Source organism: Sporosarcina sp. NPDC096371, assembly GCF_044762865.1.
Taxonomy (GTDB): Bacteria; Bacillota; Bacilli; order Bacillales_A; family Planococcaceae; genus Sporosarcina.
Genome location: NZ_JBIWFE010000002.1, coordinates 403,701 through 455,997 on the forward strand (window position 1 = coordinate 403,701; position 52,297 = coordinate 455,997).

The 52,297-nt window shown below is 43.5% G+C and carries 57 protein-coding genes (1 of these 57 running past the window's edge); 51 read left to right on the top strand and 6 right to left on the bottom strand.

The features are described from left to right. Positions 1–145, top strand: the 3' portion of a protein-coding gene (rpoE, locus tag ACIQ0H_RS07890) for a DNA-directed RNA polymerase subunit delta (RefSeq protein ID WP_403413091.1). 407 nt of this gene lie to the left of the window's left edge; 145 of the gene's 552 nt are visible here — the last part of the coding sequence; its start codon lies off the left edge, out of view; the stop codon is at positions 143–145. Between the two features lie 269 nt (positions 146–414). Beyond that, positions 415–2,007 carry a CTP synthase gene (locus ACIQ0H_RS07895; protein ID WP_403413092.1) on the top strand — a complete coding sequence of 531 codons (1,593 nt, stop codon included), beginning with the start codon at positions 415–417 and terminating at the stop codon, positions 2,005–2,007. 167 nt (positions 2,008–2,174) lie between these two features. Here the strand turns inward: ACIQ0H_RS07895 and ACIQ0H_RS07900 are convergent, their stop codons facing one another. Then, positions 2,175–2,693 carry a DUF2529 family protein gene (locus ACIQ0H_RS07900; protein ID WP_403413094.1) on the bottom strand — a complete coding sequence of 173 codons (519 nt, stop codon included), beginning with the start codon at positions 2,691–2,693 and terminating at the stop codon, positions 2,175–2,177. Between the two features lie 242 nt (positions 2,694–2,935). Here ACIQ0H_RS07900 and ACIQ0H_RS07905 point away from each other — a divergent pair, with 242 nt between their 5' ends. From ACIQ0H_RS07905 to ACIQ0H_RS08065, 33 genes are all read left to right on the top strand, one after another. Further along, positions 2,936–3,295, top strand: a complete 360-nt coding sequence (locus tag ACIQ0H_RS07905) for a response regulator (protein ID WP_403413096.1) — start codon at positions 2,936–2,938, stop codon at positions 3,293–3,295. A 100-nt stretch (positions 3,296–3,395) separates the two neighbouring features. Beyond that, a complete protein-coding gene (locus tag ACIQ0H_RS07910; RefSeq protein ID WP_403413098.1) occupies positions 3,396–4,253 on the top strand; it encodes a class II fructose-bisphosphate aldolase in 858 nt (285 codons plus the stop codon). Positions 4,254–4,388: 135 nt separating this feature from the next. Continuing rightward, positions 4,389–5,036: a fructose-6-phosphate aldolase gene (gene fsa, locus ACIQ0H_RS07915; RefSeq protein WP_403413100.1), complete on the top strand. Its 648-nt coding sequence runs from the start codon at positions 4,389–4,391 to the stop codon at positions 5,034–5,036. Between the two features lie 19 nt (positions 5,037–5,055). Beyond that, on the top strand, positions 5,056–6,333 hold the full coding sequence (locus ACIQ0H_RS07920; protein ID WP_403413102.1) for a UDP-N-acetylglucosamine 1-carboxyvinyltransferase: 1,278 nt from the start codon (positions 5,056–5,058) through the stop codon (positions 6,331–6,333). Between the two features lie 88 nt (positions 6,334–6,421). Beyond that, positions 6,422–7,387, top strand: a complete 966-nt coding sequence (gene glpX, locus ACIQ0H_RS07925; protein WP_403413104.1) for a class II fructose-bisphosphatase — start codon at positions 6,422–6,424, stop codon at positions 7,385–7,387. Positions 7,388–7,532: 145 nt separating this feature from the next. Further along, positions 7,533–8,816, top strand: a complete 1,284-nt coding sequence (rho, locus tag ACIQ0H_RS07930) for a transcription termination factor Rho (protein WP_403413106.1) — start codon at positions 7,533–7,535, stop codon at positions 8,814–8,816. A 172-nt stretch (positions 8,817–8,988) separates the two neighbouring features. Continuing rightward, positions 8,989–9,210 (top strand): 50S ribosomal protein L31, encoded by a 222-nt coding sequence (gene rpmE / locus ACIQ0H_RS07935; RefSeq protein ID WP_403413108.1) that lies wholly within the window; start codon positions 8,989–8,991, stop codon positions 9,208–9,210. Positions 9,211–9,400: 190 nt separating this feature from the next. Then, complete coding sequence (locus tag ACIQ0H_RS07940) at positions 9,401–10,006, top strand: thymidine kinase (protein WP_403413110.1); 606 nt, start codon at positions 9,401–9,403, stop codon at positions 10,004–10,006. A gap of 134 nt (positions 10,007–10,140) precedes the next feature. Next, entirely contained in the window at positions 10,141–11,217 is a 1,077-nt protein-coding gene (gene prfA / locus ACIQ0H_RS07945) for a peptide chain release factor 1 (RefSeq protein WP_403413112.1), read from the top strand. Further along, on the top strand, positions 11,210–12,064 hold the full coding sequence (prmC, locus tag ACIQ0H_RS07950) for a peptide chain release factor N(5)-glutamine methyltransferase (RefSeq protein ID WP_403413114.1): 855 nt from the start codon (positions 11,210–11,212) through the stop codon (positions 12,062–12,064). The genes prfA and prmC overlap by 8 nt, the downstream gene beginning before the upstream one ends. 44 nt (positions 12,065–12,108) lie before the next feature. Next, a complete protein-coding gene (locus tag ACIQ0H_RS07955; protein WP_403413116.1) occupies positions 12,109–12,666 on the top strand; it encodes a stage II sporulation protein R in 558 nt (185 codons plus the stop codon). Positions 12,667–12,726: 60 nt separating this feature from the next. Continuing rightward, on the top strand, positions 12,727–13,752 hold the full coding sequence (locus tag ACIQ0H_RS07960) for an L-threonylcarbamoyladenylate synthase (RefSeq protein WP_403413118.1): 1,026 nt from the start codon (positions 12,727–12,729) through the stop codon (positions 13,750–13,752). A gap of 119 nt (positions 13,753–13,871) precedes the next feature. After that, positions 13,872–14,375, top strand: a complete 504-nt coding sequence (locus ACIQ0H_RS07965; RefSeq protein ID WP_403413120.1) for a manganese efflux pump — start codon at positions 13,872–13,874, stop codon at positions 14,373–14,375. 35 nt (positions 14,376–14,410) lie between these two features. Beyond that, on the top strand, positions 14,411–14,857 hold the full coding sequence (locus ACIQ0H_RS07970) for a low molecular weight protein arginine phosphatase (protein WP_403413122.1): 447 nt from the start codon (positions 14,411–14,413) through the stop codon (positions 14,855–14,857). A 203-nt stretch (positions 14,858–15,060) separates the two neighbouring features. Further along, on the top strand, positions 15,061–15,498 hold the full coding sequence (gene rpiB / locus ACIQ0H_RS07975) for a ribose 5-phosphate isomerase B (RefSeq protein ID WP_403413124.1): 438 nt from the start codon (positions 15,061–15,063) through the stop codon (positions 15,496–15,498). 50 nt (positions 15,499–15,548) lie between these two features. After that, complete coding sequence (locus ACIQ0H_RS07980; protein ID WP_403413126.1) at positions 15,549–16,112, top strand: TIGR01440 family protein; 564 nt, start codon at positions 15,549–15,551, stop codon at positions 16,110–16,112. A 4-nt stretch (positions 16,113–16,116) separates the two neighbouring features. After that, positions 16,117–17,370, top strand: coding sequence for a serine hydroxymethyltransferase (gene glyA, locus ACIQ0H_RS07985; protein WP_403413128.1), 1,254 nt, complete (start codon positions 16,117–16,119; stop codon positions 17,368–17,370). A gap of 183 nt (positions 17,371–17,553) precedes the next feature. Beyond that, positions 17,554–18,183: a uracil phosphoribosyltransferase gene (gene upp / locus ACIQ0H_RS07990; protein WP_403413130.1), complete on the top strand. Its 630-nt coding sequence runs from the start codon at positions 17,554–17,556 to the stop codon at positions 18,181–18,183. 19 nt (positions 18,184–18,202) lie between these two features. Further along, complete coding sequence (gene wecB, locus ACIQ0H_RS07995; RefSeq protein ID WP_403413452.1) at positions 18,203–19,327, top strand: non-hydrolyzing UDP-N-acetylglucosamine 2-epimerase; 1,125 nt, start codon at positions 18,203–18,205, stop codon at positions 19,325–19,327. Positions 19,328–20,009: 682 nt separating this feature from the next. Beyond that, complete coding sequence (locus ACIQ0H_RS08000) at positions 20,010–20,381, top strand: ATP synthase subunit I (protein ID WP_403413132.1); 372 nt, start codon at positions 20,010–20,012, stop codon at positions 20,379–20,381. A gap of 91 nt (positions 20,382–20,472) precedes the next feature. Then, entirely contained in the window at positions 20,473–21,198 is a 726-nt protein-coding gene (gene atpB / locus ACIQ0H_RS08005) for a F0F1 ATP synthase subunit A (protein WP_403413134.1), read from the top strand. A gap of 66 nt (positions 21,199–21,264) precedes the next feature. Next, positions 21,265–21,489 (top strand): F0F1 ATP synthase subunit C, encoded by a 225-nt coding sequence (gene atpE / locus ACIQ0H_RS08010; RefSeq protein ID WP_403413136.1) that lies wholly within the window; start codon positions 21,265–21,267, stop codon positions 21,487–21,489. Positions 21,490–21,643: 154 nt separating this feature from the next. Continuing rightward, on the top strand, positions 21,644–22,204 hold the full coding sequence (gene atpF, locus ACIQ0H_RS08015; RefSeq protein WP_403413138.1) for a F0F1 ATP synthase subunit B: 561 nt from the start codon (positions 21,644–21,646) through the stop codon (positions 22,202–22,204). Continuing rightward, the gene (locus tag ACIQ0H_RS08020; protein ID WP_403413140.1) at positions 22,201–22,740 is read left to right on the top strand and encodes a F0F1 ATP synthase subunit delta; all 540 of its coding nucleotides are present in this window, start codon (positions 22,201–22,203) and stop codon (positions 22,738–22,740) included. The genes atpF and ACIQ0H_RS08020 overlap by 4 nt, the downstream gene beginning before the upstream one ends. A 25-nt stretch (positions 22,741–22,765) precedes the next feature. Then, a complete protein-coding gene (atpA, locus tag ACIQ0H_RS08025) occupies positions 22,766–24,274 on the top strand; it encodes a F0F1 ATP synthase subunit alpha (RefSeq protein WP_403413142.1) in 1,509 nt (502 codons plus the stop codon). A gap of 101 nt (positions 24,275–24,375) precedes the next feature. Further along, positions 24,376–25,233, top strand: coding sequence for an ATP synthase F1 subunit gamma (atpG, locus tag ACIQ0H_RS08030; protein WP_403413144.1), 858 nt, complete (start codon positions 24,376–24,378; stop codon positions 25,231–25,233). A 210-nt stretch (positions 25,234–25,443) separates the two neighbouring features. Then, the gene (atpD, locus tag ACIQ0H_RS08035; protein ID WP_403413146.1) at positions 25,444–26,859 is read left to right on the top strand and encodes a F0F1 ATP synthase subunit beta; all 1,416 of its coding nucleotides are present in this window, start codon (positions 25,444–25,446) and stop codon (positions 26,857–26,859) included. 24 nt (positions 26,860–26,883) lie between these two features. Continuing rightward, positions 26,884–27,282 carry a F0F1 ATP synthase subunit epsilon gene (locus tag ACIQ0H_RS08040; RefSeq protein ID WP_403413148.1) on the top strand — a complete coding sequence of 133 codons (399 nt, stop codon included), beginning with the start codon at positions 26,884–26,886 and terminating at the stop codon, positions 27,280–27,282. 71 nt (positions 27,283–27,353) lie between these two features. After that, the gene (locus tag ACIQ0H_RS08045; protein WP_403413150.1) at positions 27,354–27,590 is read left to right on the top strand and encodes a DUF1146 family protein; all 237 of its coding nucleotides are present in this window, start codon (positions 27,354–27,356) and stop codon (positions 27,588–27,590) included. Positions 27,591–27,602: 12 nt separating this feature from the next. Further along, positions 27,603–27,812, top strand: a complete 210-nt coding sequence (locus ACIQ0H_RS08050) for a hypothetical protein (RefSeq protein WP_403413152.1) — start codon at positions 27,603–27,605, stop codon at positions 27,810–27,812. Positions 27,813–28,173: 361 nt separating this feature from the next. Then, positions 28,174–29,472, top strand: a complete 1,299-nt coding sequence (gene murA, locus ACIQ0H_RS08055; RefSeq protein WP_403413154.1) for a UDP-N-acetylglucosamine 1-carboxyvinyltransferase — start codon at positions 28,174–28,176, stop codon at positions 29,470–29,472. Between the two features lie 169 nt (positions 29,473–29,641). Beyond that, complete coding sequence (gene spoIID, locus ACIQ0H_RS08060; protein WP_403413156.1) at positions 29,642–30,610, top strand: stage II sporulation protein D; 969 nt, start codon at positions 29,642–29,644, stop codon at positions 30,608–30,610. 10 nt (positions 30,611–30,620) lie between these two features. After that, a complete protein-coding gene (locus ACIQ0H_RS08065) occupies positions 30,621–31,280 on the top strand; it encodes a peptidoglycan DD-metalloendopeptidase family protein (RefSeq protein WP_403413158.1) in 660 nt (219 codons plus the stop codon). Positions 31,281–31,337: 57 nt separating this feature from the next. On the opposite strand, the gene ACIQ0H_RS08070 is transcribed toward ACIQ0H_RS08065, so the two are convergent. After that, positions 31,338–31,613 carry a hypothetical protein gene (locus tag ACIQ0H_RS08070; protein WP_403413159.1) on the bottom strand — a complete coding sequence of 92 codons (276 nt, stop codon included), beginning with the start codon at positions 31,611–31,613 and terminating at the stop codon, positions 31,338–31,340. A 112-nt stretch (positions 31,614–31,725) separates the two neighbouring features. On the opposite strand from ACIQ0H_RS08070, the gene ACIQ0H_RS08075 reads away from it, so the two are divergent. The 8 genes from ACIQ0H_RS08075 to ACIQ0H_RS08110 all read left to right on the top strand — a co-directional run bounded on the left by ACIQ0H_RS08075 (position 31,726) and on the right by ACIQ0H_RS08110 (position 37,027). After that, positions 31,726–31,995, top strand: a complete 270-nt coding sequence (locus tag ACIQ0H_RS08075) for a sporulation transcriptional regulator SpoIIID (RefSeq protein WP_403413454.1) — start codon at positions 31,726–31,728, stop codon at positions 31,993–31,995. Positions 31,996–32,303: 308 nt separating this feature from the next. Next, positions 32,304–33,296 carry a rod shape-determining protein gene (mreB, locus tag ACIQ0H_RS08080; protein ID WP_403413161.1) on the top strand — a complete coding sequence of 331 codons (993 nt, stop codon included), beginning with the start codon at positions 32,304–32,306 and terminating at the stop codon, positions 33,294–33,296. Positions 33,297–33,331: 35 nt separating this feature from the next. Beyond that, the gene (locus ACIQ0H_RS08085) at positions 33,332–34,171 is read left to right on the top strand and encodes a flagellar hook-basal body protein (RefSeq protein WP_403413163.1); all 840 of its coding nucleotides are present in this window, start codon (positions 33,332–33,334) and stop codon (positions 34,169–34,171) included. Positions 34,172–34,201: 30 nt separating this feature from the next. Continuing rightward, positions 34,202–35,038, top strand: a complete 837-nt coding sequence (locus ACIQ0H_RS08090; RefSeq protein ID WP_403413165.1) for a flagellar hook-basal body protein — start codon at positions 34,202–34,204, stop codon at positions 35,036–35,038. A 23-nt stretch (positions 35,039–35,061) separates the two neighbouring features. Next, complete coding sequence (locus tag ACIQ0H_RS08095) at positions 35,062–35,391, top strand: DNA-directed RNA polymerase subunit beta (RefSeq protein ID WP_403413166.1); 330 nt, start codon at positions 35,062–35,064, stop codon at positions 35,389–35,391. A 95-nt stretch (positions 35,392–35,486) separates the two neighbouring features. Next, the gene (fabZ, locus tag ACIQ0H_RS08100) at positions 35,487–35,930 is read left to right on the top strand and encodes a 3-hydroxyacyl-ACP dehydratase FabZ (protein WP_403413168.1); all 444 of its coding nucleotides are present in this window, start codon (positions 35,487–35,489) and stop codon (positions 35,928–35,930) included. A gap of 94 nt (positions 35,931–36,024) precedes the next feature. Further along, a complete protein-coding gene (locus tag ACIQ0H_RS08105; RefSeq protein ID WP_403413170.1) occupies positions 36,025–36,411 on the top strand; it encodes a hypothetical protein in 387 nt (128 codons plus the stop codon). 256 nt (positions 36,412–36,667) lie between these two features. Further along, positions 36,668–37,027 (top strand): hypothetical protein, encoded by a 360-nt coding sequence (locus tag ACIQ0H_RS08110; protein ID WP_403413172.1) that lies wholly within the window; start codon positions 36,668–36,670, stop codon positions 37,025–37,027. 93 nt (positions 37,028–37,120) lie between these two features. Here the strand turns inward: ACIQ0H_RS08110 and ACIQ0H_RS08115 are convergent, their stop codons facing one another. Further along, positions 37,121–37,564, bottom strand: coding sequence for a YwpF family protein (locus ACIQ0H_RS08115; protein WP_403413456.1), 444 nt, complete (start codon positions 37,562–37,564; stop codon positions 37,121–37,123). Positions 37,565–37,836: 272 nt separating this feature from the next. On the opposite strand from ACIQ0H_RS08115, the gene ACIQ0H_RS08120 reads away from it, so the two are divergent. Next, positions 37,837–38,283 (top strand): single-stranded DNA-binding protein, encoded by a 447-nt coding sequence (locus ACIQ0H_RS08120; RefSeq protein WP_403413174.1) that lies wholly within the window; start codon positions 37,837–37,839, stop codon positions 38,281–38,283. Between the two features lie 365 nt (positions 38,284–38,648). Beyond that, positions 38,649–38,810: a hypothetical protein gene (locus tag ACIQ0H_RS08125; RefSeq protein ID WP_403413176.1), complete on the top strand. Its 162-nt coding sequence runs from the start codon at positions 38,649–38,651 to the stop codon at positions 38,808–38,810. Between the two features lie 52 nt (positions 38,811–38,862). Here the strand turns inward: ACIQ0H_RS08125 and ACIQ0H_RS08130 are convergent, their stop codons facing one another. Together ACIQ0H_RS08130 and ACIQ0H_RS08135 are read right to left on the bottom strand one after the other, a co-directional pair. Next, a complete protein-coding gene (locus ACIQ0H_RS08130; protein WP_403413178.1) occupies positions 38,863–41,604 on the bottom strand; it encodes a DEAD/DEAH box helicase in 2,742 nt (913 codons plus the stop codon). Then, positions 41,601–43,175 (bottom strand): hypothetical protein, encoded by a 1,575-nt coding sequence (locus ACIQ0H_RS08135; RefSeq protein ID WP_403413180.1) that lies wholly within the window; start codon positions 43,173–43,175, stop codon positions 41,601–41,603. The genes ACIQ0H_RS08130 and ACIQ0H_RS08135 overlap by 4 nt, the downstream gene beginning before the upstream one ends. A 191-nt stretch (positions 43,176–43,366) precedes the next feature. Between ACIQ0H_RS08135 and ACIQ0H_RS08140 the strand changes: the two genes are divergently transcribed. The 6 genes from ACIQ0H_RS08140 to ACIQ0H_RS08165 all read left to right on the top strand — a co-directional run bounded on the left by ACIQ0H_RS08140 (position 43,367) and on the right by ACIQ0H_RS08165 (position 52,112). Continuing rightward, positions 43,367–43,714, top strand: a complete 348-nt coding sequence (locus tag ACIQ0H_RS08140; RefSeq protein ID WP_403413181.1) for a hypothetical protein — start codon at positions 43,367–43,369, stop codon at positions 43,712–43,714. Positions 43,715–43,830: 116 nt separating this feature from the next. Continuing rightward, positions 43,831–44,271 (top strand): transcriptional regulator, encoded by a 441-nt coding sequence (locus ACIQ0H_RS08145; RefSeq protein ID WP_403413182.1) that lies wholly within the window; start codon positions 43,831–43,833, stop codon positions 44,269–44,271. Positions 44,272–45,045: 774 nt separating this feature from the next. Beyond that, a complete protein-coding gene (locus ACIQ0H_RS08150; protein ID WP_403413458.1) occupies positions 45,046–48,948 on the top strand; it encodes a S8 family serine peptidase in 3,903 nt (1,300 codons plus the stop codon). 142 nt (positions 48,949–49,090) lie between these two features. After that, positions 49,091–49,699, top strand: coding sequence for a 3'-5' exonuclease (locus ACIQ0H_RS08155; protein ID WP_403413184.1), 609 nt, complete (start codon positions 49,091–49,093; stop codon positions 49,697–49,699). An 86-nt stretch (positions 49,700–49,785) separates the two neighbouring features. Continuing rightward, positions 49,786–50,931: a polysaccharide deacetylase family protein gene (locus ACIQ0H_RS08160; RefSeq protein WP_403413186.1), complete on the top strand. Its 1,146-nt coding sequence runs from the start codon at positions 49,786–49,788 to the stop codon at positions 50,929–50,931. A gap of 221 nt (positions 50,932–51,152) precedes the next feature. Further along, complete coding sequence (locus tag ACIQ0H_RS08165) at positions 51,153–52,112, top strand: NERD domain-containing protein (protein ID WP_403413188.1); 960 nt, start codon at positions 51,153–51,155, stop codon at positions 52,110–52,112. Positions 52,113–52,115: 3 nt separating this feature from the next. Here ACIQ0H_RS08165 and ACIQ0H_RS08170 read toward each other — a convergent pair. Next, the coding region (locus ACIQ0H_RS08170; RefSeq protein WP_403413189.1) for a hypothetical protein at positions 52,116–52,297 on the bottom strand (182 nt) is incomplete at its 5' end.

Below are 52,297 nucleotides of genomic sequence, written 5' to 3' on the forward strand. Positions count from 1 at the left end.
GGAAGAGGAAGAAGAAATCGTCGAAATCGAAGTCGATCTACTTGAATCCGATGATGACCTTGAAATTATTCCGGACGACGAGGATTTAGAGCTTGACGAAGAGGACGAAGATGAAGAAGAAGACGAGGAAGAACTCGAAGAATAAGTACTTGACTTCATGTCCCCAAAACTATAAGATTTTACTGGGCTCCTTAAAAAGGACACAAGAAACAGTGCATATGCGCTCCTCCTGTAGAGATACTCTACAGACGGGGCGCTTTTTAATTTTTTACCAATTATGCCAGAGGCTAACCTGATTCATCTAAGGTCTAAAACAGACCGAGTTAAATGATTACTTAGCGTGCATCCTACTATCTATAAGAAGTAGGAAATTTCGGATTGAGCAAATTAAATACATGAATGGAGGAGTTTGACATGACAAAATATATTTTCGTAACCGGTGGAGTTGTATCATCACTTGGTAAAGGAATCAACGCAGCATCACTTGGACGACTATTGAAAAGCCGAGGACTACAGGTGACAATGCAAAAATTCGATCCATACATTAACCTTGATCCAAGAATGATGAGTCCTTTACAACATGGTGAAGTATTCGTCACAGAAGACGGGGCAGAAACGGATCTTGACCTTGGTCATTATGAACGTTTTATCGATATTAAATTGAACAAGTATTCGAATGTTACGATGGGAAAAGTGTATTCATCCGTACTGAAAAAAGAACGTCGTGGCGAATATAATGGCGCGACAGTCCAGGTTATCCCCCACATTACAAATGAAATTAAAAGCTTGATCAAACGCGCTGGAAAAGAGACAAATGCAGACGTCGTCATTACAGAAATTGGTGGTAGTGTCGGCGATATCGAATCCCTTCCATACCTTGAAGCACTTCGTCAGATGAAAACAGAACTTGGGAAAAATGATGTGATGTATATCCATAACACATTGATTCCTTACTTACATGCAGCAGGTGAAATGAAGACGAAACCTACACAGCATAGTGTGAAGGAACTTCGTAGCCTTGGTATTCAGCCAAATATGATCGTCTTACGTAGTGAATATCCAGTACCGCAAGAGATGAAAGATAAGATTGCATTGTTCAGTAATATTAAACCGGAAGAAGTGATCGAAGCGCTTGATGCAGAGACACTATACGAAGTGCCGTTAAGATTGCATGAACAAAATATGGATAAAATCGTCGTAGATTTCCTAGAAATTGATACAATAGAACCGGATATGACGGAGATAAAAGCACTGGTAAACCAAGTGAAATCGCTGTCGAAAAAAGTGCGTATCGGACTTGTCGGGAAGTATGTCGAAATGCAAGATGCTTATATCTCTGCGGTTGAAGCACTCCGTCACGCAGGTTACGGTTTCGACACAGACATCGAAATAAAGTGGATATCTTCGGAAGAAGTGACTGCACAGAATGCAGCTGAATTATTATCGGATGTTGATGGAATCCTCGTGCCAGCTGGTTTTGGAAGCCGTGGTATCGATGGTAAAATTGAAGCAATCACATATGCACGTACAAACGGCGTGCCGTTTTTCGGAATCGGCTTAGGCATGCAGTTAGCTGCAGTCGAATTTGCACGTAATGTTATGAGTCTCGAAAATGCCCATTCAGCTGAATTTGATAAAGAGACAATCAATCAAATTATAGAGAGTCCGCCTGAAAGCAATGGCAATCCGGAAGATTATTTCCGTTTAGGCGTCTATCCATGTAAATTAAGTGAGGGTACGAAAGCACGTGCTGCTTACGGCGAAGAGTTAGTTTACGAACGCCACCGTAACCGTTATGAATTTAATAATGAATATCGTGAGCAATTCGAAGCGGCAGGTATGACGCTTTCTGGTATAAGCCCGAATGACCAACTTGTTGAAATCATCGAATTGGAAGATCACCCATTCTTCCTATGCGTATCATTCCATCCGGAATTTGCATCTCGCCCAACTCGCCCACAACCACTAATCCGTGACTTCGTTAAAGCGGCACTTGCTGGGAAGTAAAAAAGTCTAATCAATTAAAAATGAAAAAGCTGTAGCCAAAAGGAGAATTCCATTCGGCTACAGCTTTTTTTGTTCACTCGAAAATTATAAAATCTCGAACTATGGATAAGTTACAACGTATAGATTTTGCGTCTAGGTTGAACTGGCGCTTGCGCTTTTATTCCGCGTCAATCCTCGTCTGAAACCATCTCATCATATGCAAGTTTCACCGCTTCGTAGACAAATAAAGCAGCCATTGCATGAGGCTGAACAATACGTTCTCCGGTATCACTAGGTAACAATCCCCGTGTTAGACCCGTCGATATATATGTGTAGGCCAAATCCGATAGTTCATTGTCGTCTCCTGGCTTATCGGCACTAAGCGCAGCAAATGGAATGAAACGTTCGGCAAGAAGTCGTGCCAAATCGAGTGTACGTTCATCAGCGGCGGAACGAGTCAATAACCAAACGCGATCTGCTGATACAATGTCCATGCCTTCCGCATAGCGAACGGCTCCCTTAAATGGGTCCAGACTGGTTAATGCGGTTGCGGTCACTGCCTCCATCTCACCAAAACCTGCGATAATGACACGTCCTTCGCCAATCGTTGCCTGTGCCAAGAGCCTGGATGTCTCTTCAATAGCTTCTTCGCTACTCGTAGCAATTCGCTGAAGAAGGCCACCGATTTGTGTCGTCAAAATTTTCACTGTGATCACCTCTCTTTTATTATAAGAATGGTTTCAGCAGAAAGTAAAATGAAGTGAACTTCATTCAAAGTAAGTCTTCACGCCCAACTGATTCATGTAAGGTCTCCGGCGGAAGTCACAGATTTTAGGGGGAGTGAGTTGTATAGGCACAATTGATTTCAAATAAAAGAAGGTGAAACTTTTGTTTTGTCAAATAAGTACTAGAGTGCAAACGGGATTTATGGGGGAAGAAGGGGTAGCTATTGAAAAGTTTATTAATCGTTGACGATCAAACGGGTATTCGTCTTCTTTTGGATGAGGTGTTCAGTCGAGAGGGGTTTGTAACAAGGCTGGCTGCTAATGGAATGGAAGCGCTGCAAGCTGTGAAAGACGAAGTGCCCGGCTGTATACTACTGGATATGAAGATGCCGGGAATCGATGGCGTAGAGGTATTGAAAAGAATAAAAAGTAGTTGGCCGGATGTCCCAGTCATTATGATGACTGCATACGGTGAAATTGAATTGACAGATGATGCGCTAAAAATCGGTGCATTAAAATATTTTACAAAGCCTTTTGATATTTATGAAGTGCGTGATGCGGTCAATGCAGTTTTTGAGAGTTGAAAAAGAGGACAGTGGTAAACACTGTCCTTTTTTGTTATGATGATAGAGGTATAAAATTAATATGCAATATTCAGATCGATTTTTCGGAGGAGGAATTTATATGGCATTAGAATCAATGAAAGACATGATGATTAAAGGGAAAAAAGAAGGATACGCAATCGGTCAGTTCAATGTGAACAACTTGGAATACACACAAGCTATTTTACAGGCCGCGCAAGAAGAACAATCACCGGTTATTCTTGGTGTATCTGAAGGAGCAGCACGTTATATAGGTGGCTTTACGACTGTCGTTAATATGACGAAAGGCCTTATACATGACCTTAAAATCACTGTCCCTGTTGCCATTCACCTTGACCATGGTTCAAGCTTCGAAAAATGTAAAGAAGCAATCGATGCAGGTTTCACGTCTGTTATGATTGACGCGTCATCTAAATCACTTGCTGAAAATATTGAAATTACAAAAAGTGTTGTTGATTATGCACATGAGCGCGGAGTCTCTGTTGAGGCGGAACTAGGTGTCGTCGGTGGACAAGAAGACGATGTAGTTGCAGAAGGCGTAATTTATGCAGATCCAGCAGAATGTAAAGAACTTGTTGAAAAAACAGGGATTGATTGCCTAGCACCTGCACTTGGATCCGTTCACGGACCGTATAAAGGTGAGCCGAACCTTGGTTTTAAAGAGATGGAAGAAATCTCAAGCCAATCGGATCTACCACTTGTTCTACACGGTGGAACAGGAATTCCGGTGAAAGATATCGAACGTTCTATTTCTTTAGGAACAGCAAAAATCAACGTGAATACAGAAAACCAAATTGAAGGCACAAAAGCTGTACGTGAAGCACTTACAGCGGATGCCGTAATATATGATCCACGTAAATACCTAACACCAATGCGCGATGCGATTAAGCGAACAGTAATCGGAAAAATGCGTGAATTTGGCAGTTCACAAAAAGCATAAGTAACTGAAGTAAGGGCCCGAACCCTTGCCGAATCATAGGGGAAGGGAAAGAGGAGAAGCATTCGATTAAGATGCATTCTCCTCCTTTTCCATTAAAAAGTGTCTATGCACGTTAAATAAGAGGAGGATGTACACATGAAATTTTTCATTGATACTGCAAATTTTGAAGAGATTAAAGAAGCACATAGCTGGGGGATTCTATCAGGTGTGACGACTAACCCATCACTTGTCGCGAAAGAAGATGTACCATTCCATGACAGACTGCGTGAAATTTGTGCGCTTGTACCTGGTTCAGTCAGTGCGGAAGTAATTGCACTTGATGCAGAAGGAATGATCAAAGAAGGACGCGAACTTGCGGCTATCTCTCCAAATATTACAGTGAAATTGCCGATGACTCCTGAAGGGTTGAAAGCTTGTTCAGTGTTCTCGCAAGAAGGCATCAAAACGAATGTAACCCTTATTTTTAGTGCGAACCAAGCACTTCTAGCTGCACGTGCGGGCGCTACATATGTTTCACCGTTTCTAGGCAGACTAGATGATATCGGACAAGATGGTATGTCTTTAATCTCTACGATTGCTGACATTTTCACAATCCATGGCATGAAAACAGAAATTATTGCTGCTTCGATTCGCGGACCTCAGCATATTACAGATGCTGCACTAAGCGGTGCACATATTGCAACAACACCATTTAATGTGTTGAAACAGTTATTTAAACACCCGCTGACAGACAAAGGGATTGAAGCGTTTCTTGCGGACTGGGAAGCTAGAAAGAACAAGTGACGTACTGAAGGAGAGTAATATGGACGTTTATAAAATAACAGGTGGCAAGCCATTGCAAGGGACAATCAAGGTCAGTGGGGCAAAGAATAGTGCGGTTGCACTGATACCTGCTTCCATTTTGGCTGATACCCCTGTGACAATTGAAGGGCTTCCAGAAATTTCGGATGTTGTAACGCTTCAAGCACTACTTGAAGATATCGGTGGAAAAGTCGAATTTGCTGACGGGACGATGAAAATTGATCCGACGGAAATGGTGTCGATGCCACTTCCGAACGGCAATGTGAAAAAACTTCGGGCGTCTTATTATATGATGGGCGCAATGCTTGGGAGATTTAAAAATGCAGTCATCGGTTTGCCAGGTGGCTGTCATCTAGGCCCAAGACCGATTGATCAGCATATAAAAGGTTTTGAGGCGTTAGGTGCAAAAGTGACGAACGAACACGGTGCCATCTATTTGCGTGCAGAAGAACTCCGTGGTGCGAAAATCTATTTGGATGTCGTTAGTGTGGGTGCAACGATTAACATCATGCTCGCGGCAGTACTTGCAAAAGGACGTACGACCATTGAAAATGCAGCAAAAGAGCCTGAAATTATTGACGTTGCAACATTACTTTCTAATATGGGCGCTAAGATTAAAGGTGCAGGAACAAATGTCATTCGGATTGAAGGTGTAGAAAAACTACACGGGACAAATCATACGATTATCCCAGACCGAATTGAAGCGGGCACATTTATGATTATGGCAGCTGTTGCGGGGAACGGGATTACAATCGATAACGTCATCCCTCTACATGTCGAAGCATTGACAGCGAAGCTCCGTGAAATGGGCGTTAACGTCGTCGAAGGTGCGGAACAGATCTTTATTCCGAAATCGGGAAATTTCCAAGCGGTTGATGTGAAGACGCTTGTCTATCCGGGTTTTCCGACAGATTTGCAACAACCATTTTCAGTACTACTGACACAGGCAATCGGTTCTTCAATCATTACAGATACCGTATACTCTGCCAGGTTCAAACAAATCGACGAACTGCGCAGGATGAATGCCGATGGGCGTGTTGAAGGGCGAGCAGCTATCCTTACTGGACCAACTCCACTACAAGCCGCTACGGTACGTGCATCGGATCTCCGTGCGGGTGCTGCGCTCGTCATCGCGGGACTCATTGCCGATGGCGTGACGGAAGTGCAGGAAATCCAACATATCGAGCGTGGCTACAGCGCGCTTATACAAAAACTCCAGGGGCTCGGCGCAGATATCCGCAGAGTGACGATTCCGGAAGAAGTCGTCGTTAGCGAATGAACAGCTGAGTGCTTAAAATGATTATGCTATACTTATTCGGAGCGTTAAAACTTACGGAAATCACCGTAAAACAGGGGGAACACAACAAATGGAACGCAGTTTATCGATGGAATTAGTTCGTGTTACAGAGGCAGCAGCCGTATCAGCTTCACGTTGGATGGGACGCGGTTTGAAAAATGAGGCAGACGATGCCGCAACAACAGCGATGCGTCACGTATTCGATACAATTCCGATGCAAGGTGTGGTCGTGATTGGTGAAGGAGAAATGGACGAAGCGCCAATGCTTTATATTGGTGAAGAACTAGGGACTGGCAATGGTCCGGAAGTGGATGTCGCAGTCGATCCACTTGAAGGAACAAATATTGTTGCAGCTGGCGGCTGGAACGCGCTTGCAGTTATTGCCATCGCCGATAAAGGTAATTTGCTCCATGCACCAGACATGTACATGAATAAAATAGCTGTCGGTCCAGAAGCGGTTGGTAAAATCAGTCTGGATGCGTCTGTAACAGAGAACCTTCACGCTGTCGCTAAAGCGAAAAACAAAGACATCGGGGATATTGTAGCTACCGTTATGGATAGAGAACGTCACGCTAAAATCATTGAAGAAATTCGTGCGGCAGGCGCGCGTATTAAGCTTATTACTGATGGCGATGTCGCGGCTGCTATCAATACGGCATTCGATGAAACAGGCGTGGATATCATGTTCGGTATTGGTGGCGCACCAGAAGGTGTTATCGCTGCAGTTGGTCTAAAATGTCTTGGTGGCGAACTTCAAGGTCGACTTATGCCTACCAATGATGAACAACGGGAACGTTGTAAAAAGATGGGCATCGATATCGAAAAAGTGTTGTATATGGATGACCTTGTCAAAGGAGACGACGCAATCTTCGCCGCAACTGGCGTAACAGACGGGGAACTTCTTAGTGGTGTGCAGTTTAAAGGCGGTTATAGTAAGACGCACTCACTTGTCATGCGTTCAAAATCAGGTACGATTCGATTTGTCGAAGGCCGACACAGCATGGAGAAAAAACCTCTGCTCGTCATGCAAGACTGACTTGAACCAACTTCCTGTTGATTCAAAGTTACGCTAAGGCGTAATTGATTAGACCTCATCGCCCGGCTGTGCGCCGGGCATCTTCCCTAATAAAAAATAATTACCTCAAAAACAATACCCATTAACGTAAAGAGTGGTGCCCAAAATGACAGTACTTACAATCTCAGCGCTAGAGAATATGACGCTAAAAGAGTTATATGCTCTCGCTAAACAATACAAAATTGCCTATTATGCAAAGCTAACGAAAAGAGAACTCATTTTTTCAATCTTAAAATCTAGGGCTGAGCAAGAGGGCTTCTTCTTCATGGAAGGAGTACTCGAGATCATTCAATCGGAAGGTTACGGGTTCCTACGTCCAATCAACTACTCCCCGAGTTCGGAAGACATTTATATATCCGCTTCACAAATTCGGCGGTTTGACCTTCGAAATGGTGATAAAGTGTCAGGGAAAGTTCGACCGCCTAAAGAATCAGAACGCTATTATGGTCTGCTACAAGTAGAAGCTGTCAACGGCGAAGATCCGGAAGTAGCACGTGAGCGCGTACATTTCCCTGCACTTACACCGCTCTATCCAGACCGTCATATCAAACTGGAAGCGGATCCTATGAAGCTATCGACGCGTATTATGGACCTTGTTTCGCCAGTAGGTTTTGGTCAGCGTGGATTGATTGCCGCCCCTCCAAAAGCGGGTAAAACATTGCTGTTGAAAGAAATTGCAAATTCTATAACGACGAATCACCCGGATGCGGAACTGATTGTCCTTCTTATTGATGAAAGACCAGAAGAAGTAACGGATATCGAGCGCTCTGTCAATGCCGATGTTGTCAGTTCAACCTTCGATGAATTACCAGAAAATCATGTCAAAGTAGCGGAGCTTGTATTGGAGCGTGCGATGCGACTTGTCGAACATAAGCGTGATGTAATTATCTTAATGGACTCCATAACTCGACTTGCGCGTGCTTATAACTTGGTGATTCCGACAAGTGGACGTACGCTGTCTGGCGGAATTGACCCAGCTGCATTCCATCGCCCGAAACGATTTTTTGGGGCGGCGCGTAACCTTGAAGAAGGTGGTAGTTTGACAATTCTTGCGACAGCATTAATCGATACAGGTTCCCGTATGGATGAAGTCATCTATGAAGAGTTCAAAGGGACAGGCAACATGGAGCTTCATCTAGACCGACATCTTGCGGAACGTCGGATATTCCCTGCACTCGACATTCGTCGCTCAGGCACTCGGAAAGAGGAGTTACTCGTTCCAGCTGATAAACTTGAGAAGTTATGGGCGATTCGCAAAACATTTTCAGACGCGCATGATTTTTCAGAACGTTTCTTAAAGAAACTACGTCAGACGAAAACAAACGACGAGTTTTTCGAAAAGTTGAATGAAGAAATGAAAGCCCAACGGAATGGTAAGGGATTACTGTAATTGTAGTTGCGTAAAAAATAGTTGCGATAAAAATTTTTTCTTGTTATAATAATTCAGGTATGTTAGATACTATCTGTTGCATATACGGTTGACACAAACGGACCGTGTAAGGCATCAGTCATATAATATAACTCTGTTCCAGATGGTTCAGGGCGAAAAGGGAGAGAACGTAATGAAATCAGGAATTCATCCAGCTTATGAAGTTTCAAATGTAACTTGTTCATGTGGTAATACATTCAATACAGGTTCTGTAAAAGGGGATATCCGAGTGGAAGTTTGTTCGGAATGCCACCCATTCTACACTGGACGTCAGAAATTTGCTGCAGCGGACGGCCGTGTCGATCGCTTCAACAAAAAATATGGCCTCAAAGAAGAAGGTCGCGAAGAAGCTTAAGGCTTCCACGATACCCGTCAGGTGCAATTGCGCCGGGCGGGTATTTCTTTGTGGAAAAACGGTCTATGTAACATAGGTAGCTGTGAAAAAACAGACGTTAATTTCGAACCGTTTTCGGGTATGATAGACATCAAAACACTTATAAAGAAACGACTATATAACGAAGTGCTGAAAGGAGACTAGACTATCCATGTATGTAACAATGCAAGGTGGATGGATTGAAGTAATTTGTGGCAGCATGTTTTCTGGGAAATCGGAGGAATTGATTCGCCGTGTGAGACGTTCCCAGTTTGCCAAGCAAAAAATAGCAGTATTCAAGCCGGAAATCGATAATCGATATAGTGAAGAGGCTGTCGTGAGTCATAATGGAACAACGGTTATTGCGATACCTGTTGCAAGTTCATCGCAAATTGAAGAATTCATCTCAGAAGAGTATGATGTCATCGCTGTCGACGAAGCCCAATTTTTTGACGCGGGTATCGTGGACGTGGTAATGGAATTGGCGGATCGTGGGTTCCGCGTCATTGTGGCTGGCCTTGACCAAGACTTCCGCGGTGAACCATTTGGACCTATGCCACGCCTGATGGCAATCGCTGAGCACGTAACGAAATTACAAGCTGTTTGTACAGTATGCGGCTCTCCTTCGAGTAGAACACAACGACTCATTAATGGTACACCGGCAGGCTACGATGACCCTGTCATTCTTGTTGGCGCTGCAGAAGCATATGAACCAAGATGCCGCAAGCACCACCAAGTACCAAAAGGCATTTCCGCGATGGTTGAAGTAAAAGGATAATGTTGTGATGCCCGTCCGTGGAATATGGACGGGTTTTATATTGCAAGCGCATATAGTAGAGAAATAACTGTATTTACCCCACCGTTTCCCGTACAATTAACGTACAAAACAGTCCTGAAAATGAGGTGCAGACAATGTTTGAAAGACTTCAAGCAGTAGAAGACCGTTACGATCATCTAAATGAATTACTAAGTGATCCTGCAGTCGTAAGTGATATCGCGAAACTTCGTGATTATTCAAAAGAACAGTCCGGCTTACAAGAAACAGTCGAAATATACCGTGACTATAAAAACGCGAAGGCTGAGCTTAAAAATGCGAAAGACATGCTCAACGAACCGCTCGATGATGACATGAAAGAACTTGTGAAAATGGAAGTATCTGAGCTCGAGGAAAAAATTGAAACGTTCGAGGCACGGCTGAAAATATTATTAGTACCAAAGGATCCAAACGATAATAAAAACGTCATCATGGAAATTCGTGGGGCAGCCGGTGGCGATGAAGCTGCCTTATTTGCGGGGAGTCTATTCCGTATGTACAGCCGCTATGCGGAAATGAACCACTGGAAAACTGAAGTAATTGATTCATCCCCAACGGAACTCGGTGGTTTTAAAGAAATTATTTTCATGATAAACGGCAACGGTGCATATTCAAAACTCAAATTTGAAAATGGCGCACACCGGGTTCAGCGAGTCCCGGAAACTGAGTCAGGCGGAAGAACGCATACATCAACTGCGACAGTCGCAGTCTTACCGGAAGCTGAAGATATCGATATTGAAATTCTCCGAGAAGATTTGAAAATCGATACGTACCGTTCAAGTGGTGCAGGTGGTCAGCATGTTAACACGACAGACTCTGCTGTTCGTATTACGCACTTACCGACGGGAATCACCGTATCCATGCAAGATGAAAAATCACAAATTAAAAACCGTGAAAAAGCGATGAAAGTATTACAAGCTCGTGTCTATGATGCAGCACAACAAGAAGCCCAAGCAGAATATGCTGCGAGCCGAAAGTCGGCAGTTGGAACAGGTGACCGTTCTGAGCGGATACGTACGTATAATTTTCCGCAAAACCGGGTGACGGATCATCGTATTGGTTTGACAATCCAGAAATTGGACCAGATCATCGAAGGCAAGCTTGATGATGTCATCGATGCACTGATAATGGAAGAACAGGCTTATCGCCTAGAAAGCTTGGATCGCCATGACTGAAAAAATCTATGAAGCTCTGGGGAGGGCTTCTTCTTTATTAGAGCAACGTGGGCTGGAACCACATACAGCGCAAATGCTCATGGAGTTCGTGACCGAAAGATCGAGAGCTTCCTTATTTGCCGACTTGCGTGAGCCGTTAAGCCAAGAACAGCACCGAGCATTTTGGGAGAAAGCGACTGAGTTGCTCGAGGGAAGACCCATTCAATACGTCATCGGTGAAGAAAACTTTTATGGCTATACGTTTAAAGTGGACGAAAATGTTCTCATTCCACGCCCGGAAACAGAAGAACTCGTTTACGGGGCACTTGAACGCGGTCGAAAACTGTTTAAGGGAACATCGGTCAAGGTTGCAGATATTGGCACGGGAAGTGGGGCCATTGCGGTTTCATTCAAAAAAGAGTGGTCGACCTGCGATGTCACCGCGACGGATATCAGTGAAGGAGCGCTCGCTATCGCCAAGCATAACGCGACGATGAACGCGGCCGATATTCGTTTTCTTCAAGGTGATTTGACGGCGCCGATTGCACATGAAAAATGGGATATCGTCTTATCGAATCCGCCTTACATTGCGAATGAAGAAGCGGCTCAGATGTCAGGTACCGTTCTGGATCACGAACCACACAGTGCTTTATTTGCAGAGGAAGATGGGCTTTACTTCTATCGTAAGCTTGCGGAAAGTTTGCCCCCCCTGATGAACAAGTCGTTCCTCATCGCAGTTGAAATCGGCTATTTACAAGGGCCGGCTGTGCACAAGTTATTCCAAGAGGCATTTCCAAACGCGCTTGTTGAAACCGTACAGGATATCAACGGTAAAGACAGAATAATATTTTGCGAGACTAGTGAATAAACAACCTCCTATCCGGTAATAATGCGGTGTAGGAGGGGATAGACATGCTAACAGATTACGAGATTATAAGAAAGACAACTATATTCAATAAGGTGATGCCTTACATCGAATTCATTATTGTGCTGATCATTATTCAATCCATCATGACGCTATTTTCAGTGGGGCAGGCGGAAGATGAGCCCATTCGTTTCCGGATGCTTGCCCATTCAAATGCACCTGTCGACCAACAAGTGAAAATGGATATCCAGCAAAAGATTGAACCGCTTATCAACAAGGCGGTTACCTCATCTTTATCGGAACAAGAGTTACTGGATAACTTGGTAGCGCTTGAAAGTACCATTGTGGAAACGGCTAACGCACTGTCGAATGGACAAACGATTTCACTGGAACGAAAAAAAGCGTTGTTCCCAGCGAAGCGCTCAGGGTTCGTCATTCATCCGCAGGGGAATTACGATGCGTATATATTAACAATCGGTAGCGGGCGTGGGGATAACTGGTGGTGTTCGATCTTTCCGAAAATTTGTTTTCCAGATAAGGATGAAGAAAGTGAAGAAAAGGTTACCTTTTTCATCTGGGAGTGGATAAAAGGGCTATTTTCTTAAAGTTACTAACAATACACGTGGATAACTGACAGACAATTGTGGATAAGGGAGGTTTAGTCTGTGGAAACAGTACTTATTTTAGTGGATAAAATTCTGGATAACAAAGAAAAATATAAACAAGCTGTGGATATTTTGAAAAATGGCGGTATCGTTGCTTTTCCGACAGAGACGGTCTATGGCCTTGGAGCGCTTGCTACGGATGAGCGAGCTGTGCAGGAAATTTTCAAGGCGAAAGGGAGACCGTCCGATAATCCGCTCATTGTACATATTGGCAATAAAGAAGATGTCTCCAAGTACGCAACTGGCGTTACAGAGGATGCTGAAAAACTGATGACTGCCTATTGGCCGGGTCCACTCACTCTAGTCTTCGATAAAATACCAGGTGTGATTGCAGCGAATGTGACGCCTGGAGTTGAAACTGTCGGGATTCGAATGCCAGATCATCCTGTTGCATTGGAACTTCTTCGGGCGCTAGACGGACCGCTTGCTGCACCAAGTGCTAATCGTAGCGGGAAACCGAGTCCTACTGAAGCGGCGCATGTCTACGAAGATCTCAAAGGACAGATTCCGCTCATTTTGGATGGAGGGCAGACAGGTATTGGTGTCGAATCGACGGTGTTGGACATGACGACCAATCCGCCGTCCATTTTACGACCTGGTGGAATTACGCAAGAGATGATTGAGGAAATCATTGGTACGGTACAAGCGGGTAGTCAAGTGCCTGGTGACGAAGCACCCCGTTCTCCTGGTATGAAATATATGCATTATGCGCCGAAAGCTCCACTTTTCGTGATTTCGCCTGATGAGACAACAATCCGCGGAACGGTCAAGATGCTTCAAATGGAAGGGAAGCGAGTCGCCATCATTGGACCAGATGACTTGAACATTCCAGAAGCAGATTGGTATCTATCTGTCGGTCCAAGGAATCATAACGAAGTGATGGCTGCCCGTTTGTATGGGGCGCTACGCCAATGTGATATGACGGAAGCGGATATCATTCTTGCAGTTGAAACAGATTTGACTGGAGTGGGGACAGCCGTCATGAATCGGTTAATGAAGGCGGCAGATGGCAAACGCTTTATCTAAATTCAGCAGAATACCCCCACTTCTATAAGTGGTGGATACAGCTGGACGCAGTTGAATATGAATGACCTCCCTGGGAACCGCATAAGATGCATGGATGCGGTAACCGGGGAGGTTTTATGTTGGTAGAGTTATTTGCAGCTTTCATTACAAGCATTGATGTTTTAGTGGTATTTGCTTTCCTGCATGTGAAGAAAGGGAGATTTGCGCTGGTGCTCTGGACATCTTTTCTCAATATGGCATTTCCTTTTTTAGGTTTCGCTACGGGAGAGTTGTCGGCGCACCTTTTTACAGAGTGGAGCAGTCTGTTATCAGGCGTGTTACTTGCCTTGATTGGTATACATATGTTATTGCAAGATAATGAATCGGGGACTCCGAGTAAACAGGTACATCCCTTTGTGATTGCGCTTGCGGTCAGTTTGGATACCTTCACAGTAAGTGTTTCATTTGGTATGCTTCACATGGATAAAATTCTTTTCATTTTCCTAGCGGGAGGACTAACATTTGTCCTTTCTTATATTGCGCTTGTATTTAAAGAAAGAATGGGCATTGGTGACGGAAAAGTGATAAGAGGAATTGCGGGTATGGCTTTAGTAGGTATGGGTGTCGTGTCATGGTTTAGTTGAAGTGATGGATGGTTAAAAGGAGTAGGTGAGAAGGTATGAACATTTATTTGATATGTACAGGAAATACATGCAGAAGTCCAATGGCGGAAGCGATTCTTCGTTCCAGGGGGATAGACAATGTGAACGTTCGTTCAGCGGGGATATATGCGCAAGACGGTCAACAGATTTCACCACATGCGACCACGTTGATTGAAGAAGCCAATATGCCTCACACCCCGTGGTCTAGGATGATTTCAAGTGAGGATTTGGAGTGGGCTGATGTCGTGTTGACAATGACGGAAGCGCATAAGATGGCCCTACTGTATAGCTACCCGACAATGAAACAGAAAACATTTACATTGAAAAACTTTGTGAAATTTGGTGCGGGTGAGGATGTGCACGACCCATTTGGAGGAAATCTTGAAACATACCGGCAGACATTCGATGAGTTATCGCGAATTATCGATGTGTTAGAGCGAAGATTGATGGAGCAGCAGCCATAAAACTGAATGGCGTGGTTGCTTCTGACGCCGAAACGGCGAAAATTGTCGAGCCGCTGGATTCAACTTATCCTTGGTGAATGCCTTCTTGTTCGCTTGTGAAAGGCATCCCTAAGGCGAGAAGTAGATTCTAATGGATTTGGACTGTATTTTTCGCGGGAAAATGGTAGAATGAGTTGTGAGTAAATTAAGAAAAGAGGGACGTAATGAAGATTGCAATTTCTTCAGATCATGGCGGCAATAATCTTCGTCGTGAAATTATTAACCTGTTAGCTGAATTAAGTATTGAATATGTAGATTTTGGGCCGGATTCGAATGAATCTGTCGATTATCCGGACTTTGCATCACCTGTTGCAAATGGAGTGGCTTCGGGGAATTTTGACCGTGGCATCGTGATATGTGGAACAGGAATTGGTATGTCTATCGCTGCCAATAAAGTAAAAGGCATCCGCTGTGCACTTGTCCATGACGTTTTCAGTGCAAAAGCAACAAGAGAACATAATGATTCAAATGTCCTAGCAATGGGTGAACGCGTCATTGGTGCAGGGCATGCAAGAGAAATTGTGGCAACTTGGTTAAATACCTCATTTGAAGGTGGGCGTCACGAACGTCGCATTGGAAAATTGATGGAGCTAGAAAACTAAGTAAAGCGACGCAAGCGGCCTAGACACCATAAGAAAGCGGGTGGAGAAAAGTGGATGCTTTGAATTTATGGAAGCTTCAACTTGAACAACTGTTGGCGGAAATGGTAGAACAGGATCATCCTGTTGCGGGCACACTATTCGTCGTAGGTTGCTCAACTTCCGAAATTGCCAGTAGGCGAATCGGGACGTCCGGTGCCCTTGAAATCGGCGAGGCTCTTTATGGACCTTTGAAAGATTTTGCTGAAAAACATAAGCTTTTCCTTGCATTCCAAGGATGCGAACATATTAACCGTGCGTTGACAATCGAACGTCGTGCGGCAGAGAAATTCAATCTCGATCTTGTATCGGTCATTCCGATGCAACATGCGGGAGGTTCAATGTCTACCTATGCTTACCGTCAAATGGACGAGCCTGTAGTCGTAGAATCGATTCGTGCAAATGCAGGAATCGATATTGGACAAACATTGATTGGCATGCATCTTAAGCCAGTCGCAGTTCCTCTTCGAACGTCAATCAGTAAAATCGGAGGGGCGATTGTGACAGTTGCCACAACACGGCCAAAACTTATTGGTGGAGAGCGTGCAATCTATAAAATAGACGAAGAAGGGGAATGACAACATGGATTTGACGAACGTAAAACGTGACGATGCAGCAGTATTTGAGGCAATTATGGCGGAGAAAAATCGTCAGAATGCAAATATTGAACTAATTGCATCTGAAAACTTTGTAACAGAAGCAGTTATGGAAGCGCAAGGATCTTATTTGACAAACAAATATGCAGAAGGCTATCCTGGCAAACGCTACTACGGTGGTTGTGAGCATGTTGATGTAGTTGAAAATATCGCACGAGATCGCCTGAAAGAAATTTTTGGCGCAGCATATGCGAACGTTCAGCCGCACTCAGGCGCACAAGCGAATATGGCTGTTTACTTCGCGGTTCTTAAACCAGGCGATACAGTTCTTGGTATGAACCTTTCCCACGGTGGTCACTTGACACATGGTAGCCCAGTTAACTTCTCGGGTGAATTGTATAACTTCGTTGATTACGGTGTTGGTAAAGAAGATGAGCTTATCGATTACGAAGATGTTCGTCAAAAAGCACTTGAGCATAAACCGAAAATGATCGTCGCGGGGGCAAGTGCATATCCACGTGAAATTGACTTCGCTAAATTCCGTGAAATCGCGGACGAAGTCGGAGCATACCTATTTGTTGATATGGCGCATATTGCAGGCCTTGTTGCAGTGGGCGAGCATCCGAACCCGGTGCCACACGCACACTTTGTTACGTCAACAACGCACAAAACTTTACGCGGTCCACGCGGTGGACTAATTCTTGTTAATGAAGAATTCGCTGAGGAATTCGGCCGTAAACTTGACAAATCGATTTTCCCGGGCGTTCAAGGCGGACCCCTTATGCATGTTATCGCTGCCAAAGCAGTTGCATTCGGCGAAGCTCAAAAACCGGAATTCAAAACGTATATTCAACAAGTGAAGAGCAATGCCAAAGCATTCGGCGAAGCGCTTGTTGCTGAAGGTGTCAATATCGTTTCTGGCGGTACAGACAACCATCTTGTTCTATTAAACCTTCGTTCACTTGAAATCACTGGTAAAATTGCTGAACATGTGTTGGACGAGGTTGGTATTACTGTCAATAAAAACACGATTCCATTTGATACGGAAAGTCCATTTGTCACATCTGGTATCCGTATCGGTACACCAGCTGTAACAACTCGTGGCTTCAAAGAAGAAGAAATGAGAGAAATTGCATCAATCATTGCAAAACTTCTTAAAAACCACGAAGACGAAGCGGTTAAACAGGAAGCACGTCAGCGCGTAATCGCATTGACAGACAAGTTTCCTTTATATGCATAAGTAATCTATAGAGAATAAGCCGCTATCAAGGGATGGCGGCTTATTTTTGTGATAAGGCCTTTAGTCCAAATCAACAGAGTACTCAGTGAAAAGTTGGTTAGTGGATAGCTATGTGTTAGGCGTGCCTGAATCGCCCTACTTCTGTTATAATGAACAGGACATTCCGAAAAGGGGCGAATAAACATGCCGAAAATACACGTTTTTGATCATCCACTCATCCAACACAAACTTACGTACATACGTGATAACAGTACAGGAACAAAAGAATTCCGCGAGCTTGTCGATGAAGTGGCAACACTGATGGCTTATGAAATCACGCGCGAACTTCCACTTCAAGAAGTAGAAGTCGAAACGCCAGTTTGTAAAGCTAAATCAAATGTACTTGCAGGGAAAAAATTGGGCATCGTACCGATTTTGCGTGCAGGTATTGGAATGGTAGATGGCATTCTAAATCTTATTCCAGCAGCAAAAGTAGGTCATGTTGGGCTTTATCGTGATCCGGAAACATTGCAGCCGGTTGAATATTATGTGAAACTCCCTTCCGATGTATCGGTACGTGATTTCATTCTCGTGGATCCAATGCTTGCAACAGGCGGATCTGCAATTGCAGCGGTTAATTCATTGAAAAGCCGTGGCGCGAAAAACATCAAGTTCATGTGCTTAATCGCTGCTCCAGAAGGCGTAGAAGCATTGTCGGAAGCACACCCAGATGTGGATATCTACATCGCCGCACTTGATGAAAAACTTGATGAAAAAGGCTATATCGTTCCGGGACTTGGCGATGCAGGCGATCGACTATTCGGAACAAAATAACAAGGAAGGCGTGAATGTTTTGACAAAGAAATGGAAAGTGATGACGATTTTCGGCACGCGGCCAGAAGCTATCAAGATGGCGCCACTTGTGCTAGAACTTCAAAAGCATTCAGATGATATCGAATCGATTGTAACAGTTACAGCGCAGCATCGTGAAATGCTTGACCAAGTACTAGAAACATTTGGCATTACACCTGATTTTGATTTGAATATCATGAAGGATCGGCAAACACTTGTTGACGTGGCAACACGTGGACTTGAGGGGCTAGATCGTATTATGAAGGAAGCTAAGCCAGATATCGTGCTCGTCCACGGTGATACGTCAACGACTTTCATTGGCAGTTTGGCCGCTTTCTATAATCGAATTGCAGTTGGACATGTCGAAGCTGGACTCCGTACATGGGATAAATTCTCTCCGTATCCGGAAGAGATGAATCGCCAGCTAACGGGTATCATCGCAGATCTTCATTTTTCGCCAACAGAAAAATCAGCAAGTAATTTATTAGATGAAGGAAAACCACAAGATCGCATCTATATAACGGGTAATACAGCGATTGATGCACTGCAGACAACTGTGCGTGAACAATACTCACATCCTGTTCTAGACAAAATTGGAACGGACAAGCTCATCTTATTAACGGCACATCGTCGTGAAAACCTGGGTGAGCCGATGCGTAACATGTTCCGTGCTATTAATCGTCTACTCGAAAAACATGATGATATTCAAGTGATTTACCCAGTCCATATGAACCCGGCAGTCCGTGAAGTGGCTGACGAGCTTCTAGGGGGCAATCATCGGGTTCATCTAATCGAACCACTTGAAGTTGTTGATTTCCATAACTTTGCAGCACGTTCGCATATTATTTTAACCGATTCAGGCGGTATTCAAGAAGAAGCACCGTCACTCGGTAAACCAGTTATCGTTCTTCGCGATACGACTGAACGTCCTGAAGGCATTGAGGCGGGCACGTTGAAATTGGCAGGCACGGATGAAGATACAATCTTTAATCTGACTGACACATTACTGGTCGATACGGCGGAATATACAAAAATGGCGCATGCATCGAATCCATACGGTGACGGGCACGCTTCCGAACGTATCGTTGAAGCATTGAAAAAGTACTTAACATCTGTAGAACAATAAATTGTAAGGCGGTCGGATTGTCCCGGCCGTTTTTTTATTTGTATTGGAAATGATTAAATCTCGTACTCTAGATAAGTTACAACGTAGAGATTCGGCATCCTACCTACTTGTCAGGTCTGAACTGGCGCGTTCACTTTTGTTCTAAGCGGGGTGCGAAAGTGAAATGGAAGAAATTCAACGAAGTCGATAAGGGAATTCCCTTATTTGTCTCTGAAAATTAACGTTATACAACAATTTAGTAGCAAATTTGTCGATTGTTTGACAAAACGAACACTTTGTGAAGAATTTCACGGGAATCAATTGACATCAATTTTCGCCTATTGTATGCTTACAAAGGATAAGAATGATAGGAGTTTTTCACATAATTGAAACAGCACTACATCTGTCAGTGTTAAGATATTGCTATCATCATTATCTTGTTACGTTGAAAATGTAGGGATGCACCTAGTTGTCAATCATAGACTCCCTAGGCTCATTGCATTATTTGCCGAATCGCCTACCATTCGACTCTATTCGCACAACTTAAAGGTTCTATATTTATTCAAAGTCTTTGCTTGTATTGGGCTAGACTGTGAAACAAGGACCTCCCCCACTTTTCCGTGTGTTTGGTTTGTAACTACATGAACATGTAGCTACAATACACCGTACAATCCTAAAATACGAGTCAGGAGAATCACCTACCATGCAAACCTTGCAAGAAATTTTTAATAAGCAAAAGAGGGCTCTCTTTTTTTGTCTAGCATTGTTCGTTCTTGGTTGGGGATTTACTGATTTTAAGACAGTATTCGCGGGTTTAATCCTTGGATCACTGTTCGGATTGTATAATTTCTGGATTCTTGTCCGTAAGATGGAGAAGACTGAACAGAAGTTCGCGGAAGGCAAGCAAAGTTTATCGCTTGGGACTGTGTTACGTTTCGCATCTGGTATCGCTGCAGCTGCAATTGCGACCGCGATGCCCGAACATTTTGATCTGCTTAGTACGGTTCTCGGTTTCGGGGTACCTTACTTACTCCTACTAGTGGAGAGGATCATATACCACGTAAGACATCAATAAAGGTTTTTCGCTAGTAGCGCTTCATCACAAATGTGGGACGATACGAAAAAACTTGACTTTATTCTGGATGGACAAGGGAGGTGAACGAAAAATGGAACATGGAAATCCGTTAGTCACGGCTTTCGAAGGAACAGCATTCGAAATGACATTCAACCTGTCAAACGTCCTAATGCTATTCATAACATGTCTGATTGTTTTCCTAATCGCGATTTTCGCTACACGTAGTTTGCAGCTGAAACCGACAGGAATGCAAAACTTCTTTGAATGGGTTATGGACTTCGTCAAAGGAATTATTAAGAGTAATATGGACTGGAAAACAGGTGGTCGATTCCATGTATTAGGAATCACCCTTATCATGTTCCTCTTTGTAGCGAACGTATTAGGACTTCCAATGGCAATCTATTGGAAAGGGGACCTTTGGTGGAAATCACCGACTGCTGACCCTGTAATTACATTGACACTTGCAAGTACTGTCATTGTTCTTACACACTATTACGGTATTAAGATGGCAGGTATGAAAGAATACGGAAAAGGCTACCTTAAGCCACTCCCTTTCCTTGCACCGCTTAAAGTCGTCGAGGAATTTGCAAACACGTTGACACTTGGTCTACGTCTTTATGGTAACATCTATGCCGGTGAAGTTCTTCTAGGACTCTTGGCTGGGCTTGCAACATCGGGTACACTCGGTTTGTTTGCAGCAGTCGTACCGTCACTCGCTTGGATGGGCTTCTCGATTTTCGTCGGGGCAATCCAATCATTTATCTTCGTTATGTTGTCGATGGTCTACATGTCACACAAAGTGTCAACAGACCATTAAGCATATAATGCCCGGGTAACTGGGCGACAAAACAAAAAAAACAGGAAATCTTAGGAGGAAACAATAATGGTAGGTTCAGTTGGTCTATTAGCAGCAGCAATCGCAATCGGTTTAGGAGCTCTAGGAGCAGGTCTAGGAGCAGGTCTTGTAGTATCACGCACACAAGAAGGAATCGCACGTCAACCAGAAGCACGCGGTATTCTTCAAACAAACATGTTCGTCGGTGTTGCACTTGTTGAAGTTGTTCCGATTTTCGCAGCAGTTGTTGCATTCATCGTTATGAACAAATAAGAAGTACGAAACAGAGTAATGACATTCATTTCTCTATGGGAATTGAATCGAATGGCGAAGAACGTATTATGTAGTCCTTCGCCATTCCTTTATGTAGACAAACAAAATATCCATATTTAAAGAGACATAAGCTCTTGAAGGGAGTGAAACAATCGTGTTTTTGGATACCTTCGCCCTATTGGCAGCAGATAGTGGAGCTGCTAGTGGATTGGCAAAATTAAATAACCCAGATGGCCTTAACCTCGGCGATATTATCGTCACGGTTTCATTTTTCACGATACTCATGTTACTTCTGAAGAAGTTTGCATGGGGACCACTTATGGGCATAATGGATCAACGGGCTCAAATGATTTCAAATGAAATCGACGCAGCTGAAAAAAGTCGTTTGGAATCACAAAAACTTCTTGAAGAACAACGCGAGTTGTTGAAAGAAGCACGTGATAACGCACAATCGATTGTTGAAAATGCTCAAAAACTAGGTGAATCACAACGCGATGAATTGATCACCACTGCACGTGCAGAAGCAAACCGCATGAAAGAAGCAGCAGTGCTTGAAATTGCGACAGAAAAGGACAAAGCCGTTGCGGCAGTCCGCGAAGAATTCGTATCACTTTCCATCCTTGCAGCGTCTAAAGTTCTTGGGAAAGAAATTTCCGAAGATGATAACCGCGCATTGATTGAAGAGACGATTGCGAAGGCAGGCGAGGGCCGATGAGCCAATCGGTTGCAGCAAAACGCTATGCACTTGCATTGTTTGAACTAGCACAACAAAATGGACAAACCGCTTCAATTCAGGAAGAACTTCATGAATTGAAGAAGGTTTTCCGTGACAATAATGGGCTTGGGCTATTGCTTGAGTCTCCACGATTACCATTGGCTAAAAAGAAAGAACTGCTTGCAGACCTTTTCAAAGGAGCGAATCAGCTTATTTTGAACACGCTGTACGTCCTGCTTGACGGGAAACGCATCAACGAAGTGATTCACTTTGTCGATGAGTTCAACATATTTGCAAATGATTCGGCTGGCGTCGCTGAAGCGAAAGTGTATTCTACACTTCCGATATCAGATGAAGTAAGTCAATCTATTTCGAATGCGTTCGCACAGAAAGTCGGTAAACAGTCCTTGCGAATTGAAAATATCATCGATCCAACACTACTTGGGGGCATTCGTCTCCAAATTGGTAATCAGATTTACGACAGCAGCGTAAGCGCGAAGCTTGAGCGTCTGAAGCGGGATCTTATCGGATCATAAAACTGAAATTTGAGGGGTGACATGCATGAGCATCAAAGCTGAAGAAATCAGCGTTCTCATAAAACAGCAGATTGAAAATTATCAATCTGAGTTGAAAGTGAGCGAAGTAGGTACAGTTATCAAAATCGGTGACGGTATCGCACTAGCTCATGGCCTCGACAACGTCATGGCTGGGGAACTTCTTGAGTTCTCTACTGGTGTTCTAGGTATGGCGCAAAACTTGGAAGCGAATAACGTAGGTATCGTTATCCTTGGCCCATACACAGACATTAAAGAAGGCGATGAAGTACGTCGTACAGGTCGTATTATGGAAGTACCAGTAGGAAAAGAAATGATTGGACGCGTCGTCAATCCACTTGGGCAACCAGTTGATGGACTAGGTCCGATTGCAACAACAAAATCACGTCCAATTGAAAGTCCTGCACAAGGGGTTATGGCGCGTAAATCCGTTCATGAGCCACTTCAAACAGGTATCAAAGCGATTGATGCACTTGTGCCAATCGGTCGTGGACAACGTGAATTGATCATCGGTGACCGTCAAACAGGTAAAACTACTGTTGCCATCGATACAATCTTGAACCAAGCTGACCAAGATATGATTTGTATCTACGTAGCTATCGGTCAAAAAGAATCTACAGTTCGTGGAGTTGTTGAAACACTCCGTAAAAACGGCGCACTTGATTATACAATCGTCGTAACGGCTTCCGCTTCACAACCATCACCACTATTATTCCTTGCACCTTATGCAGGAATCACAATGGCTGAGGAATTCATGTTCGAAGGTAAACACGTTCTGATTGTTTATGATGATCTTTCTAAACAAGCAGCTGCATACCGTGAACTTTCCTTGCTACTTCGTCGTCCTCCGGGTCGTGAAGCTTATCCTGGTGACGTCTTCTATCTTCACTCCCGCCTTCTTGAGCGTGCAGCGAAGTTGAACGACACACTTGGTGCAGGTTCAATTACAGCATTGCCATTCGTTGAAACACAAGCTGGAGATATCTCTGCTTATATTCCAACAAACGTGATTTCAATCACAGATGGTCAAATCTTCCTTCAGTCTGATCTATTCTTCTCGGGTGTACGTCCAGCGATCAACCCTGGTCTTTCCGTATCTCGCGTAGGTGGTTCAGCACAGATTAAAGCAATGAAAAAAGTTGCAGGAACACTGCGTCTTGACCTTGCAGCATTCCGTGAACTTGAAGCGTTCTCTCAATTCGGATCTAACCTTGACGCTGCAACACAAGCGAAACTAGACCGTGGAGTGCGTACTGTTGAAATCTTGAAGCAAGATCTAAACAAACCATTCAAAGTAGAACAACAAGTTGTTGTGCTTTACGCGTTAACGCGTGGACACCTTGACAACATCGCAGTAAAAGATATCTTACGTTTCGAAAGTGAGATTCTAAGCTGGCTCGATACGAACCACACTGACGTATTTGATCATATTCGCAAGACAAAAGATCTTCCATCAGACGATGTAATGGTAGCAGCAATTACTGAGTTCAAGAAAATCTTCGTCTCAGCAGAATAAGTAAAGAAGGATGTAGTTCAATCCTTCCTTTAAGGAAACGTATTTGACAACAACGCCAAAACGATTCTTGATCTAAAAAACGATAAGGTGGTGAAATGTCAGTGGCATCATTACGCGATATAGAAAACCGTATTAAATCGACGAAGAAAACAAGTCAGATTACCAAAGCGATGCAGATGGTTTCTGCTTCTAAATTGACTCGTGCTGAGAACAACGCTTTAGCGTTTGTTCCATACATGGAGAAAATTCAGGAAGTTGTGGGATCAATCGCTGCGGGTACAAAAGACTCAGGTCACCCGATGCTCGTTTCTCGTCCAGTTAAAAAGACAGGATATATCGTAATTACTTCGGACCGTGGACTCGTTGGGGGCTACAATGCCAACATCTTGCGTACGGTTAAACGTGCAATCGAACAACGTCACGCGTCGAAAGACGAAGTGATGATAATTGCAATCGGACGGAAAGGTCTAGAATTTTTCCAACGTCTTGATTTCAATATTGTCGAAAGCCTCGAAGGGGTTAGTGATCATCCTACATTCAGTGAAATAAAAGACGTCGCTAATCGAGCTGTTGGCATGTTCACAGAAGGCGCGTACGATGAAGTGTACTTGTATTACAACCACTTCGTCTCCGCCATCTCAAATGAAGTGACGGAAAAGAAATTGCTTCCGCTCACGGACATCATATCGGCATCGGCAACGACTTCTTATGAGTTTGAGCCTTCAGGCGAAGCTATTCTTGAAGTGCTTCTTCCTCAATATGCAGAAAGCCTGATTTTCGGTGCATTGATTGATGGTAAGGCAAGTGAACATGCTTCTAGTATGACTGCGATGAAGACTGCATCTGATAATGCATCTGATTTAATAGATTCTTTAACACTTTCATTCAACCGTGCACGACAAGCCGCGATTACTCAACAAATTACAGAAATCGTCGGTGGCGTTGCAGCTCTAGAATAAGGTTAACTTGATTCAAGTTAAGCCTCCGGCGGATGTCAGGGATTTTGAAGGGAGTTAAGAGGAAGGCAGTCTAAGTGCGCGACGTCCTGTCGCAACGACTGCATGACCAACATCCTGTTGGCCTCAAGCACAATTCAAAATCCCGACACAATTTCGCCGAGGCGAAATTGATTATTATTGTACGGCAAAAGCAAGACAGGAGGGAAAAGTATGAATAAAGGACATGTACTTCAAGTAATGGGTCCGGTTGTTGACGTTAAGTTTGAAAACGGTCAACTTCCTGCGATCTATAACGCATTGAAGGTCCAGATTACTCGTCCAAATACTGAGGCTGAAACGTTGACACTTGAGGTCGCGCTTCACCTTGGGGACGATACTGTACGTACGATTGCAATGTCATCAACAGATGGTCTTCAACGTGGTTCCGTAGTAGATGATATGGGGTCTGCGATTTCAGTTCCAGTAGGTGACGTTACACTAGGTCGCGTATTTAACGTACTTGGAGAGATTATTGACCTTGGTGAGGAAATTCCGGCAGCAGAGCGCCGCGACCCAATTCACCGTCAAGCTCCAGTATTTGAAAACCTTTCAACGGAAGTTGAAATTCTTGAAACGGGTATTAAAGTTGTTGACTTACTTGCTCCATACATCAAAGGTGGTAAAATCGGCCTCTTCGGTGGTGCGGGTGTAGGTAAAACAGTTCTAATCCAAGAATTGATCAATAACATTGCTCAAGAACACGGCGGTATCTCGGTATTCGCAGGTGTTGGAGAGCGTACACGTGAAGGAAATGACTTGTTCTACGAAATGACAGATTCCGGCGTTATCAACAAAACAGCAATGGTATTCGGTCAAATGAACGAGCCACCTGGTGCGCGTATGCGTGTTGCACTAACTGGTTTGACAATGGCAGAATATTTCCGTGACGACAAAGGCGCGGACGTTCTTCTGTTCATCGATAACATTTTCCGCTTTACTCAAGCAGGATCTGAAGTTTCTGCACTACTAGGCCGTATGCCATCAGCGGTTGGTTACCAACCAACACTTGCAACGGAAATGGGTCAGCTTCAAGAGCGTATCACATCGACAAACGTCGGTTCTGTTACATCTATCCAAGCGATCTACGTTCCTGCGGATGACTATACGGATCCAGCTCCAGCAACGACGTTTGCTCACCTTGACGCAACGACGAACCTTGAGCGTAAACTTTCTGAAATGGGTATCTACCCAGCGGTTGACCCACTTGCATCATCTTCACGTGCACTAAGCCCGAGCATCATTGGCGAAGAGCATTATGAAGTTGCTCGTCAAGTACAACAGACGCTTCAGCGTTACCGTGAACTTCAGGATATCATTGCTATCCTAGGTATGGATGAGCTTGGCGAAGAAGACAAATTGGTTGTAGGACGCGCGCGTCGTATCCAATTCTTCTTGTCACAGAACTTCCACGTAGCAGAACAGTTCACAGGACAAAAAGGTTCTTATGTACCTGTCGCTGAAACTGTTAAAGGCTTCTCGGAAATCCTTGAAGGCCGTTACGATCACCTTCCAGAAGATGCATTCCGACTTGTTGGACGCATCGAGGAAGTTATCGAAAAAGCAAAAGGTATGGGCGTAGAGGTTTAATAAAAGGGACCAGGAGGGGAAAAAATGAAGACAATTAAAGTCAATATCGTCACTCCCGACGGCCCTGTTTGTGAAACTGATGCGAACACGATCATCGCAGCTACTGAAACAGGCGAAATAGGGATTCTTCCCGGCCACGTTGCGATGGTATCGCCTCTTAAAATTGGTGCACTTCGCCTGATAAAGGGTGACGCTACAGAGCATGTAGCTGTACACGGCGGTTTTCTTGAAGTCCGTCCAGATGTTGTTACTGTTTTAGCACAAAGTGCAGAAATGGCTTCTACTATCGATATCGCTCGTGCGCAAGCCGCAGCGAAACGTGCAGAAGAAGTGCTAAGCGCTAAAAAAGGTGACAAAGTGGCGGAACTTGAATTGAAACGTGCCATCAATCGTATCAACGTGTACGAAACAAGAAAAAAATGAGTTGATGATGGCGGACAGGGGATAAGTTTTCTTCTGTCCGTCTTTTCATCACGTCTACAGGAGATTGACGTATGTCTAGTATGTTAGCATTTCAACCATTGCTTGCGATTGTGTCGCATATTTTTTTCATAGGCGTTGCATTTTATGCTTTGCAGGCTATTATGCCAGAAAAAATCATCAAAAAAAATCGTGTGATTCAAGCACAAATTTTGTTTATTTTATTGAGTATTGCTATCGGTTGGGCCGTATCAAATTTCTTTTTGGAGATATCCTATTGGTCAGGAAGGCTTCCATTTATGTTTAACTAACTTTTCCATGAGATGAAAAATCAAACTTTTCGAACAGAACTTGGAAAGCTACATGTTATCGCCGCGTATATGACGATTCCTATATGGGGCGATGGCATGGAAATCACTACTGGTCAGTTACGGCTTGTCGTAATTGCGTCTAAATTTTGCATTGTGTTTGAGGTCTACAGGGTGAGGGGTGAACTGCATCCTTCCTTGTTGCGACAGGACGTCGCGAACTGAGACTGCCTTCCTTGAATACCTTACAAAATTTGTGACATCCGCCGGTTTAGAATGTAGAATGTTTGCGGTGGGAACTCGCTGAAAACATAACGTACTACTGGAACGTCATCAAAGAATTTCGGCGCTAGCGTTGAAATAAACATCATGTAAAAGGCTTAGTTTATATGACACAAAACGTCAAAAGTGTACATAGTATAGACTACTCAGTTGATGTTTGAGAAATAGCCCAAGCGCAACTTGTTTATTACGTGTGAGCACTGTAAAATAGGGTATGTTTTAATGGCAAATGTATGATATTGAAAATTTAGGATAGATAACTACAATATGCTTGGCTACAACACAGGAGTCGGAGGGGCTTATTTTGGATAAAATTATTATCAACGGTGGACGTGTACTGCGAGGGAATGTCCGGGTAGAGGGTGCGAAAAATGCGGTATTACCAATACTTGCAGCTGCACTACTCGCATCAGAAGGTACGAACGTGATACGTGACGTGCCAAATCTTTCAGACGTTGGAACGATTAATCAAGTATTGAAAAGTTTGAATGCCGCTGTGGAGCATTTCCCAGAAAAAGATCAAGTAATCATTGATTCATCGGACACATTGTCTAGTGAAGCCCAATTTGAATATGTACGAAAAATGCGTGCGTCCATTCTTGTAATGGGGCCGTTACTTGCACGTAATGGTTTCGCAAGGGTAGCGTTACCAGGAGGCTGTGCCATCGGGTCACGTCCAATTGATCAACACCTAAAAGGCTTTGAAGCAATGGGTGCAGAAATCACATTCGGTCATGGACATGTCGAGGCAAAAGCAGAAGGTGGCTTGAAAGGCGCTAAAATCTATCTTGATTTCCCAAGTGTGGGTGCAACTGAAAACATCATAACGGCAGCTGCATTGGCTAAAGGGACAACAATCATTGAGAATGCCGCGAAAGAACCTGAAATTGTCGACCTTGCGAACTTCATCAACGAAATGGGTGGTAAAGTTGTTGGGGCTGGTACTGATACGATTCGAATCGAAGGCGTCAAGAAATTAGTTGGCACAACGCATCATATTATACCGGATCGTATCGAAACAGGTACTTTCATGGTAGCAGCTGCGATTACAGGTGGCGATGTGATTATTGACAACGCTGTTCCTGAACACAATGCCGCGTTAATTTCAAAATTGGAAGAGATGGGTGTCGTTGTTACAGAATTGGATGAAGGTGTTCGGATTACTGCAGAACTTCCATTGAAATCTGTTGATTTGAAGACAATGCCTCATCCAGGTTTCCCAACGGATATGCAGTCCCAAATGATGGCGCTATTGCTAACAGCAACGGGCACAGGTGTCCTAACAGAGACTGTTTTTGAAAATCGCTTCATGCATGTCGAAGAGTTTCGTCGGATGAACGGATCCGTTAAAATCGAAGGAAGATCAGTTATCATAACAGGACCATCTAAACTACAAGGTGCCGAGGTAGCAGCAACAGATCTACGTGCAGCTGCAGCGCTTATCCTAGCCGGTTTGATGGCAGAAGGCGTTACGCGTGTAACGGAACTATCACATCTTGATCGTGGCTATGTGAACTTCCACGGCAAGCTTGCAGCACTTGGAGCGGATATCGTTCGTGTTTCACCTGAAACGCAAACTGAAAAAACGGTTCAACATATTTAATTAAATAGGTAATCGCTTAAAAAGGCTGTAGACTAATCGCTACGGCCTTTTTGCTGTTTCGTTGAATATTACAGCCTTGACGCACATTGCAGATGTTGGAGAGGTTAATTCCACAACTTTAATGGGTAAAATATAAGCATAAATCCAACCAACCTTCATATAATGAACCATGGACAAACTACTAGCCGCTTTATTCATCATACTCTTGTTTTTTATCCCCGTTTTGTTGAAACAGTCGCCGGACATTAACCAAAAGGTTGAAGAAACGAAGGAAGAACTTTGTCCAGTAATGATTACGGTTGAGGGTATGGACAAGCCGATTCCACTGGAGGATTACGTTATCGGAGTTGTTGCGGCTGAAATGCCAGCTACATTCTCGGAGGAAGCATTGAAAGCACAATCGATTGCTGCTCGTACGTATGCGCTACGTACGACCGATTACGGTAACAAAATAATTGCTGCGGATGTTTCTGCTCAGGTTTTTTCCAACGAAGAGAAGCGTAAAGAACGATGGAAGAAAGAATTCAAGCGCAACGAGAAGAAGGTGCGTGCAGCGGTAGAGGCCACTGCGGGGAATACGCTTGTGTATGAAGACGAGATGATAACGGCCATGTTTTTTTCCACATCGAATGGCAAGACAGAGACAGCGGAAAACTTCAGTGGCAGTGATATTCCCTATTTACAAAGCGTTGACAGTCCTGGGGAGGAGGACGTTGCACCAGAGGTCGAACGAAAGTTAAAAATAGCATTAGCCGAATGGAATAAAAAGATGGGCACTACATGGAATGCTGAGCTGTTCAAATCATTACAACTGGTCAGAAATCCGACAGGGCGTGTGCAAAAGGCTGTGACTACCGGATTCGAAGTCAGCGGTCGAGAAATGCGCGATTTGTTGGGACTTGCATCCACAGACTTCGATATTGCCTATGACGTTACCAATGAGATTGTGCATGTGACTACTATGGGTTACGGTCATGGCGTTGGGATGAGCCAATACGGAGCGGAGGCATACGCTCAGAAAGGATGGACCGCTGAAGAGATTCTTTTACACTACTATACCGGCACGCAAATAAAAAAGTTCACATTAGTTGATTCCAAATGTTTAAAAACTCCTTCACTTGCAAACAATAGCGAGTGAGGTGATGATAATGCGAGAAGAAAAACCGAAAGCCCCTTCTCAGAAGAACAAAAGTGCAAAAACAAAAAGCTGGTTTTGGCCTGTAGTCTATTCGGGTATCGCAATCGTCTTCGTCGGCATGATCTGGGGTTATAATGCATTTATGACGGAAGATTCCCCGGGGCTTGCTGGCGTAGGTGAAAAGGATGGACAGGAGACACCAATCGTGGTAACGAACGCGGCAAATGAAACGCTTAAGTATCCATTTGCCGAAGCAGTCTTAGATGACGTAGTCATCGTACAAGACTACTACGACACGAAAGCGGACCAAGCATCACGCGAAAGTGCTTTGCTTGTCTTCAACCAGCAGTATGTGACAAATAAGGGCGTATCCATCTCCGTTCAAGGAGAGCCGTTCGAAGTTGTCGCAGCACTAAGTGGAAAGGTAGAATCGGTCGTACTGGACCCATTCATGGGTGATCAAATCACTCTAACCCACGCAGACGGATTAACAACAGTGTATCGTTCTGTCACGGATGTCCTAGTCAAAGAAGGCGATGAAGTAAGTCAAGGCGAATCGCTCGCTACTTCTACAGCAAACGATTGGAATGCAACAGCAGGTATTCATTTACTTTTTGAAATTAAGCAGGATGGCGTAGCCATCAACCCACGTTCTAAACTTGGATTCTAATTGAGCAGTGCCTAATACGATTAGGCAGTGCCATTCGGTGCCAGTTATTGATTCGATTCAAGCCCTTTGAATTGTATCACCAACTGGCTCCTTTTTTATATTGTGGCGTAGTTTGCCTGGTTTGTTGGAAACTTCGGCGATTTTGTTGTAGGCATCGTGCGATTGGTTGTATGCTTTCTTGGTTTTGTTGTATGCTTCAGTGATTTCATTGTAGACCTCCACGTTTGTTGTATACTTCGTCGATTTCGTTGTAGACATCGAGTGATTGGTTGTACGCTTACGTGATTTCGTTGTACACTTCCCGCAGTTCGTCGAAAGCATTCGTGATTTCATTGCCCACATCCGCACGCTAATTCCTTACTTCAAGAAACCTCTACACGCATATCCCATAAAAGGGGCGCATAGAATAAAGGAAGAATCGGAGTTGACAGGAAAGGAAGAGGGCGTGCACGAGCAAATACGGAGGCGATGCGTGCGTCTCGGCAAAATGTTGCTGGACACTGGACTTACCGTACGGGCGCTAGCGAAAGCGACGGGCTATTCGAAAAGCACAGTCCACAAAGATTTAACAGAACGTTTACCTAATGTCGATGTGGCGCTATCGGAAGAAGTCGCAAAAATTCTTGCCTATCATAAGTCTGTCAGACATTTACGCGGTGGCGAGGCTACAAGAGTCAAATGGATGAATGAAATGAAGAAAGTAGGAAGCAATTAAGCAAGCAGACGGTTTCGCAAGCAATATTGCGATCCGTCTTTTATTATGCCCAAAGTTCGGAAATCATACGTTCAGGTCATAAGTCTGCTTAACAAGGAGATAGTGTACGGTATTCCACCTCAGAATGCGAGGTTGTAAATCCACCCTCTGGTTGTTGCATTTGAGTAGGATTGTTGGGTTTTTCTATATACATTTAAATGGTTCTAAAGTATGTTCAATTTTATGTAACTATGGTAAAATTATTAGTTAGGAGAGTATACATAACACGGTAATATTCGATGATCCAGGTGGAAGGGGAAACACAAATAATGTTTGCAAAAGATATTGGAATCGACCTCGGTACAGCCAACGTCTTGATTCACGTAAAGGGAAAAGGGATCGTTTTAAACGAACCATCAGTCGTAGCCATCGACAAGCACACGAACAAAGTGCTGGCAGTCGGGGAAGAAGCAAGACAAATGGTAGGTAGAACGCCAGGTAATATTATCGCTATTCGACCATTAAAAGACGGTGTTATCGCAGACTTTGACATTACAGAAGCTATGTTAACTCATTTTATTAATAAATTAGATGTTAAAGGATTTTTATCAAAACCTCGAATTCTTATCTGTTGCCCCACTAATATTACAAGCGTCGAGCAAAAAGCAATCCGCCAAGCAGCGGAAAAATCGGGCGGCAAGAAAATCTACCTTGAAGAAGAACCAAAAGTTGCAGCAATTGGTGCAGGGATGGATATTTTCCAACCGAGCGGCAATATGGTAATTGACATCGGCGGTGGGACGACAGATGTCGCCGTTCTATCGATGGGAGACATTGTAACCTCGCAGTCCATCAAAGTAGCAGGGGATACATTTGACAACGACATTACACAATACATTAAACGGCAATATAAATTACTAATTGGGGAACGGACTTCGGAAAACATCAAATTCACCGTCGGTACAGTTTTCCAAGGCGGTCGTAAAGAGCAGATGGATATCCGGGGACGTGACATGGTGACAGGTCTTCCACGTACAATTACGATCCATTCTGATGAAATTGGTGAGGCACTGAAAGAATCCATTTATATCATTGTACAGGCAGCCAAAACGGTTTTGGAGCAAACACCGCCGGAACTGTCTGCTGACATTATCGATCGTGGTGTATTCCTTACCGGGGGCGGAGCATTATTACATGGCATCGACCAGCTTCTCGCTGAAGAACTAAAAGTACCGGTATTTATTTCAGACAATCCACTCGATTGCGTTGCGATTGGGACAGGTATTCTATTGGACAACATCGACAAAATTGCGAATCGATAAAGTAAAACAATTATACTGGAAGAGGTGGCGGACACATGTTCCGTGGATTTTATACAGCAGGATCAGGAATGATTGCCCAACAACGTCGAACAGAAATGTTAGCGAATAACTTGGCAAATGCGAATACGCCGGGTTTTAAGGCAGAACAGTCATCCATTCGATCATTTCCAGAAATGTATCTGTCAAGCATCAACTCGGCGCGTATCCCTACGAAAGATGGTTTACAGCTGAAGGGTCTATCGCCAGTGGGTGAGCTTTCAACGGGTGTCTATATGCAAGAGACATTGCCATTGTTTACGCAGGGGCAATTACGTGAAACAGAGCTTACTACGGACGTGGCACTTATCGACGGCCTTCTACCAGTTGACAATGAAACAGGTACTGCAGGTGCAATCTTTTTTAGACTGGAAGATGCCAATGGTGGCGAACAGTATACAAAAAACGGTAACTTCACAGTTGATCCAAGTGGCTATTTGACGAATGCACAAGGTTACTACGTGCTGGATAACACTGGTCAGCGAATTGCCTTGCGCAATGATGATATTCATATCACGCAAGAGGGTGTGATTATGGATGGTGAAAATGCTGTAGCGACACTTGGCATTTCATTTGCGCAGCGCCCCGATACACTTCTTAAACAGGGCAATGGACTATTCGTGACAGAAGGTGGCGAAAACCTTCAGAATGCTAGGGCTGTTGCAGGTGTTACCTTTTCGACGCAGCAAGGTTATCTAGAAGGATCGAACGTGGATGCCGGACAGGCGATGACGGATATGATGACTGCGTATCGTGCATTTGAGGCCAACCAAAAAATGCTTCAAGCCTATGACCGAAGCATGGAAAAAGCGGTAACAGAAATCGGACGCGTCAACTGACAACTAGCAATTTGAAAGGGGCCGACAAGCATGTTACGCACAATGACGACGGCGACAAATACGTTAAATCAATTGCAACAGCAACTTGACATAATCGGGAATAATCTCGCGAATTCAGCAACGCATGGCTATAAATCGAGCGATGCAAAATTTCATGAACTACTCTACCAACAATTTAATAATGACAAGGCAGATACAGCACCACGCCAATCACCAACAGGGATTCGCTACGGTTCAGGTGCTGTTCTTGGACAAGCACAAATGAATTGGAAAGTCGGGACATTGCAATCTACACAACGCGAACTTGACTTTGCATTGATTGAACCTAAGCAATACTTCAATATTCTTATGCCAGGTGATGGCGGGGAACAAACTGTTTATACGCGCCAAGGGAACTTTTACGTTTCCCCAATCGCAAATGGACAAGGGATGCTCGTCAATGCTGATGGGTATCCAGTGGCTAATAGTGATGGATTGCCGATTACGTTTACGGACGACATTACGAAGTTTTCCGTTAATGCGAGTGGTACACTTGAAATGACACATACTAATGGCAACGTGGAAATGGTCGAGCTAGGCATTACGGTCATGGAGCGTCCTAATTTAATGCAACGTCTATCAGCTACGAACTTTGGAATACCTGGTAACTTAGCTGACCTTGGTGTCACACAACAAGAAGTGTTGACGGACCTCCGTGGTGCCGCAAGAAACCAAGTAGGCATAGAGGCTGGCGCGCTTGAAGCATCCAACGTTAACTATGAGAAAGAAATGACGGACCTCATCACTGTTCAACGCTCTTACCAATTCAATGCGCGAACAGTCACACTTGCGGATCAGATGTTAGGTCTGATTAACGGCATACGATGAAGTTCCGGTAGGGAGCACTTGATATGACAGAAGAAAAACGAAATAGTCCAAGGCGACGGGGAGTAGCGGCGCCGGAGACGACAACACAGTTTGAAACGCGCTCATCACGCAAAGGGTACAAGAAGCGCAATGTGGAAAAAGAGAAAGTCGCATCCGAAAAACGCTTGTGGGTGCAAGTTCGTCTTCTACCAATTTGGTTGCGCGTGCTACTTGTCCTTGTGCTGCTTGCGGGGGCGGCGTTACTGGGTGCCACGATAGGCTATGGTTACATTGGCGATGGTAAACCAGCAGATATTCTTCAAAAAGAGACCTGGACCCATATCCTCGATATCATGAACGGAAAAGAGTCGTAAAGGCTCTTTTCATTTTGGAACAAAAGTACATAAGAAGTAAGAAAAATAAGTTTTTTTATTTCAGCTTATATTAATAAAAAATTAGGGGGATGACCATGCTAACTACAGAGCAGCTACAAGCAATTTTACCGCACCGTTACCCAATGCTTATGGTAGACCGAATTCTCGAAGTCGAGGAAGGTAAACGCGCAGTCGGCATCAAAAATGTAACAATCAATGAGGATTTTTTCAATGGACATTTCCCAGGCTACCCAGTCATGCCGGGTGTCTTAATCGTGGAAGCGCTCGCACAAGTAGGAGCCGTTGCATTGTTAGTAAAAGAAGAGAATAAAGGACGATTAGGTTTCTTTGCAGGGATTGATAATTGTCGCTTTAAACGACAAGTGACGCCAGGCGATACGCTACGTCTAGAAGTCGAAATCACAAGACTTCGGGGAACAATCGTAAAAGCGAAAGCAGTTGCAACAGTTGAAGGGGAAATTGCTGTTGAAGCGGAAATTACATTAGCGCTAGGACCAGTCGCATCCAAAATGGACTAAATTTGCGAATAGATTGGAACTTAGTTACAATGTTAGAATAGTGTCATTGCAAAATTTGGCAATGCACTTCTAAAGTAGGAGGGTGCAAGTCAGTATGTTTAAAGATCTTTCTCCAAATTTAAAAAGCAGTATTACGAGGTCCATTACACAGACTTTCGAACAATATATGAGCAATATCGAATGGTCTGAAGAAAAATTCAGCATCGACGATTTTATTGCTAACTGGCGTGAGTATATCACGACAAAAGCACTTTGGTACTCGAAAATTCCGGAGGACATGAAGCAAGATCCAGCATTTCATGAAAACCTTGCACAGCGCATTAATGAAGTGATCGCGCGTGTCCTTGGTGAACCGCCGTCTGACGACCAAATTGCCTCCATCCAAATGATGCAGGAACAGCTGAATACGCATTATGAGTATCATTGTAAAGCTGAGGCGGTATTTGTTGAGACCTTACTTAAAAAGTATTTGGGATTATAAAGAAAAGCGTAGGGCGCCTGGTAGATGCGACAGGCATAAGTCGGTCCAGCAGGGAAGGATGTAGTTCACTTCTTCCCTGCTGGATTTCTTAATACCCGAGCATCTGGCGCCAGGAGTCTAGGAATGGACTCGGTTGGAAATATTCTTTTCATTTTATCAAAAAGAAATAGGGATAGTTCCTTCCTTTTGGGTCAAGCTATAAAGTATCATACTGAGTTGTATGGTAGACGGCTTGTGGAAGGGAGGGAATTATTTCATGTTCAAAAAGGCGATACCACTTATGTTGATGTCAGGACTCGTTCTTACTGCATGTGCAAACAACAGTACAGTACCAGACAAAAACGAAACACCGATGGAAAAAGTGGAGGACCGTACGAGGGAAGTGCTGCCTGAAGTTAAGGATGGGCAAACTGGACCAAATATGGATGGCCTCGATAACAACGGTAACGTGAACGGTGTACGTGAAGGTGTTATCAACGATAATAATGGTGTGCGTGACGGAGTCATTGAAGAAAAAACGACGACTCCAAATGGAACAGTCACCGAAGAAAACGTGACTACTCCAAATGAAGTGATCACTGATGAAAATCTTAAAAAGAACCCGGATAATCGCTAACCGCAAGCCGCTCGGAAACCGCCTCATTTATTGAGGCGGTTTTTCCTATTAGCGCCAACATAAAGAAGCCACCTACATGCAGGCGGCTTTCCATTAATCTTTTGCTTCTATCCGATCCTTCTTCAAGCGTGGACGAGAGCGCATATCTGACTCGAAACGATGAAGTAAGTCATCGCCTGCTAAACCATCGGCAATCAATTCCTCCAAAAGCTGTTCTGCATATTGCGAACGTACCCGTTTCAAACGACCTTTCATTAAGACAGATATATTATCGCCAATCTGCTTTACGGATTCAACGGCAACACGGAATGGAGCTGGATCATTTTCTGGATAGGAAATAACGACCTTAGCATCAAGTAATACCTTATCTGCCATCCATTTTTCGAAAGTGGTTTGATGTTCCCGGTCGATGAACAATTCTAAAACCCACAGACGGTGACTGTTTTCCTGATTGATGATAATTCCATCGATGAGTGGGAAGTCCTGCACATTATCTTCGCTCATGATTCCGACAGACAACATTTTAAACGATTTCACCATGGCTCAGCCCCAATCCTTTTCCTTTGATTATACCATAGAAGAAAAATTCAACGTAGAAAAGCGAAATAGGCCAAAGTCGAATTGTTCGTGAAGTGTGTAAATTCCGCCAAGGCAGGAGGCGAGTGATGTATCTGTAGCAAAGAGATTTTTTGGCCCCTTGAAATGAAGGAAATAGAGCGCTTAAAGGGCCTAAAATCGGATAATGGTACTTTGCGTGACACCGTGGTAAGAAGTAAGATAAATCTAATAATTGGAAAGGAGGAAAACAATTGAATCAGGTTGCACTTGTAGGCCGTATCACGAAGGATCCAATTCTTAGAAAAGTATCCGAAGGAAGAGTGCAAACAAGTTTTGTCCTAGCGGTAAACCGCAACTTCAAAAATCAAAGCGGCGAAGTAGATGCGGATTTTATCCTTTGTACGATGTGGGGAAAAGGAGCGGAGAATACAGCCAAGCATTGCGGAAAAGGTTCGTTAATTGGTGTAGGTGGGCGAATTCAATCGAGGTCATACGAACGTGAAGACAAAAGCCGCGTATATGTTACAGAAGTGATTGGAGAGGATATCCGGTTTATCGCAACTAAAAGACGAAGCAATGACAATCTGTACGGAGAACCAATCGTGAGCCATGCAACCATGCCGCCAGTAGTGGAAACAGGGGAAGAACAGCACTTCAATCTGCCAAACCGTGAAACGGCAGGATTACCGATTTTTTGACCGGAACAAGTGATACATAAAAGCCGGAAAGAAATCGATTGAGAGGAAAGGATTGGCCGGACGACAAACCGGAGCCGCAAAGACAACTAAAAATGGATAGCGTGTGAGAAAATCTAAAGCGTAAAAGTGGAATAGTATGCCTGGGATGGCAACAGGATTGGGGTCCTAGCCGTATCCAGCAAAATACGCGTAGGGATACATTCAGGGTATATCTACGTAAACATATGGGTTATGACAACGTTGATATCCGATGAGGGGTCGGATTCATACGTCAATAAGGTAGACCGCTGATGGACTCGTAAGTGAAGACCACTTTCACTTGCGAGATCCATGGAAGCGGATCATGTAAAAAGGAAGTGTGGAAAATGAGTACACTTGAAAAAGATGTGAAACGAATGGAGTTACAGATTGAACAGCTCATCAGCATTGTTGCCAATCAAAATGAGCGCCTGAATCAGTTTGAAGAAATAGAGCGAAAGAAAAGGAGAGTAGCCATTCATCAAATCCCACTTGCCGAACGTGTATGACAATAAAGAAAAGACCCCGGAGGACACCCCCGAGGTCTGTTTGCAAATTAGATTAGCTGCTAAATGACAACAAGTCGTCCAGTTCAGTATCTGACAATTCTGTTAGCCATTGACTTGACTGGATCAGGTCAGCAGACAGTGCCGCCTTCTCTACCAGCATTTTATCGATTTTTTCTTCAATCGTTCCAATGGTCACGAATTTATGGACATGCACGAACTTGGTCTGACCAAGTCTGTAGGCGCGGTCGGTTGCTTGATTTTCAACCGCGGGATTCCACCAACGATCCGCATGCAATACATGATTAGCCCCTGTCAAATTCAATCCAGTTCCACCGGCTTTCAATGATAGGATGAAAATCGGGAACTCACCTTCTTGGAAAGCCTCAACAAGTCGATCGCGTTGTCCTTTAGGCATGCTACCTGTTAAGAAGGGGACATCAATCCCATGCAGTTCAGATAGGCATTGGCGGATGAGTTGTCCCATGCCGATGTATTGCGTGAAAATCAAACATTGTTCGTTGTTTCCCGCAATATCCGCAGCCATGGACACGATTCTGTCCAATTTGTCCGAACGGTTTAACATTTGCTCGGCAGGTGCATTCGGCTCCTTTAAGAACAGCGCTGGATGATTGCAGAGCTGTTTCAAGCGGCTAAGCATTTTTAAAATGAGACCTTTTTTCTCGAAACCAGTTAAAGTCTGCAATTTGAACTTCGTTTCCTCAAGGAAACTTTCATACAAAGCAGCCTGTTCGGTTGTCAAAGGACAATATTCATTTTGTTCAAGTTTTTTCGGGAGATTCAGTTGCAAATCAGGATCACTTTTTGTTCTACGCAGCAGGAACGGACTAATTTTTGCCCGTAGTTTGCGTTTCGCTACCTCGGAATCATCTCGCTCGATGGGAATGATGAAGTTATCCGTGAATTTCCGGAAACTGCCGAAATACCCTTTGTGGATAAAATCGAAAATAGCCCATAACTCTGATAAGCGGTTTTCAATCGGCGTGCCTGTCAGTGCAATATGATGCTTGCCATGAAGTTTTCGGATAACGCGAGATTGCTTTGTCTGCATGTTCTTGATATTTTGAGCTTCATCTAGCGTGATGCTCGCAAATTCAGTCTCTGCAAGCATTTCACCATCCTGTGAAGCGGTACCGTATGTTGTCAGGATGATGTCGGGTGCTAGTTGGCCGATAAGCTCTTTGAAGCTTTCGTCTTTCGCGCGTGACGGTCCGTAATGTGTATGAACGGATAATGATGGAGCAAAGCGCTCAATCTCTTTTTGCCAGTTGCCAAGGACGCTTGTTGGACAGACAATGAGCGATGGCGTGGTTGTCTCCGTTCTTGCATGTACATTCAGTAAATAAGTAATCAGTTGAATCGTTTTACCAAGCCCCATGTCATCAGCAAGAACAGCTCCAAAACGATTGTCACGCATGAAAATTAGCCAGTCATAGCCCTGCTCCTGATAAGGTCGAAGCTGTGCTTGTAAACTTGTAGGGATACCGGCAGTCGGAAGCCCTTTTTTATCGGATAGCATTTCCATATAGCCCCGAAGTGATTGTTGCATCGTAAAAGCAAAAAGAGGGTCATCGATTTCATCGTCCTCTTCCAAAGGAACAATCTCTTCTGGCACATCTTGAAATAGCAGATCTTTAACGGTCCATTCCCCAGCATCTGCCCGGTCCATGAGATCACGGATCTTTTTCAACCAGAGTGGATCGATGTGGAACCATTCATCGCCAGAACGGATGTATTCTCGGTTTTCATCGACCAGTTTACGAAATGTATCGCGATCGATAGGATTGCCGGCAAGCGAGAAGTTCCAATCGAAAGCTAATACTTCATCTAGTCCAGTAGCTGATTTATAGGATTGGATGCCGGCATTTGTGCGTACCTGCATTTTTGATTCTGTTACCGATTTCAACCAGGTCGGTAAAATGACGGGATAGCCAAACGATTGAAGAAGGGGAAGATCCTCCTGGATGAACATTCGTACTTCCATATCTGACATCGGTGTGGAGAGTAAGTTTTCCCCGGGAACAATAGCTATGGAGCCAAGGAATGATGTCATTTCAGATTGTTTCTTCATAATTTCATCGGCATATGGCTTCCATTTGGCGGGTAGCGCATCCAGTGCAGGTGCATTGACTTTCCGGGCAGCTGGTAACCAATGTGTACCACGTTCACTAACGATAACTGATTCCAACAACCATTCCGTATCCGTTTCATCAGTTGGCTCAGTTAGGCGAAGAGCGACGCGAATTGGCATCGTTGAAATGGATTCACCGGGCCATCCATAAGTCCGTAGATGGGGAAGCAGTGAAGGAAGCAAATCGGGATGGATACCCGATCCGGCAAGCCTGCTGCGGACAGCTTGGCTAATCACAAGGGCTGCACCTTCGGACAGATTCGCTTTTCCTTTGTCAAAACGTATGCTAGTTCCATCGACTTCTGCATAATTCCACAATTCGGGGTCTATCCAGGCTGCCGCAGCTTCACGAATGGAAGCAAGCTGTACATCATCTGCGTCAGTAAGTCCATCGAATGAAACATAAGGGTGCATAGCGGAAAAAGCTTGTAGCAATTGGTCAGCCTGTAGCTGAACCTGTTCATCATCTGTATTGGCAAGGAGTCCATACAATGTGCGTTCATTGTTGAAGAACAGATAGGAAACGAGTTGATCCGGATCTACCGCTACTCTGTTATCATCTTCCGCGGAAATCGAAAATAGTCCGTCGTCTAGTAGGCGAATTCCCATCCGGAAGAGACGATTTAATGTAAATGTTCCGTTCATAAGTTCAGATTTCCTTTCTCCATTTCTTCCATCAATGCCCGAAGTCTACGGTTTTTTTCGCGCACTGTATCGATATATTGATTCCAAAAGTCGGATTTACCGCCCTTTTTTGATCCAGCTTTCATCTTTTTGAATAATTTCACAGCACGTCGATAACTATGCCGGTTCTTTTCTTTAATGAAACTCATTGCATAGGTATGGAGAAGGGGCATGACAGCAACTGGATCTGTCGACAACGCTATTTTCAAGCCACCCGCTTCTGCTCCGTCATAGGAGACGCCATATCGATGCATCAGGGCTGCCCATTCAGAGAAACGTTCACGTTCGACTAGGAAATCTGCAAAGACATCGATACCTGACTCACCGTAATGTGCAAATAAGCTTTCTCGCGCTTCTTCTGGAAAATCAGCCGCTTCAAATAACCCATCTATTCTCCTGACAAATTGCGGACGATTGGCCAGCGCAACAGTTTGGTTTACGTATTCGCCAATGAAGGGCAGCACTGCTTTCATAATGATAGAAAGCGACTCAATATCGTCATCACCTTCAGCGAGATCTGCAAGCGGTAACCAGATGGCAATATTGCCTACCGACACGTTACTGACAAGCTCCTCTAATTTGTCGTTCTTCCCTTGCAGCAGGTGGAAAAAGGCGACTAAGATCTGGGCTTCCTCGGATTGTTCACGCTCGAGAATAGCTAATTCACTATCTCTAGCCGATTGACTTGGGAAAAGATGTTGCCAAAAAAGACGATAGACACGAAATCTTTCCCCAAATAGTCCTGTATTACCAAGCGTGTATGTCCGAACCACTTCTTTTAAGCGTTCGTGAAAGGCATCCGCCTCAAATAACTTTGGTTTTACGCCAATAGCGGTAACACTATCATGTAGCTTGCCGAGCTGTTCTGTTAACCAGTTTTGTACATACCATTTGCCGTAGTGAAAAGAGGACGCATTCCCGCCCAAATGCGTATTGACGTATGTCCAACCAGCATCTAGTACATGTAAGCGATAATAAAGTTCAAAGAGTGGCTTCCATTCCCATTCAAATGGGATAAGTGGAATAGCCTTTTGGTCTATTAACGAAGTTTCGTGAATGAAGACTCCAGGATTTTCAGACATAGCAATTGTGCGAAGTGGTTGGGTTAGTCGGGATAGGACATCAATCCATGCCTCTGGCGTTCGTTGTGATATGGAAAGGACCATTTGCTGGGCTTCCGTTCTGCGCCATTCATGAAGCCAATCTGTCAGCGAATGGAACTGTGAATAGAGATGGAAGATGACAGCGATTTGGTGTGAACACCAACTACCTTCAAGACATGAGCACTGTGCATCAATTCGTTCAAAAGACAGATGTACACGTTTTGGCTCCGTCCCCTGATTATTTACTGTGACAACGGCAGCAGAAGGCATCAGATCGTAAGGGCCGACACTCCCGTTTCGTACGAGGGCGACAGCTTGCCGAACCATAGTTGCATCACTTTCTACCCCGGGCTGGAGGGAATTTTTAAGGGAATTCATAAATTCATCTATTTCACTTTCGTGCAAGTAGGAAACACGTTCGACAGTCATGTTGATGGAACCACTCCTTCGGAAAAGCATTCTTACCATTATACCGCTTTTCAGCCAAGACCGGAAATGATGCACTTCCATATCTTGTCCTTTAGTAAGTTTGTGGATGAAAGTTGCTAGCGCTTTGCAGGAATTGAGAAAAATACAGCGTACAAGATGTACTTTATTATCACAGGCAAAGGGGTGGGATGTTGGAAGAACTAACTTTGTATGTACCAGGATTGGAAGCGCATTTTTATAAAGGGAAGGAATTGCAATATAACATTACACAACTATCATCGTCGGTTCCCAATTCGTCGAGTAACGTGACTTATATAAAGGAAGGACGAAAACTGTATCTTAGTTCTGTTGCATTTGGCACGTTGGAATTCCAGGCAATGCTATTTGATTTTGAACGTAATCGGATTACTTTTAAAAGAAAAAAGGAGTTGTCCAAAGATATACATGATGGAATATATGAAATATTAACGGCATTAAAATTGGACTTTCAGCCCATACAACAATTATTCGTTACAAGTAGACCGTTTAAACAAACATAGCGCAATTGTTAGTTCATCATCATATTGCTAGTGAAAAGAAAAGAAACGTTCACGGAATGGGCATTGTTGTGATAGAATAGTAGTAATCAGAATTTTCTATACAAGGAGGGAATAGGATGCTATCCGTACAGCGTATGACGCCATTTTATACAAGCCAAGAAGATTTTCGGCTTCGCTTGGTGTTTGCTTACCAGTATTTCTCCATCATCAAAGGAGGAGAGGTGTTTCAGTTTGTTCCTTCGGAAGGGAAAGAAATTGTCATCAATGTGAAAAGTTTGCAAGTTGAGAATCTTGGGGAAGTATTTGTATTCCAACGGGGCAGCCGGTTTATTCGTCTACCGCTCTATCAACTGCTACTTATATCCGATCTTCATATTCACTTGACCACTATTCTTGAAGGAACGTTAGAAATTGGGACTGAAATACCGGAAATCGTTGTGTTGGAGGCCGTCGGAGTCATCGAACAGTTAGAAATAGACAACAAATACCGTATGATAGATTATGCTCTAGATACAAACAATCCAAATATGTTCAATGAATTGGTGGAAGGACTGTAGTGAAATTGAAAAATAGAATGTGAAAAACACCAGTCGTTAGATAGTAACGGATGGTGTTTTTTGTTATGGACTAGATTGTGCCCAGACCGAAATGGTCATTATCACAATCTTGGTCATTCATTCCCTCATACAAGTCTCATTCCCTACGTCATTTATCCCGTTATGAAATAAAGAGCTACAACAAAAATCGTGGATCCTGTTAACCCGAACAAAAAGTCCTGCCACGTTAGTCCATAGTTTTCTTCTTTTTTCATAATTACCCGCCCCTTTGTCGATTTCCCGGGAAATAAGTAGAATACTATTTCTCGGTGATTTGGTCCTTTTGAAGAGGATAGACAGAAAGTCTGCATGTTAAACAATGATTACTAGGTTTTAAATGCGACGGAATGAAGAGGGAGTACACATCTTCACTTTTCGAGTCAATAAAAAAGTAGGGACATGCCCGTATGAAATTAGTATATGCGGCTTGCCTAGAACTTATGACAAGCTGTGGGGAATGGTAGATTTTATATATCCTAGAGTAGGGAAATCGATAGAAGTAGTTCGATATGAATATTTTACCATATGGTAGGCGTTAAGACTCATTTTTCAGATTATTTGCACTCACTTAGACTCTTTATCGCGATTGTAAATGAAGACCATTTGAACGATTTTTAGGTAAATTCGTCATTTAGAACTGAATACTCGAAATTTGGTATTCTATTTCTGATTGTTCTGTAATATGCTTTGCTTGTCGCACAATTTTCGAGAGTGCAGAAAAATAGTAAAGGGGAAATGAAAGTGAAGCAAATTAAACGTACTAAGTTTTTCAGTGCGCTTCTTGCATCTGCAATGGTCTTCTCGTTAGTGGCGCCGAACGTGGCATCCGCAAACGATGTTACTACGAAGTCATTCAAGCAGGATAATCAGAGCGAAAGCGTGATGCAACTGAAAGCAGCAATTGCAGAGCAGGAGCAAAATAGACTACAGCAACCATCACTTCACAAAGACCTACAAGGTCTTAAAGGTGATAAAGAAGTGGCGGTTATCGTTCACTTATCTGAAAACCCTGTAGCACTTGAACAGGGGATTCAAGAGTTAAAAGGGAAAACTTTCACTAGCGCACAAGAAACAAAAGTGAAAGCGAAAGTAAAAGCACAACAAACTTTCATTAAAAAACAGATGACTGCAAAAAAGGTATCTGTTAAAGAAGGATTTTCTTATAGCGAAGTACTAAACGGTTTTTCGGCAACTGTAAAAGCATCCGACCTTGAGAAGCTCCTTGCGATTCAAGGTGTTACGCTTATCGAGCCTGACGCGGAAGTGTATGCATTTGAAGACCAAAAGTCAGTAGAAAGTACTGATGGACAAGTAGATCCAGCTATGAACACAAGCATTTCATTCCTAGGAATTGAAAAACTTTGGGCTGAAGGAATCGAAGGTCAAGGGATTAAAGTCGCTGTACTTGATACAGGAATCGACAAAGATCACCCTGACTTTGCGGGGATTTATAAAGGTGGGAAGAACTTCATTCCGAATTCATCGACCTACACAAGACCACGTGCAGACAATGATGCATCGGAAACATCTCCTGTAGAACGTCCAGCAGGAGCACCTGAATTCAGTGCAACTGGGAGCGCATTCTACACATCCCATGGTACCCACGTTGCAGGTACAATTGCTGCAATTGGAGCAAATCCATACAATGTTAAAGGGATTGCACCGAAAGTAGACCTTTACGCGTACCGTGTTCTTGGAGCATACGGAAGCGGGGCTACATCAGGAATCATCGCAGCAATTGAAGAATCTGTTAAACAAGAAATGGATGTTATCAACCTTTCATTAGGTGGAGGTTCAAACACTGAAACTGACGGTGGATCATTTGCGATCAATAACGCGATGATGGCTGGTACAATTTCAGTCATCGCAACAGGTAACTCGGGTCCGAACCGTGGAACGATGGGAACACCATCGACTGCACGCCTTGGAATCGCAGTTGGTAACACAACTAACCCTGAAGCGAATCACGCTAGTAACGTTAAAGTAGTAGTAGGAGACTATCAATTATCTAAAACAATCAAATTGATGGGTACTACATTTGGTAAAGATGTAGCAACACAACTTTCAGGTGAATTTGAAGTAGTAGCGGTACCTGGAACTGGAACAAAAGCGGACTATAACGGTCTTGACGTAAAAGGAAAAGTAGCGCTTATCTCACGTGGCGACATTGCATTTGTCGACAAAATTGAGGCTGCAAGACAAGCCGGCGCAGTTGCAACACTTATCCACAACTTTGCAGGTGGTACAAATGCACCGAATGCTTCAGGAACTTTCCTAGGAGATGCATTTGAATTCATTCCATCTTACGATTTGTCACAAACAGATGGAGATGCAATTCGTGCAGCTCTTAAAAAGGGACAAGGAAAAGTAACATTTGGTGATTTCAGTAAAACAACGACACTTGGAGACGAAGTAAACGATTCAAGTTCACGTGGACCTTCTACTCCAAACTTTGATATTAAACCAGACGTAACTGCGCCTGGAACAAATATCATGTCAACAATCCCAATGTATAAAGCTGATTTCCCGAATGCAACGTATGAAGAGGCATTCTCACGTAAAACAGGTACATCAATGGCAACACCTCATATTGCAGGTATTGCAGCACTTGTTAAACAAGCAAATCCAGACTGGAATGCTTTTGACGTGAAAGTGGCACTTTCTAACAGTGCGAAAATCTTGAACACTGCTAAATACGATGTTATGGCACAAGGTGCAGGTCGTGTTGAAGCTTATGCAGCAGCACATCCGACAATCCTTGCTTATGCAAAAGATGAGGCGCAGCTAGATGCAAGCGGCGCAAAAGTTGAAAACCTTAAAGGGACAGTAACATTCGGTCCTCAATCTCTCAAAGAAAACAATATTTCCGTTACAAAAGAAATTTTGGTCAAAGACGTTAAGGGTAATGGCGGAAATTATAATGTAACAGTGGACACTACGAAAACATTTGCGGATGCAAAAGTAACAGTCGACAAATCATCATTCACATTGGATGGCGAACAATTGTTGAAAGTGACACTAACTGCATCGAAAAACGCTAACACAAAAGCAGGTTCTGAAATTCTTGGTTACATCAAAGTTAATGGTGAAGGTACTGAGGTTTCATTACCATTCGCAGCAGACTTTGCGGCAGCATCGGGTACAGCGATTCAAGATATGGCGATTACGAAAACTGATCTGTCTTTCAATAAAGACGGTATCAATGACACGGCTACTTTGACGTTCAAAATCACAGGCGACGTTATGACTAACTATATCGAGCTTTGGGATATTATGAACCCAGAGGGTGGAGAATACGGCGATGGCTATATCGGTTACTTGCACGCAAGTAATTACCTTGCAGCTGGATCGTATAAATTGGATATTGACGGCATTTACAAACCTTGGAAGACAGGCGCAGCATTAACGACAATTCCTGATGGCCTTTACACAATCGATTACACAGCGCAAACACTTTCTGGTAATCCGCCAATCATTGGCGACTATGTTGGACCGATTGTGGTGAAATCTACAGCAGGTACAATCGAAGGTGCTGTTGCTGGTTCAACTGCTACAGGTAAAATCATCGATAAGTACGTAGATTATCAAGCTGAGCTTGTAGAATACGACATGGGCTTTGATATTAATACGAAATTGAATGCATCTTATGAAGTAAGTGAAAACGGCACTGTTAAATCATCAGGAGCTGTGAAACTGAAACAAGACGGATCATTCTCATTTGACGTAGGTACGTGGAACAAAAATACAGACCAAGTCAAAGTGAAATATGTTGACGCGGCTGGCAATAAAGCAGAAAAAGTTCTTAAAAAAGAGGCAGCAGACGTTGTCACTTACACTGTTAATAAAAACAATCTGGACCTGAAAGTAGGCGGTACAGACCAATTGACAGTAACAGAAACAACAACGAAGCCAGATGGTACAACTGAAGCAAAAGACGTTACAGCAGGAGCAACTTTCCAAAGTGCTAATGCAGCAGTTGCTACAGTTAACAACGGTAAAGTCACTGCAGTAGCAGCTGGCGAAACGACAGTTACTGTAAGCTACAAAGACTTCACACAAGCGATCACAGTAAAAGTGACGCAAGAAGCTCCAGACAAAGTTACGTACGAAGTGAATAAGAAAAATCTATCACTAAGAGTCGATCAGCAGGAACAACTTGTTGTGACTGAAACAACGACTAAACCAGATGGTACGGTTACGAAAAAAGATGTTACTGCAACTGCTGGTTACAGTGTTGCTGATGCTAAAATTGCAACAGTAGACAAAGGCCTTGTTACTGCAAAAGCGGTTGGGAAAACGCTAGTGCGTATCACATTGCCAAACCAAGAAGTAACGAATGTTTATATTGAAGTAAAAGAAAAAGCACCAGGTGTTGTGACGTACTCAGTTGATGCAAAAAGTATCAAACTGAAAGTGGGCGAACAACAACAAGTAACAGTTACTGAAAGAACAACATACGAAGACGGTACGTTTTCTGAAAGAAATGTTACAGCTGATGTTGCAATCGTTTCATCGAACAGCAAAGTTGTAACGGTTGAAAATGGCTTAGTTACTGCAGTAGGAGCAGGTAGAGCTGTCATTAAAATGACACATGCAAACTTCTCGGCAAATGCTTATGCAGATGTTGTAGGGAACTAAGAAAATAATTTATAAAGAAAGGGAATTCCCAGTGGACCGACACGGGGAATTCCCTTTTCTTTTGTATGAAAAGGAGTAAATTTTGTAGGAAAGGGTAAAGAGAGATAGAGACGGAAGTATCCGTGAAAAAGGGAGCTCATCTATGACAGACTTACATAACGAAGCAATGGAATGGCTATACAAGAAATCAAAGCAACAAGATAGTAGGACAAAAAGAGTGAAAAAGTATAAATCGTCATCTGCTGTTAGCCAAAATTATATTGTACTGGATTTTGAAACAACGGGCCTCCGCGCGGGTGCCGATCAAATCATCCAAATTGGTGCAGTTAAATATGTAGAAAATGAATTAACGGACATACTACAAACATTGGTGAACCCACAACGTCATATTCCAACAGTGGTGACACAACTTACGGGCATTTCAAACGAAATGGTTGAATCGGCTCCGACCATTGAACAGAAGATTGAGGAGTTGATTGGTTTTATAGGTGACTTTCCCATCATCGCCCACAACGCATCATTTGACATGGGGTTTTTATATGCGCTTGAAAATAGTATCGATGTGAAAATACCATCATATACGGTTATTGATACGGTAAAGCTGGCCCGGAAAATCATCATTGAAACGCCCAATCACAAATTGACGACGCTAACGAAATATCTTCAAATCGAACATAATGCCCACGATGCACTTGGGGACTGCCTTGCCACCGCAGCGATTTATCAATATTGCACGCGAAGTCATGAATAAATTTCACAAGCATAAATTACATAGCGGGTACTCGTAGCGAAGATTTTTCGCTAGAGGTAAAGCACCGAATCGAATGGGGGAAGATGATGAAAACTGTGTTTTCGATCTGTTTAGCGCTGGTGATAAGTTTTGTTTGTGGTACCAATAGTAGCGAGGCGGCCGACAAGTCGTCTCATTATGTTGGACTTCATGACAAACTACTATATTTTGAAGAGGTCCTTGTGGTTGAAAATGACATGCATGTGTCACTCAACGAAATTGCACAAAGCATGTACATCACAGTGGAAAGAAAAGACGATACCACATATATTCGGAAAAATGGATACGAAATCAGTTACGATGGTGTCGCCAGAAAGACAAAAAAAGACGGTGTTGAAAGTAGTGGGACTCCGGTTGTTGAAGTGGAAGGAACGCTATTCATCAGCGTCAAATACATCGCCGAAGCAACTGGATTCAAAATAGACTATCTTCCACGATTGAAAACATTTCGTATCTACCGTGATGACTACAGTCACTTGAGTCATCCAGAATTTATACAATATGTCCAACAGTGGTTTGAGAAAAAACGGGCCACCAAGCCACCCGTAAAGTCTGGCAAAAAGTCAAAAGTGAACGTCTATTTAACATTTGATGATGGACCCAATCAATTCACAACCATCAATAATGCGACACTGAAAAAATACGATGCCCAAGGTTCATTCTTCTTCCTCGGAAAACATATGAAAGACAACAAAAAAATCGTCAAATCAGTTGCTGACGCAGGTCACTACATCGGCACACATAGCATGACACACGACAAAGATAAGGTATACAAATCGTCAGCAGCCTTCATTAATGAAATGAATGAAGGTACAAAACTCATTTTAGAAATGACCGGCGAAGATGCCAAACTCCTGCGTGTCCCATACGGTAGTAAACCGCACGTCACCCCAGCAATGAAAAAACAGCTCAACAAATATGACTATAAGATGTGGGACTGGGATGTCGACTCCAATGACTGGAGATATACCGACAAAGAAGCAGACCAAATCGTTAAAAATGTCCGCAACGGAGTAGAAAAAGCCTATAAGTCTGGCGATCGTGACATCATTATTCTGCTCCATGATCGAAGCCAAACCACAAAAGCCCTTCCAGACATCATCGAATGGCTTCAAAAAGAAGGCTATGCCATCAAAACCTACGAACCTAAACAACATATCATCCAAAACTTTTTAAGTGACTCAACACTATAACTAAAAAACCGCCCAAGTAGGCGGTTTTTTAGTTATGTTTAATGAAGGAGTGTTTCGGGGGGGCAAAGGGGTATTCCTGTCGCGTAAAGGCACAATCCCTCCCGTGCAATATACAAGCAAATTTCAAATTTGTACTGTATTATGGCATCAAATTGTGGCTTTCGGTCAAACTATTCCAATTACTCGAGTGGTCTGATATGCTATGCGCGAGGTGATAGTATATGTTGTACAAAAAACGGGAAATGCCAAACAGACTTCGGGGATTGATTTCACTCGAAAAACGCTTGTCGGTCGATCACAAAGAACGAAATTATATTGTAGAAGAACTTTACAATAGGCGAGCAGGCTATGGGGGTGAACAACAATACGATAAATGCATGACCGAATTCAAACCCGTCTATCCCCATGCGATTTTGCATGATATCTGTTTGAAGCAAGATGGCGTCTATTTCCAAATGGACTCGATCCTCATAACCCCAGCATTCATTATGATTACTGAAGTGAAAAACATCGCAGGCAAAATCATAATTACTTCAAACCCAACTCAGTTCATCCGTGTACTCCCATCAGGAGAAAGAAAAGTGATAAAAAGTCCAATCGTTGAACTCGAACGCAAGCAGTTTTTTCTGCTTAACTGGCTAAGACGGCGACGGATTACCATCCCCATTAATGGAGTCGTCGCTTTCGCATACAACAATGAACTGGTCATGGAAAATACCCATGAAACAAAAATCCTATTTGCCTACGAAGCCCCGTCCTATTTCAGATCCATTCCTATTAATAAAGACATTCTTACCAACGCAAACATACAAGAATTAGCATTCGAATTAATAAAAAATCACCAAGAATACAATCCATTCCCAATGTCTATTTCGAGTGAAATCCATCCTGCAAGAATCAAACCGGGAGTCATTTGTCCGCAATGTTCAAAATTCAGCATGGTATGGGAGAGGAAAAAGTGGAGATGCTCGTCTTGTAACCATGCTGGGATCCAAGAACACAAACCGGCTATCGAGGATTGGTTTATGCTTATCAAAAATAAAATGACAAACAGTGAATTCCGTTACTTTACGCAGATGCAGAATAGAAATGTCGCAACAAGATTACTCGCAAAATCAGATCTTACACTGCAAGGCAATCGCAAAAACGCATATTATGCAATGAAACCAAATCATTCATAAAAACTAAGAAAAGACTTCAATAATCAAGAGAATTGTTACTCCGATTTCATTACCAGAATAGAACAAGTCCCCGCGCGCAAAGGAGAGTTCCCCGCGCGCAAAGGAGAGTTCCCCGCGCGCAAAGGAGAGTTCCCCGCGCGCAAAGGAGAGTTCCCCGCGCGCAAAGGAGAGTTCCCCGCGCGCTA

Excerpts from the sequence above, each read along its gene's own strand:
- glyA (WP_403413128.1), top strand. The coding sequence starts at position 16,117 with ATGGATTTGACGAACGTAAAACGTGACGATGCAGCAGTATTTGAGGCA.
- rpmE (WP_403413108.1), top strand. The coding sequence starts at position 8,989 with ATGAAATCAGGAATTCATCCAGCTTATGAAGTTTCAAATGTAACTTGT.
- spoIID (WP_403413156.1), top strand. The coding sequence starts at position 29,642 with ATGGACAAACTACTAGCCGCTTTATTCATCATACTCTTGTTTTTTATC.
- ACIQ0H_RS08090 (WP_403413165.1), top strand. The coding sequence starts at position 34,202 with ATGTTACGCACAATGACGACGGCGACAAATACGTTAAATCAATTGCAA.
- ACIQ0H_RS08165 (WP_403413188.1), top strand. The coding sequence starts at position 51,153 with ATGTTGTACAAAAAACGGGAAATGCCAAACAGACTTCGGGGATTGATT.
- atpB (WP_403413134.1), top strand. The coding sequence starts at position 20,473 with ATGGAACATGGAAATCCGTTAGTCACGGCTTTCGAAGGAACAGCATTC.
- ACIQ0H_RS08065 (WP_403413158.1), top strand. The coding sequence starts at position 30,621 with ATGCGAGAAGAAAAACCGAAAGCCCCTTCTCAGAAGAACAAAAGTGCA.
- ACIQ0H_RS08110 (WP_403413172.1), top strand. The coding sequence starts at position 36,668 with ATGTTCAAAAAGGCGATACCACTTATGTTGATGTCAGGACTCGTTCTT.
- ACIQ0H_RS08145 (WP_403413182.1), top strand. The coding sequence starts at position 43,831 with ATGCTATCCGTACAGCGTATGACGCCATTTTATACAAGCCAAGAAGAT.
- atpE (WP_403413136.1), top strand. The coding sequence starts at position 21,265 with ATGGTAGGTTCAGTTGGTCTATTAGCAGCAGCAATCGCAATCGGTTTA.
- mreB (WP_403413161.1), top strand. The coding sequence starts at position 32,304 with ATGTTTGCAAAAGATATTGGAATCGACCTCGGTACAGCCAACGTCTTG.
- fsa (WP_403413100.1), top strand. The coding sequence starts at position 4,389 with ATGAAATTTTTCATTGATACTGCAAATTTTGAAGAGATTAAAGAAGCA.
- upp (WP_403413130.1), top strand. The coding sequence starts at position 17,554 with ATGCCGAAAATACACGTTTTTGATCATCCACTCATCCAACACAAACTT.
- ACIQ0H_RS08155 (WP_403413184.1), top strand. The coding sequence starts at position 49,091 with ATGACAGACTTACATAACGAAGCAATGGAATGGCTATACAAGAAATCA.
- rho (WP_403413106.1), top strand. The coding sequence starts at position 7,533 with ATGACAGTACTTACAATCTCAGCGCTAGAGAATATGACGCTAAAAGAG.
- ACIQ0H_RS08150 (WP_403413458.1), top strand. The coding sequence starts at position 45,046 with ATGAAAGTGAAGCAAATTAAACGTACTAAGTTTTTCAGTGCGCTTCTT.
- ACIQ0H_RS07895 (WP_403413092.1), top strand. The coding sequence starts at position 415 with ATGACAAAATATATTTTCGTAACCGGTGGAGTTGTATCATCACTTGGT.
- prfA (WP_403413112.1), top strand. The coding sequence starts at position 10,141 with ATGTTTGAAAGACTTCAAGCAGTAGAAGACCGTTACGATCATCTAAAT.
- ACIQ0H_RS08130 (WP_403413178.1), bottom strand. The coding sequence starts at position 41,604 with ATGAACGGAACATTTACATTAAATCGTCTCTTCCGGATGGGAATTCGC.
- ACIQ0H_RS07910 (WP_403413098.1), top strand. The coding sequence starts at position 3,396 with ATGGCATTAGAATCAATGAAAGACATGATGATTAAAGGGAAAAAAGAA.
- ACIQ0H_RS08050 (WP_403413152.1), top strand. The coding sequence starts at position 27,603 with ATGAAAAATCAAACTTTTCGAACAGAACTTGGAAAGCTACATGTTATC.
- atpD (WP_403413146.1), top strand. The coding sequence starts at position 25,444 with ATGAATAAAGGACATGTACTTCAAGTAATGGGTCCGGTTGTTGACGTT.
- ACIQ0H_RS08000 (WP_403413132.1), top strand. The coding sequence starts at position 20,010 with ATGCAAACCTTGCAAGAAATTTTTAATAAGCAAAAGAGGGCTCTCTTT.
- fabZ (WP_403413168.1), top strand. The coding sequence starts at position 35,487 with ATGCTAACTACAGAGCAGCTACAAGCAATTTTACCGCACCGTTACCCA.
- ACIQ0H_RS07970 (WP_403413122.1), top strand. The coding sequence starts at position 14,411 with ATGAACATTTATTTGATATGTACAGGAAATACATGCAGAAGTCCAATG.
- atpA (WP_403413142.1), top strand. The coding sequence starts at position 22,766 with ATGAGCATCAAAGCTGAAGAAATCAGCGTTCTCATAAAACAGCAGATT.
- ACIQ0H_RS08070 (WP_403413159.1), bottom strand. The coding sequence starts at position 31,613 with ATGAAATCACGAATGCTTTCGACGAACTGCGGGAAGTGTACAACGAAA.
- ACIQ0H_RS08040 (WP_403413148.1), top strand. The coding sequence starts at position 26,884 with ATGAAGACAATTAAAGTCAATATCGTCACTCCCGACGGCCCTGTTTGT.
- ACIQ0H_RS08135 (WP_403413180.1), bottom strand. The coding sequence starts at position 43,175 with ATGACTGTCGAACGTGTTTCCTACTTGCACGAAAGTGAAATAGATGAA.
- ACIQ0H_RS08105 (WP_403413170.1), top strand. The coding sequence starts at position 36,025 with ATGTTTAAAGATCTTTCTCCAAATTTAAAAAGCAGTATTACGAGGTCC.
- prmC (WP_403413114.1), top strand. The coding sequence starts at position 11,210 with ATGACTGAAAAAATCTATGAAGCTCTGGGGAGGGCTTCTTCTTTATTA.
- rpiB (WP_403413124.1), top strand. The coding sequence starts at position 15,061 with ATGAAGATTGCAATTTCTTCAGATCATGGCGGCAATAATCTTCGTCGT.
- ACIQ0H_RS08125 (WP_403413176.1), top strand. The coding sequence starts at position 38,649 with ATGAGTACACTTGAAAAAGATGTGAAACGAATGGAGTTACAGATTGAA.
- ACIQ0H_RS07920 (WP_403413102.1), top strand. The coding sequence starts at position 5,056 with ATGGACGTTTATAAAATAACAGGTGGCAAGCCATTGCAAGGGACAATC.
- glpX (WP_403413104.1), top strand. The coding sequence starts at position 6,422 with ATGGAACGCAGTTTATCGATGGAATTAGTTCGTGTTACAGAGGCAGCA.
- ACIQ0H_RS08085 (WP_403413163.1), top strand. The coding sequence starts at position 33,332 with ATGTTCCGTGGATTTTATACAGCAGGATCAGGAATGATTGCCCAACAA.
- ACIQ0H_RS08095 (WP_403413166.1), top strand. The coding sequence starts at position 35,062 with ATGACAGAAGAAAAACGAAATAGTCCAAGGCGACGGGGAGTAGCGGCG.
- ACIQ0H_RS08045 (WP_403413150.1), top strand. The coding sequence starts at position 27,354 with ATGTCTAGTATGTTAGCATTTCAACCATTGCTTGCGATTGTGTCGCAT.
- ACIQ0H_RS08160 (WP_403413186.1), top strand. The coding sequence starts at position 49,786 with ATGAAAACTGTGTTTTCGATCTGTTTAGCGCTGGTGATAAGTTTTGTT.
- ACIQ0H_RS07955 (WP_403413116.1), top strand. The coding sequence starts at position 12,109 with ATGCTAACAGATTACGAGATTATAAGAAAGACAACTATATTCAATAAG.
- ACIQ0H_RS07940 (WP_403413110.1), top strand. The coding sequence starts at position 9,401 with ATGTATGTAACAATGCAAGGTGGATGGATTGAAGTAATTTGTGGCAGC.
- ACIQ0H_RS08020 (WP_403413140.1), top strand. The coding sequence starts at position 22,201 with ATGAGCCAATCGGTTGCAGCAAAACGCTATGCACTTGCATTGTTTGAA.